At 70.1% G+C, this 47,092-nt stretch carries 34 protein-coding genes and 2 tRNA genes; 5 read left to right on the top strand and 31 right to left on the bottom strand.

Features of this window, described 5'->3' with window-relative positions; translation table 11 throughout:
- Positions 1-63: 63 nt before the first annotated feature.
- The 5 genes from P1P70_RS04450 to proB form a co-directional block, all read right to left on the bottom strand.
- Positions 64-1,134 (bottom strand): hypothetical protein, encoded by a 1,071-nt coding sequence (locus P1P70_RS04450; protein ID WP_319234755.1) that lies wholly within the window; start codon positions 1,132-1,134, stop codon positions 64-66.
- Between the two features lie 126 nt (positions 1,135-1,260).
- Positions 1,261-1,869: a hypothetical protein gene (locus tag P1P70_RS04455; protein ID WP_319234757.1), complete on the bottom strand. Its 609-nt coding sequence runs from the start codon at positions 1,867-1,869 to the stop codon at positions 1,261-1,263.
- Positions 1,870-2,043: 174 nt separating this feature from the next.
- Complete coding sequence (locus P1P70_RS04460) at positions 2,044-3,345, bottom strand: glutamate-5-semialdehyde dehydrogenase (protein ID WP_319234759.1); 1,302 nt, start codon at positions 3,343-3,345, stop codon at positions 2,044-2,046.
- A 138-nt stretch (positions 3,346-3,483) separates the two neighbouring features.
- A complete protein-coding gene (locus P1P70_RS04465) occupies positions 3,484-3,951 on the bottom strand; it encodes a hypothetical protein (RefSeq protein ID WP_319234804.1) in 468 nt (155 codons plus the stop codon).
- Positions 3,952-4,125: 174 nt separating this feature from the next.
- Positions 4,126-5,232 carry a glutamate 5-kinase gene (gene proB, locus P1P70_RS04470; protein WP_239760334.1) on the bottom strand — a complete coding sequence of 369 codons (1,107 nt, stop codon included), beginning with the start codon at positions 5,230-5,232 and terminating at the stop codon, positions 4,126-4,128.
- Between the two features lie 346 nt (positions 5,233-5,578).
- Here proB and P1P70_RS04475 point away from each other — a divergent pair, with 346 nt between their 5' ends.
- Positions 5,579-7,648 carry a hypothetical protein gene (locus P1P70_RS04475; protein WP_319234760.1) on the top strand — a complete coding sequence of 690 codons (2,070 nt, stop codon included), beginning with the start codon at positions 5,579-5,581 and terminating at the stop codon, positions 7,646-7,648.
- A gap of 356 nt (positions 7,649-8,004) precedes the next feature.
- Here the strand turns inward: P1P70_RS04475 and obgE are convergent, their stop codons facing one another.
- The 8 genes from obgE to P1P70_RS04515 all read right to left on the bottom strand — a co-directional run bounded on the left by obgE (position 8,005) and on the right by P1P70_RS04515 (position 19,804).
- Positions 8,005-9,441 (bottom strand): GTPase ObgE, encoded by a 1,437-nt coding sequence (gene obgE, locus P1P70_RS04480; protein WP_319234762.1) that lies wholly within the window; start codon positions 9,439-9,441, stop codon positions 8,005-8,007.
- Positions 9,442-9,586: 145 nt separating this feature from the next.
- Complete coding sequence (gene rpmA, locus P1P70_RS04485) at positions 9,587-9,841, bottom strand: 50S ribosomal protein L27 (protein ID WP_319234764.1); 255 nt, start codon at positions 9,839-9,841, stop codon at positions 9,587-9,589.
- A 14-nt stretch (positions 9,842-9,855) separates the two neighbouring features.
- The gene (gene rplU, locus P1P70_RS04490; protein WP_033525816.1) at positions 9,856-10,176 is read right to left on the bottom strand and encodes a 50S ribosomal protein L21; all 321 of its coding nucleotides are present in this window, start codon (positions 10,174-10,176) and stop codon (positions 9,856-9,858) included.
- A gap of 195 nt (positions 10,177-10,371) precedes the next feature.
- Complete coding sequence (locus P1P70_RS04495; RefSeq protein ID WP_319234766.1) at positions 10,372-11,670, bottom strand: phospholipase D-like domain-containing protein; 1,299 nt, start codon at positions 11,668-11,670, stop codon at positions 10,372-10,374.
- 274 nt (positions 11,671-11,944) lie between these two features.
- On the bottom strand, positions 11,945-16,123 hold the full coding sequence (locus tag P1P70_RS04500; protein WP_319234767.1) for an Rne/Rng family ribonuclease: 4,179 nt from the start codon (positions 16,121-16,123) through the stop codon (positions 11,945-11,947).
- Between the two features lie 245 nt (positions 16,124-16,368).
- Complete coding sequence (locus P1P70_RS04505; protein ID WP_319234769.1) at positions 16,369-17,274, bottom strand: TIGR03936 family radical SAM-associated protein; 906 nt, start codon at positions 17,272-17,274, stop codon at positions 16,369-16,371.
- Between the two features lie 48 nt (positions 17,275-17,322).
- Positions 17,323-18,528 (bottom strand): hypothetical protein, encoded by a 1,206-nt coding sequence (locus P1P70_RS04510; RefSeq protein WP_319234771.1) that lies wholly within the window; start codon positions 18,526-18,528, stop codon positions 17,323-17,325.
- Between the two features lie 94 nt (positions 18,529-18,622).
- Positions 18,623-19,804 (bottom strand): glycosyltransferase, encoded by a 1,182-nt coding sequence (locus tag P1P70_RS04515; protein ID WP_319234773.1) that lies wholly within the window; start codon positions 19,802-19,804, stop codon positions 18,623-18,625.
- 239 nt (positions 19,805-20,043) lie between these two features.
- Here P1P70_RS04515 and P1P70_RS04520 point away from each other — a divergent pair, with 239 nt between their 5' ends.
- Positions 20,044-21,570 carry a collagen-like protein gene (locus P1P70_RS04520; protein ID WP_319234775.1) on the top strand — a complete coding sequence of 509 codons (1,527 nt, stop codon included), beginning with the start codon at positions 20,044-20,046 and terminating at the stop codon, positions 21,568-21,570.
- Between the two features lie 88 nt (positions 21,571-21,658).
- Here the strand turns inward: P1P70_RS04520 and P1P70_RS04525 are convergent, their stop codons facing one another.
- From P1P70_RS04525 to P1P70_RS04575, 11 genes are all read right to left on the bottom strand, one after another.
- On the bottom strand, positions 21,659-23,623 hold the full coding sequence (locus P1P70_RS04525) for a TIGR03960 family B12-binding radical SAM protein (RefSeq protein WP_319234777.1): 1,965 nt from the start codon (positions 23,621-23,623) through the stop codon (positions 21,659-21,661).
- A gap of 118 nt (positions 23,624-23,741) precedes the next feature.
- Entirely contained in the window at positions 23,742-25,313 is a 1,572-nt protein-coding gene (locus P1P70_RS04530; protein ID WP_319234779.1) for a CYTH and CHAD domain-containing protein, read from the bottom strand.
- A gap of 92 nt (positions 25,314-25,405) precedes the next feature.
- Entirely contained in the window at positions 25,406-26,602 is a 1,197-nt protein-coding gene (gene rodA / locus P1P70_RS04535) for a rod shape-determining protein RodA (RefSeq protein ID WP_319234780.1), read from the bottom strand.
- On the bottom strand, positions 26,599-28,962 hold the full coding sequence (gene mrdA, locus P1P70_RS04540; protein ID WP_319234781.1) for a penicillin-binding protein 2: 2,364 nt from the start codon (positions 28,960-28,962) through the stop codon (positions 26,599-26,601). The genes rodA and mrdA overlap by 4 nt, the downstream gene beginning before the upstream one ends.
- Before the next feature lie 195 nt (positions 28,963-29,157).
- A complete protein-coding gene (gene mreD, locus P1P70_RS04545) occupies positions 29,158-29,829 on the bottom strand; it encodes a rod shape-determining protein MreD (protein WP_319234783.1) in 672 nt (223 codons plus the stop codon).
- A gap of 28 nt (positions 29,830-29,857) precedes the next feature.
- Positions 29,858-30,811: a rod shape-determining protein MreC gene (gene mreC / locus P1P70_RS04550; RefSeq protein WP_319234785.1), complete on the bottom strand. Its 954-nt coding sequence runs from the start codon at positions 30,809-30,811 to the stop codon at positions 29,858-29,860.
- Between the two features lie 174 nt (positions 30,812-30,985).
- Positions 30,986-32,005: a rod shape-determining protein gene (locus tag P1P70_RS04555; protein ID WP_005479350.1), complete on the bottom strand. Its 1,020-nt coding sequence runs from the start codon at positions 32,003-32,005 to the stop codon at positions 30,986-30,988.
- 414 nt (positions 32,006-32,419) lie between these two features.
- Positions 32,420-32,833 (bottom strand): nucleoside-diphosphate kinase, encoded by a 414-nt coding sequence (ndk, locus tag P1P70_RS04560; RefSeq protein WP_045557536.1) that lies wholly within the window; start codon positions 32,831-32,833, stop codon positions 32,420-32,422.
- A 76-nt stretch (positions 32,834-32,909) separates the two neighbouring features.
- Complete coding sequence (locus P1P70_RS04565; RefSeq protein WP_319234787.1) at positions 32,910-33,263, bottom strand: DUF4233 domain-containing protein; 354 nt, start codon at positions 33,261-33,263, stop codon at positions 32,910-32,912.
- A 10-nt stretch (positions 33,264-33,273) separates the two neighbouring features.
- A complete protein-coding gene (gene folC / locus P1P70_RS04570; protein WP_319234789.1) occupies positions 33,274-34,800 on the bottom strand; it encodes a bifunctional tetrahydrofolate synthase/dihydrofolate synthase in 1,527 nt (508 codons plus the stop codon).
- Between the two features lie 209 nt (positions 34,801-35,009).
- Positions 35,010-37,634 carry a valine--tRNA ligase gene (locus P1P70_RS04575; protein ID WP_319234791.1) on the bottom strand — a complete coding sequence of 875 codons (2,625 nt, stop codon included), beginning with the start codon at positions 37,632-37,634 and terminating at the stop codon, positions 35,010-35,012.
- Positions 37,635-37,771: 137 nt separating this feature from the next.
- Between P1P70_RS04575 and P1P70_RS04580 the strand changes: the two genes are divergently transcribed.
- Positions 37,772-38,728: a hypothetical protein gene (locus P1P70_RS04580; RefSeq protein ID WP_319234793.1), complete on the top strand. Its 957-nt coding sequence runs from the start codon at positions 37,772-37,774 to the stop codon at positions 38,726-38,728.
- 70 nt (positions 38,729-38,798) lie between these two features.
- Here the strand turns inward: P1P70_RS04580 and clpX are convergent, their stop codons facing one another.
- From clpX to P1P70_RS04605, 5 genes are all read right to left on the bottom strand, one after another.
- Positions 38,799-40,085 carry an ATP-dependent Clp protease ATP-binding subunit ClpX gene (clpX, locus tag P1P70_RS04585; protein ID WP_060884715.1) on the bottom strand — a complete coding sequence of 429 codons (1,287 nt, stop codon included), beginning with the start codon at positions 40,083-40,085 and terminating at the stop codon, positions 38,799-38,801.
- Between the two features lie 203 nt (positions 40,086-40,288).
- Positions 40,289-40,969: an ATP-dependent Clp protease proteolytic subunit gene (locus P1P70_RS04590; protein WP_319234796.1), complete on the bottom strand. Its 681-nt coding sequence runs from the start codon at positions 40,967-40,969 to the stop codon at positions 40,289-40,291.
- A gap of 79 nt (positions 40,970-41,048) precedes the next feature.
- Positions 41,049-41,663 (bottom strand): ATP-dependent Clp protease proteolytic subunit, encoded by a 615-nt coding sequence (locus P1P70_RS04595; protein ID WP_060884713.1) that lies wholly within the window; start codon positions 41,661-41,663, stop codon positions 41,049-41,051.
- A gap of 409 nt (positions 41,664-42,072) precedes the next feature.
- Positions 42,073-43,473, bottom strand: coding sequence for a trigger factor (gene tig / locus P1P70_RS04600; protein WP_319234798.1), 1,401 nt, complete (start codon positions 43,471-43,473; stop codon positions 42,073-42,075).
- A gap of 195 nt (positions 43,474-43,668) precedes the next feature.
- Positions 43,669-43,745: transfer RNA gene (locus P1P70_RS04605), tRNA-Pro, on the bottom strand.
- A 188-nt stretch (positions 43,746-43,933) separates the two neighbouring features.
- Here P1P70_RS04605 and P1P70_RS04610 point away from each other — a divergent pair.
- Positions 43,934-44,007 (top strand) — tRNA-Gly (locus P1P70_RS04610).
- A 626-nt stretch (positions 44,008-44,633) separates the two neighbouring features.
- On the opposite strand, the gene P1P70_RS04615 is transcribed toward P1P70_RS04610, so the two are convergent.
- Entirely contained in the window at positions 44,634-44,828 is a 195-nt protein-coding gene (locus P1P70_RS04615) for a hypothetical protein (RefSeq protein ID WP_033526477.1), read from the bottom strand.
- 579 nt (positions 44,829-45,407) lie between these two features.
- On the opposite strand from P1P70_RS04615, the gene P1P70_RS04620 reads away from it, so the two are divergent.
- Positions 45,408-46,610: an acyltransferase family protein gene (locus P1P70_RS04620; RefSeq protein WP_319234800.1), complete on the top strand. Its 1,203-nt coding sequence runs from the start codon at positions 45,408-45,410 to the stop codon at positions 46,608-46,610.
- Positions 46,611-46,628: 18 nt separating this feature from the next.
- Here P1P70_RS04620 and P1P70_RS04625 read toward each other — a convergent pair.
- On the bottom strand, positions 46,629-47,092 hold a 464-nt coding region (locus P1P70_RS04625; RefSeq protein WP_319234802.1), incomplete at its 5' end, for an HD domain-containing protein.

The raw sequence follows: 47,092 nt of genomic DNA on the forward strand, positions 1-47,092 counted from the left end.
CAAGGGCGCGGGGAACTGCGCGAGAAGCCCCACCCGCCCGCACCCGACAACGCACCCCCGGGCTCACACCTTGGGCTGCGCACTCTCCGCCAGGGTCCCGCACAACGCCGTCGCCGCCCCCGTGCCGTACGGGTCCGTGCCGGCGGACGGCCCGCCCGCCTTGGCGGTCTGCCCCGCCAGCAGCGGGCGCAGATGGTTCGTGGCCTCGTCGGCGCAGGCCAGCGGTCCGGCCTGGACGTAGGAGACGACGACTTCCACCTGGTGGGTGCGCAGGTCGTCCTGGTCGAAGCGGAAGTGCAGCTCGCGCCGGACGGTGAACAGCGAGGCCTCGGCGTCGGCCTTGCCGCCGGCCGGCCGTAGCGCGTACACGAGGGTGTGGGCGGCGACGACCTCCAGCGTGCCGGAGTCGAACTCTGCGGCCTGGAGGGTGCCCTGGACGCGGATCCGGCGGTCGGCGAGTTCCGCCCGGGACGGGTCGAAGCGGACCAGCCAGCCGGTGGGTGCGTGCCGCCCGTCCGCCGTCGGCTGGTCGAAACTCTGCTCGAACTGGTCGAGCTGCTCGGAGTCGATCAGACGCCGCACGGGCTGGACGGTGCTGCCGCCGAGCACCTCCGGGTCGAGCGCGGAGGCGACCAGGTACTCCTTGGCGATGGTCAGCGCGGACACGACCTGGCTGTCGGTGAAGTGCGCGGTACGCCGCGTGGCCGGCATCGTGATCCCCTCGGCGCCGATCCGGAACTGGGCGGCGGGACTGCGCGTGTACAGCGTCTCCGCGTTCTCCGCGCCCGGCACGGCGGACTGCGGGGACAGCGGGATCACCGTCATCCTGAGCGCCTCGGTGGGCTTGGCGGCCGGGGTGCCGGACGGGTGGCGGACGCCCATGTAGATCGCGGTGCCGAAGGCGAGGGCGATCAGCAGGACGAGCACCAGGGCCTGCCGGGAGAGGCCGCGGCGCACGGGCGGGCGGCGGCGCACGGCCGGGGCGTGGTCGGAGAGGCGCTCGTGGGCGGAGAACTCCTGGAGGCGGGCAGCACGGACGAACGATTCGTCGAAGACGACGGATCGGTATTCGTCCTCTCCACCGCCGGGGGCGCCCTCGGGAGCCCCCTCAGGTGGGTTTCCTGGCCCGCCCATACTTGGAGAGTAGGTCTTCCAGGGCCTCGGTAAACGCCCTGGTACACGACAAGTTCTGACAGGTCCTCATCAGGTTCGCGCACCTCGCCGGGGCCAACGGCGGGTCCTGGACCGTGGGGGGCGTGGTCAGGGCGTGCGGGGGTCCGCGGAGACCGCCGGCTGGGAGTAGTCCGCGGAGGCGGAGGGCCCGGTCGGGGTGTTGTGCTCGACACCTCTGGTGGCGGGCGGCGGGGTCTCCGTCTCGCCACGGCCGGAGGAGGCGCCCCGGTAGACCGCGGTGAAGGCCAGCGCGACCATGCCGATGCCCATCACGAGGGCGAGGATCCAGGCGACGGGCCGGTGCCAGCGGGTCTGCTTGCCGTACGGCCTGCCGTAGGGGCTGTCGGGGCCGTAGCGGCCCTCCAGGACCTCGGTGTCGTCGTAGTCGTCCAGGTCGTCGTCGCGGCCGCGGCCGAACCCCGGGCCGTCCGGGCCGAAGCCGTCGTCGTAGCGGTCGTCGTCGCCGCGGACGCCTCTGGAGTGTGCTCGGCGGGCTTCGGCCTCCTGGGCGGCGGCACGCGCCTCGGCCGCCGCGAGCAGACGTTCGACGGCAGTCGGCTCGTGGGCCACGGCCGCCCGGACGAAGTCCTCGTCGAAGACCACGGAGGCGAACTCTTCGTCCGCTCTCCCGTGGTTTCGACGTTCGGGCTCGTCACCCTCGTGGATCGGCGATTGGTTACCCGGTTCATCCGGCACGGATCCAGATTGGCACTCTCCCTGAACTCACGTCCAGGGAATCCCCAACATCAACGCATCCGCCGATAAAGGGGACTTAGCGCTTCGCGATTCACCGGAGCATCTCGCTGCCACGCCCTGTCACCACATGCCCTGCGGCCAACTCTCCCTGGCTGGGCGAGTACGAAAACGCTATCAGCCGATGCTGCCCGTGCCACGCACATGGCCGTCACCCGTAAGGATGTATTTCGTCGAGGTCAGCTCGGGCAGACCCATCGGGCCGCGGGCGTGCAGCTTCTGGGTGGAGATGCCGATCTCGGCGCCGAATCCGAACTGACCGCCGTCGGTGAAGCGGGTCGAGGCGTTGACGGCCACCGTCGTGGAGTCGACCAGCTGGGTGAACCGGCGGGCGGCCTGCTGGGAGGTCGTCACGATCGCCTCGGTGTGGCCGGAGCTCCACAGCCGGATGTGCTCCACGGCCCGGTCGAGCGAGTCGACCACGGCGGCGGCGATGTCGTACGACAGGTACTCGGTCTCCCAGTCCTCCGTGGTGGCCTCGACGACCGCGGCCTTGGAGTCCTTGGCGTAGGCCATGACGCGTTCGTCGGCGTGGACGGTGACCCCGGCGTCGGCGAGCGCGTCGAGGGCGCGGGGCAGGAACTCGGGGGCGATGTCCTGGTGGACGAGGAGGGTCTCGGCGGCGTTGCAGACGCTGACGCGGTGGGCCTTGGAGTTGATCAGGATCTCGACGGCCGTGTCGAGGTCGGCGTTCGCGTCGACGTAGACGTGACAGTTGCCGGTGCCGGTCTCGATCACCGGGACGGTGGACTCCTCGACGACCGTACGGATCAGTGAGGCGCCGCCGCGCGGGATGAGCACGTCGACCAGCCCGCGGGCGCGCATCAGCTCCCGTACCGACTCGCGGCTCTCGCCGGGGACGAGCTGGACGGCGTCGGCGGGCAGGCCCGCGCCGCCGACGGCGTCCCGCAGGACCCGTACGAGGGCGGTGTTGGACTCGAAGGCGGAGGACGAGCCGCGCAGCAGGACCGCGTTGCCGGACTTCAGGCAGAGCGCGGCGGCGTCCACGGTCACGTTCGGGCGGGCCTCGTAGATGATGCCGACCACGCCGAGCGGGACGCGGACCTGCCGCAGGTCGATGCCGTTCGGGAGGGTGGAGCCGCGGACGACCTCGCCGACCGGGTCCGGCAGCGCGGCCACGTCACGGACGTCGGCGGCGATGGCGCGGATCCGCTCCGGCGTCAGCGTCAGCCGGTCGACGATCGCCTCGCTGGTGCCGGCCTCGCGAGCCTTCGCGATGTCCTTGGCGTTGGCCTCGACGACGTCACTCGTACGGACTTCCAGCGCGTCGGCGACGGCGAGCAGCGCGTCGTCCTTGTCGGCGCGCGGGAGCGGCGCGAGGTCGGCGGCGGCGGCCTTGGCACGGTAGGCGGCCCGGGTGACCGGCGTCATGGAGTCGTACGGCGAGAGCGAGGTCATACAGGAAGGGTAGTCCGCCCGGCGGAGGCGCCCCGCGCGTGTTCCACAGCGCGAGACACCCGCGCGTGGGGCGCCGCCCGGGTGATCGACGGACCGCTCCCGCACTCCGATCTCGAAGGCGGGCTGCCGGCGGGACGGTCAGTACGGGTGGACCCCCACGGGGGTGGCCGGGGCGGGCCCGTAGCCCTCGGCGATGCGCTGGTGGTACGTCTGGCGGTCGATGACCTCCAGGCCGACGATCTCCCAGGGCGGCAGCCCGGCGGTCCGGCGGTGTTCACCCCACAGGCGCAGGGCGACGGCGGCCGCGTCGTGGAGGTCGCGGGCCTCCTCCCAGTAGCGGATCTCGGCGTGGTCGTGGGCGTAGCGGCTGGTCAACAGAAAGGGGTGGTCGTGGGCGAGTTGTTCGAGGCCGCGCCGTACCTCCTGGAGGGGGGCCTCGGGCCCGGAGAGGCTCAGCGTGACGTGCCACAGCCGGGGCAGGTCCTGCGGCTTCTCGACGCTGTCGCCCTCGTACGTGTCCGAGGCGGCGACGCTGGTGAGCGTCCGCTCCTCGCCGACCGCACGGGAGGAACCACCACCACGGGACGCCGCGGCCCCGGGGCGCACTCGTCTCACGACGGCCTCCTTCGCAACGATGTCGTGCCTCGTCAATAGGTCGAGCAAGGGGAACTGCGGAATCTCCCTGAGACAAAGTTGAGCAGGCTCAGGGGCTTCGCGTGGCGGTTTTACGGAACGCGCACCGCCGGGGCCCGTGCTCCGGCCCCTCCGGAGGGCCGCTGGTCAGGGACGCAGGAGGACGAGGTCGTCCCTGTGTACGACCTCTCGTTCGTACGCGGGACCCAGCTCGCGCGCCAGTTCCCGGGTCGAGCGGCCGATCAGCTGGGGGATCTCCTTGGCGTCGAAGTTCACCAGTCCGCGGGCGACCGCCCGGCCCGTGCCGTCGCGCAGCTCCACCGGATCGCCGGCCGTGAAGTCGCCCTCGACGGCCGCGATGCCGGCCGGCAGCAGTGACGTACGTCGCTCGACGACCGCGCGGACGGCGCCCTCGTCGAGGACGAGCGCGCCCTGCGGGGTGGAGGCGTGCTGGAGCCACAGCAGCCGGTCGGCCGACCGCTTGCCGGTGGGGTGGAAGTAGGTTCCGGTGTCGCCGCCGGACAGGGCGTCCGCCGCGTGGACGGCGCTGGTCAGGACCACGGGGATGCCCGCGCCGGTGGCGATGCCTGCCGCCTCGACCTTGGTGACCATGCCGCCGGTGCCGACGCCCGCCTTGCCGGCGCTGCCGATCTCCACGTGCGCGAGGTCCTCGGGGCCCCGTACCTCCGCTATCCGCGACGTACCGGGCCTGCTGGGGTCGCCGTCGTACACGCCGTCCACGTCGGACAGCAGCACCAGCAGGTCCGCCCGGACGAGGTGGGCGACGAGGGCGGCGAGGCGGTCGTTGTCACCGAAGCGGATCTCGTCCGTGGCGACCGTGTCGTTCTCGTTGACGACGGGCAGCGCGCCCATCGCGAGGAGCTTGTCGAGGGTGCGGGAGGCGTTGCGGTGGTGGGCCCGGCGGCTCATGTCGTCGGAGGTCAGGAGCACCTGGCCGACCCGGATGCCGTAGCGGGCGCAGGAGGCGGTGTAGCGGGCCACCAGCAGGCCCTGGCCGACGCTGGCGGCGGCCTGCTGCCGGGCGAGGTCCTTGGGGCGGCGGCGCAGGCCGAGGGGCGCCAGTCCGGCGGCGATGGCGCCGGACGAGACCAGCACGACCTCCCGCTCGCCGCCGCTGCGGGCCTTGGCGAGGACGTCCACGAGGGCGTCCACCCGGTCCGCGTCGAGGCCCCCGGAGGCCGTCGTCAGTGACGAGGAGCCCACCTTGACCACGATCCGGTGCGCGTCCCGCACGCCCTGCCTTGCCGCTGACACCCGTATCCCCAATGTTCCGAACCAGCCCGGTGTGTGCACTGCGCAATCTACGGGAGCGGGCGGACCGGACGCGTTCTCATTTCGAGGGACGGACGGCACGGTTCCCCGGGCGGAGGGGGACGGTCCGGCTCGGAGCCCTTTATGAGGAGATGCTGTGACGTCGCTCAAGGTTCCAAGCGTTTTGTCCGACTAGCGGCTATTGCCCACGCGGCAGATTGCTCCTCGGCCTCCCTAGGTCATACGGTCAGGGATCGGCCTCCTCAGGCCACCCCCAGACTCACCTTTCCCCCTTCGTCCGTCGCACCCTCCGCAGGAGCCCATTCCCGTGCCCTCCGCAGGCCTCGCACCCCGCCGCATCGTGCAGCTGTCAGCACTGCTCGCGATGTTCGCGCTCTTCACGGCCCAGATCGTCTCCGCGCTGCTGCCGAACATCCCGTTGTTCGTCGCCGCCGGCGCGGCGGGCCTCCTCCTGGACACGTTCCTCCAGTACCGGGATCCCGGACTGCTCGCCCTGCTGAGCAAGGTCCGCTTCGACGCGCTGGTGCGCCAGCTGCTGCGCGACATGCTGATCCTGGTGGGGCTGCTGCGCATCGACGGCATCGATCCGCTGCGCGAGCAGGCCCCCCTCCTGGTCGGCCTCATCGCCTTCTACGCGGTGCACTTCGCCTGCCAGGCCGTCTCGGTGCTGGTCCGCCGCACCCGGACCCTGCCGATCGTCACCCGCAACATCGACGCCTCCGAGCTGCGCCTGACGGCCTCCCCGCCGCGCATCCTGGCCCGTCGCCAGGCCCACCGGCTGCTGACCTTCTCGCTGCCGGTCACGGCCGGCCTGATGCTCACGGCGGCCACGCAGGACGCCGTCTGGGGCTTCGCCGGTGTCGGCACCGGGCTCGCCCTGCTCGTCCTGGGCACCGCCCACCTCGCGACCTGGCTGCTGCCGAAGAAGCGCGCGAAGAACGAGCAGCAGGTCATGGACTGGCTGGACAGGTGGCTCGCCGACTACCGGCCGACGACCGCGATGTACTTCTCCGGCGGTACGACGTCGGCCTACCAGGCGAACATGTGGCTCTCCACGCTCTCCCAGCTGGAGAAGCCGCTGATCGTGCTGCGTGAACGCTTCATGGTGCAGAAGATCGACGCGACGGACGTGCCGGTCATCTGCTTCCCGAAGGTCTCGACGATGTTCTCCCTGGAGAACTCGACGCTGAAGATGATGCTGCACCCGGCCAACGCCGCGAAGACCTCCCAGGTGCTGCGCATCCCCACGATCAAGCACGCCTTCATCAACCACGGCGAGAGCGACAAGCTGTCCTCCTGCAACCCGTACGCCAAGGCCTACGACGAGGTGTGGGTCGCCGGTCCCGCGGCGCGCGAGCGGTACGCGCTCGCCGAGGTCGGCGTGGAGGACAAGGACATCGTCGAGGTCGGCCGCCCGCAGCTGGCGCCGATCCGCCCCTACGCGGGCCCGCCGAGCGGCACGTACACCACCGTCCTCTACGCCCCCACCTGGGAGGGCTGGGACGGCAACCCCGGCAACACGTCCGTGGTCCTGGCCGGCGAGAACATCGTCCGGCAGCTCCTCGCCGACGACAAGGTCCGGCTGCTGTACAAGCCGCACCCGATGACCGGCTCGGTCGACCCGCGCGCGGGTGCCGCGAACGAGCGCATCAAGGCGATGATCCGGGAGGCCAACACCAAGCGGTCCGGGGCTCGCCCCGGACCCGAGGCCGCCGCCGAACTCGCCCGCCGTACGGCCGAGTTGGACAAGCTGACCTCGACGTCGTTCCGGACCAGCGCGGACGAGATGGAGCGGATGCTGCTGCAGGGCACGCCGAGCGGGGACCGTGAGGCGGCCATCGCCGAGGCGACGCTGGCCTGGGAGAAGGCGTACTGGGCGTCGTTCCCGGAGTGGGAGCACCGGATCATCACCGAGGCGCGGCCCTCGATCTTCGCCTGCTTCAACGCGTCGGACCTGCTGATCAGCGATGTCTCGTCGGTGGTCTCGGACTGGCTGTCGAGCGAGAAGCCGTACTCGGTCGCCAACACGTCCGGGCTGCCGGAGGTGGCGTTCCGGGCGGCGTTCCCGACGGTCTCGGCGGGTGTCGTGCTGACGCCCAAGGCTGGCGGGGTACCGGCGCTGCTGGAGTCGGTACGCAACCCCGGGAAGGACCGTTTCGCGCAGGCCCGCGCCGAGCTCAAGGAGCAGCTGCTCGGCCCCTCGGACCCGCCCTCGCTGGTCCGTTTCGACCTCGCGGTGAAGGCGCTCTGCGCCAAGGCCGACGACCGCCGCACCCGTATGGAGTCGCGCCTCGCGGACGAGGTGCCGTCGCCCCGCAAGTCGGGTGAGGTGAGCGATGAGCTCGCCGAGGGTGAAACGACGGAGGCACTGGCCTGACGGCCCCTGCTACAGCCGAAGGGCCCCGGTTCGTCACCGGGGCCCTTCGTGGTGTGCGGGTCGTCGCGGACCGGGTGGAAGGCCGCCCGACAGCTCGGGGGCTGAGCCAGTAGGGCGACTGCGGCCCGTACGTGGTTGCTCGCGCGGTTCCCCGCGCCCCTTACGGGGCCCGACTCGCCGTCGTAGCCGCAGTCGTGCAGCTGGGGCGATGGGGGCACCTCCCGCTCGAGCGAAGCCGAGAGTGGGGAAGGGTGGGCGCAGGCGGCACCCGGCAAGCGCCGGTGAGCAAACCCCGCCCCCGCCCAGCCCCAGCGGCAGGAGCCGTGGAACTCCCGGAGGCCCAGGCCCCCGGGGTCCTAGAACGGCTCGAAGTCGTCGTACTCCTTCTGGAGCTCGTCCCGCTCGGCCTGCCGGTCGCGGCGGCGCTGGACGGCCGGCCGGGGCGCCTCGAAGCGGTGGTCCTCGCCCCGGCGGCCGAGCATCTCCGCACCGGCCATGACGGTCGGCTCCCAGTCGAAGACGACCGCGTTGTCCTCGGGCCCGATGGCGACGCCGTCGCCGGAGCGGGCGCCCGCCTTCATCAGCTCCTCCTCGACACCGAGGCGGTTGAGCCGGTCGGCGAGGTAGCCGACGGCCTCGTCGTTGCTGAAGTCGGTCTGGCGCACCCAGCGCTCCGGCTTCTCGCCGCGCACCCGGAAGAGACCGTCCTCCTCCTGTACGACCGTGAAGCCCGCGTCGTCGACGGCCTTGGGCCGGATGACGATCCGCGTCGCCTCCTCCTTGGGCCTCGCGGCACGCGCCCGGCCCACGAGGTCGGCGAGGGCGAAGGACAGCTCCTTCAGCCCGATGTGGGCGACGGCGGACACCTCGAAGACCCGGTAACCGCGGGCCTCCAGGTCCGGCCGGACCATCTCGGCGAGGTCCTTGCCGTCGGGCACGTCGATCTTGTTGAGAACGACGATGCGGGGCCGGTCGCCGAGTCCGCCGTACTGCGTCAGCTCCTCCTCGATGATGTCGAGGTCGGAGACGGGGTCGCGGTCCGACTCCAGCGTCGCGGTGTCGAGGACGTGGACGAGGACACTGCACCGCTCGACGTGGCGCAGGAACTCGAGGCCGAGGCCCTTGCCCTGGCTGGCGCCCGGGATCAGACCCGGCACGTCGGCGATCGTGTAGACCGTCTCGCCGGCGGTGACCACGCCCAGGTTCGGGACGAGGGTCGTGAAGGGGTAGTCCGCGATCTTCGGCTTGGCTGCGGACAGGACCGAGATCAGCGAGGACTTGCCGGCGCTGGGGTAGCCGACCAGCGCCACGTCGGCGACGGTCTTGAGCTCCAGCACGATGTCGCCCGTGCCCCCGGGCACGCCGAGCAGCGCGAAGCCGGGCGCCTTGCGGCGGGCGGAGGCGAGGGCCGCGTTGCCGAGGCCGCCGCGGCCGCCCTGGGCGGCGACGAAGGAGGTGCCGTGGCCGACGAGGTCGGCGAGGACGTTCCCCTGCCGGTCGAGCACGACGGTGCCGTCCGGGACCGGCAGGACCAGGTCCTGTCCGTCCTTGCCGGAGCGGTTGCCGCCCTCGCCGGGCTTGCCGTTGGTGGCCTTGCGGTGCGGGGAGTGGTGGTACTCCAGGAGGGTCGTCACCGACTGGTCGACGGTCAGGATGACGTCGCCGCCCCGGCCGCCGTTGCCGCCGTCGGGGCCGCCGAGCGGCTTGAACTTCTCCCGGTGGACGGAGGCACAGCCGTGACCTCCGTTACCCGCGGCGACATGCAGTTCGACGCGGTCCACGAAGGTGGTCATGGTGGGGTGCCTCCTGGGGGTCCCCCCGACCGACGGCCGGGGGTGGTACGGGTTCAGTTATTGGGTAACACGCGAAAGGCGGACCCGCCTTCCCGCACGGGAAGTGAGGTCCGCCTCGCGAAAGACTGTCCGAAGACTTGTCCGATCAGCCGACCGGAACGATGTTCACGACCTTGCGCCCACGGGCGGTGCCGAACTCGACCGCACCGGCGTTCAGGGCGAACAGCGTGTCGTCCTTGCCGCGGCCGACACCCGCGCCCGGGTGGAAGTGCGTGCCGCGCTGACGGACCAGGATCTCACCGGCGTTGACGACCTGACCGCCGAAGCGCTTCACGCCGAGCCGCTGAGCGTTGGAGTCGCGACCGTTCCGAGTGGACGATGCGCCCTTCTTGTGTGCCATCTCTCCTCAGTCCCTTACTTCGCAGCCGCGGGGATCTCAGTGACCTTGATCGCCGTGTACTGCTGGCGGTGGCCCTGACGACGGCGGTAGCCGGTCTTGTTCTTGTAGCGCAGAATGTCGATCTTCTGGCCCTTGTGGTGGTCCACGACCTCGGCCTGGACCTTGATGCCGGCAAGGACCCACGGGTCACTGGTCACGGCGTCCCCGTCGACGACGAGCAGGGTCGAGAGCTCGACCGTGTCGCCGACATTGGCGGTGGAAATCTTGTCAACCTCAACGATGTCGCCGACAGCAACCTTGTGCTGGCGACCACCGCTGCGCACGATGGCGTACACGCGGATCTCACTCTCTCGCTCGGGAACGGCACCCCCGCAGTCCAGCCACCCGACACGCGGGCGGCCTCTCCCACGGCGCCGGGCGCGCGGAAGGAATGAGGTTTACGGGGATGTGACGCGTCACTACCTACGGACACGCCGACGGTCAAGGTTACGGGGCCGTGCCCGAACGGGTCAAACCGAGCCCCTCCCCCGCTACCCGGCGGGCTTCTCGCCGTCCGCCGGCAGCGGCTTCACGCCCTTGCACAGGTCGGTGGTGTCCGCCTTGCCCGGGTAGGCCACGCCGATCACCTTGTCGAAGTGCGTCCGGTACATGTCGTGCACCGCGTCGTCGTCGACCTTGACGATGGCCTCGTCGTTCTCGCGCAGCGCGGGCCCGGTGTAGTTGCCCGACCCGGTGAAGCTGATCTTGTTGCGCACGCCGTCGTACTGGCCGTCCACCAGGATGTACTTGGTGTGGATGATGTACGGCGTGGTCAGCTTCTTCCCGGGGTTCAGCGGGTCCCGGTCGTCGTTGTAGCACCGCACGGTCGGCCCGCCGGACGTGTGCATCTTCTCCCACGTCCCCTTGGTCCCGCCGCTGCTCTTGGCGCTGTCGGACTCGGCGTACACGATGCTCACGTTGCAGCCGGCCTTCTTCAGGGCCACCAGCTTCTCGGCGATCGCCAGCCGGGTGATCTTGAAGATCGCGACCCTCACCCAGGTCTTCCGCGCGACCCCGGCGCTGTCCTTGTACGAGCACTGCACGTTGTTCAGCACCGAGTACACGGTGTCGGTCGCCCGGGTGTTCCCGGCCCGGGGGAAGAAGTACGCCTTGTAGAGGCCGTTGCTGACGGTCCGGTACTCCCAGGCCGCCCAGTCCCGGGCCACCATCGTGTCGAAGTAGTCCGCGTACGCGTCGTACATCGTCGGGTTGTCCGGCAGCAGCAGCGCGTCGTTGAAGAACTTGGTGTGCGCGGAGGGCGTCGAGTTCGACGTCGTCTGCACCACCACGTTGGTGGCGCCCTCGACCGCCGAGAACAGCCAGAACTTGTTGTGCATGATCGACTGCCCGTACTTCGGATCGCCGAGGCAGGACCGGTCGACGGCGCAGGTCGCTATGTACGACCCCTTCGTCCGGTCGGTGCCGAGCGCCGCGACCAGGTTGCCGTACGCGGTGTTGGTGGGGCGGTCGCTGACGCTCGACTCGTCCAGCAGGACCTGGACGCGCACGCCCCGCTCCTTGGCGGCGACCAGCGCGTCCACGACGGACGCCTCCCACACGTGGTAGACGGCGACCTTGATGGTGGAGCCGGGCAGCGCGGAGTCCGTCAGCTCGATGAGCCGGGTGCGTATCGCGAGTTGCTCGCCACCGTCGCCCAACGGGTCGTTGAAGAGCGGGCCTTCGGTCCAGGTCGGCGCGGCCTGCGCGACGCCCGCGGCCGTCACCTGCACCCCGGCCGCCGCCAGCACGGTGGCCAGCGCCACCGCCCCCCGCATACGCACGCGCGCCATCCGATCCCCTCCCGTTCCCGCCCTGCCCGGATGTCCGCGACAGCGCTCACGACTGCGTATACGACTGCGAATTCGACTACGTGAGTGTTACAGGCGTCCGATGACGCTCCAAGTGAGAGGGGAGGCCGATGAGACGGCAGAGATGACCAAACCTCCCCAAATCTCCCCAGCCGGTGTGAAGTTACTCTCCCGAACACGCCGATGCCCCCATCGGGCGGTCAAACCACCCGGTGGGGGCACCAGTTGGAGCGGATTTACGTCCGCCCCGTCGGGCTCAGCTCTCGTCGGTCGAGGCCGTCACCGTGGCCGAGGACTGCTCGGCGGCCACCGTGGTCTTCTTCGCGGCCGACTTCTTGGTGGCCGCCTTCTTGGCCGTGGCCTTCTTCGCGACCGTCTTCTTGGCGGCCGCCGTCTTCTTCGTGGCGGCCTTCTTCGCCGTGGCCTTCTTGGCCGTCTTGCGCGCCGCCGCCTTCTTGGCGGGCGCCTCCGCCTCGGTCTCCTCCGCCGCCGGAGCGGACTCGTCGACCGGGGCCTCGGCCGCGTCCTCGGCCGGAGCCGACGGGACGACGACCACGGCCGCCTCCGCGGACGCGGTGGGCGCCGTCGCCTTGCGCACGGCACGCCGACGCGGGCGGGCCGGAGCCGCGCTCTCGGCGACAGCCGCCTCCTCGGGCCGCGCGGCCTCCTCGGCCACGGACGCGGCGACCGGCTCGGCCACCGGCTCCGGGGTCGGCTCCACCGTGACCACGGCGTCGTCCGCCGCCGCCCCGGCCGGCGCGCCCGCGGGGGCGGACACCTTCCGGGTCGCCCGACGACGCGTACGGCCCTTGGGCGCGGCCTCCTCGGTGCTCGGCGCGGCGGCCGGCATCTCGACGACCGGGTCCTCCACCGCGACCGGCTCCGCCTCGGCGGCCTCCCGCGACTTCGGGGCACGGTCCTCGGAGACAGTGGTGACGGCCGCGGCCTCACGGGCCTCACCGGTCTCGCGGGACTCACGGGTCTCACGGGACTTCGGGGCACCCGAGGGCGCGGACGCCCGACGGGTCGCCCGGCGACGCGAACGGCCGCGCCCGACGGCCGCCTCGGCCTCGGCGACGCTGCTGTACAGCTCCTCGTCCGGCTCGAACTCGGGGGCGGGCAGCGCCACGGGCTCGGCGACCTCGGCGGCCACCTCAGCGGCCACCTCGGCCTCGTCCGGCTCGGCCGACTCCACCGGCTCGACGGCCTCGGGAGCGGACACGTGCTCGTGGTCGTGCTCGGCACCGCCACGCCCGCGCTTACGGCGCTTGCCGCCACCGGGAGCGGTCGGCTGGTCCATGTGCACGATCACGCCGCGCCCGTTGCAGTGGACACAGGTCTCGGAGAAGGACTCCAGCAGACCCTGGCCGACCCGCTTCCGGGTCATCTGCACCAGGCCCAGCGAGGTGACCTCGGCGACCTGGTGCTTCGTACGGTCGCGTCCCAGGCACTCCAGCAGGCGCCGCAGCACCAGGTCCCGGTTGGACTCCAGGACCATGTCGATGAAGTCGATGACGACGATGCCGCCGAGGTCGCGCAGCCGCAGCTGACGCACGATCTCCTCGGCCGCCTCCAGGTTGTTCCTGGTGACCGTCTCCTCCAGGTTGCCGCCCTGGCCGGTGAACTTACCGGTGTTGACGTCGACCACGATCATGGCCTCCGTCTTGTCGATCACCAGCGAACCACCGCTGGGCAGCCACACCTTGCGGTCCAGCGCCTTCATCAGCTGCTCGTCGATGCGGTACGTCGCGAAGACGTCGACCTCGGAGGTCCACTTCTGCAGCCGCTCGGCCAGGTCGGGCGCGACGTGCGAGACGTACCCGTGGATGGTCTCCCAGGCGTCCGCGCCGCTCACGATGACCTTGGAGAAGTCCTCGTTGAAGATGTCGCGGACGACCCGGACGGTCATGTCCGGCTCGCCGTACAGCAGCGTCGGCGCGTTGCCGTTCTTGGCCTTCTTCTGGATGTCCTCCCACTGCGCCTGCAGTCGCTCGACGTCACGGCGCAGTTCGTCCTCGCTCGCGCCCTCGGCGGCGGTGCGCACGATGACGCCCGCGTCCTCGGGGACGATCTTCTTGAGGATGGTCTTCAGCCGGGCCCGCTCGGTGTCGGGCAGCTTGCGGCTGATACCGGTCATCGACCCCTCGGGGACGTAGACCAGGTAGCGACCCGGCAGGGAGACCTGGCTGGTCAGACGCGCGCCCTTGTGCCCGATCGGGTCCTTGGTGACCTGGACGAGGACCGACTGACCGGACTTGAGCGCGGACTCGATACGGCGCGGGCCGTTGGCCATGCCCAGCGCCTCGAAGTTGACCTCACCGGCGTACAGGACGGCGTTGCGCCCCTTGCCGATGTCGATGAAGGCGGCCTCCATCGACGGCAGCACGTTCTGCACCTTGCCGAGGTAGACGTTGCCGACGTACGAGGTCGCCTGCTCCTTGTTGACGTAGTGCTCGACGAGCACGTTGTCTTCCAGGACGCCGATCTGGGTGCGCTCGCCGCTCTGGCGGACGACCATGACGCGCTCGACGGCCTCGCGGCGGGCGAGGAACTCGGCCTCGGTGATGATCGGGACGCGACGGCGCCCCTGCTCACGGCCTTCGCGGCGGCGCTGCTTCTTGGCCTCCAGGCGGGTCGAGCCCTTGATGGACTGCACCTCGTCGGAGAACTCGGTCTCCTTGGCGCGCCGCTCGCGCGGCTCACGGACCTTGACGACCGTGCGCTCGGGGTCGTCGGAGGCAACCGCCTCGCCCTCGGTGCCGGAGTCACCGGCGCGGCGACGGCGCCGACGGCGCCGACGGCTGCTGCTGGACCCGGAACCGGACTCCTCGCGGTCGTCGCCCTCGTCCTCGGCGTCCTCGTCCAGCTGCTCGGCGGTGTCCTCGGCGTCCTGCGCGGCCTGCTCGGCGGCGAACTCGTCGCCCTCGGCGGCGTCCTCGGCCTCGGCCGACTCGCCCCGGCGGCGACGGCGGCCACCCCGGCGACGGCGACGCCGCGATCCGGTGGACTCCTCCTCGCCGTACTCGTCGCCCTCGCCGGTCTCCTCGGCGTCCTCGGGCTCCTCCGGCTCGTCGGCGACCACGGTGACGGCCACCGGCTGCTCGGCCTCGGCGGGCTCGCCACGACGGCGACGGCGACGGCGCGAGCCGCCGGTGGGCTCCTCCTCGGCGGACCCGCCGAGGTCGGTGGTCTCGGCGGTCTCAGCCGGCTCGACCTCGACCGTCACGCTCTCGGCCTCCGCCTCGGCGGCGGCCTGCGCGGCGGCCCGCTCCGGCGTCTGGAACATCGGCTCGGTGAACACCGGGGCCTGGAACACGGCCACGGCGGGCCGCGACGGACGCGACGGCGTGTCCTCCGTCTTCGGCGCGGCAGGCGCGGAGAATCCTCCGGCGGCCTTGCGCGTGGCCCGACGACGGGGGCGACGCGGGCCGTCGTCCTCGGCCTCGGCCTCGGCCTCGGTGGCCGCCCGCGGTGCCACGACCGGCTCGCCCTCGGCCACGGCGGTCGCCGGGGCGGCCTCGGCAGCGGGCGCCTGGTCAGCGGGGGCCTGCACGGTCTCGGCAGCAACGGCCTCGCCCTCGGGCGCGGCGGCCCGGCGCGTGGCACGGCGGCGGGTACGACGGGGCGCGGCCTCCTCGGCCGCGGCCTCCACCGGCCCGCTCTCCTGAACCGCGGTAGGTGCGGTCTCCACGGCCTCCGCCGGAGCCTCTGCGGTCTCGGCGGCCTTCGCCTCACCGGCGGGCGCGGACGCCCGGCGCGTGGCGCGACGGCGCGTACGCCCGGCGGGCGCGGCCTCCTCGACAGCGGCGGGCTCGGCGGCGACCTCGGGCTCGGCCACCGTGGCCGTCTCGGCGGGGGCCTCCTCGGCGGCCTGGGGGGCGCTCGTGGGGGCGGAGGCGCGGCGGGTCGCGCGACGACGCGTCCGCCCAGCGGGCGCGGCCTCCTCGACAGCGGCGGGCGCCTCGGCAACGGCGGCGGGCTCTGCGGTGACCTCGGCGGAGGCGGCCGGCGCCACGGTCTCGACGACCGCGACGACCTCGGCGTCCTTGGGCGCACCGGCGGGCGCGGAGGCGCGCCGGGTCGCGCGACGGCGCGTACGCCCGGCGGGCGCGGCCTCCTCGACGGCAGCGGGCGCCTCGGCGGCAGGGGCCTCCGCCTCCTCGGCCTCGGTGACCTGCGCGTCCTCACCGGTCATGTCGTCCTCGACGGCCTCGGTGGTCTCGTCCGCCTCGGTCGGCTCGATGGCCGCGAGGTCCTCGGACTCGGCGGGCGGTATGGCCGGCGCGGTGGTCTCCGCGGCCGCTTCGGAGCCGGCGGCCGGCGGACCCGCGGGGCGGGACGCGGCACGGCGCCGGCGGCGCGGCGGCAGGGTGTCGCTCGGCGTGTTGTTGTCGGAGCCCTGCGCGGGCTCGGCGGGTTCGATCGTTTCGGGCATGCGGGCGTTTCTCCCGTCAGGCTCCCGGGCGCCGCACCCGGTCCGGCGTGGCCGGTGACGTCCGCGGCTCGCGTGATACGCGAATGCCGCCGTCCGGGGCGCGGGCGCCGCACGGGAGCTCTCTGTGTCCTGTCTCGCCGGTTCCGCACGCCATGTTGCGTACGGCCTGGCGAAAGTCTTGTGGTCGGTGCGCTGCCCGACCCAGGTGGCTCCCGGATCAGAGGGCGGCGCTACGACGTCCGTCCCTACGCGGGACCTACCGGCGCCGACGCCTTCGCGGCGGCAGCGGGTTCGGCCGTTGAGGGGGCCGGCGCTGCCTCGCGGTCGGGCGCGAGCGGGTCGGTCACCGTGCCGGTCTCATCATCGAAAAGCCCCTGCGCCAGCCTGGTCACCGCTGCGGGGACCGGCGGCGCCAGGTCGGCCACGGCGCGGAGACCGGACAGGACGTCGTCGGGTCGTACGGCAGGCGTCACGTGCCGAACAACCAGCCGCAGTATCGCACAGGGCTGGTCCGTCGGCCCAGCAAGGGGCGCGGTGCCAGCCGCTCCGGTGGAGCCGACGCTTGCGGCGGGCTGTGGACGGGGCGTCTCAGAACCGTCCGCTCCGCCGCTTCCGTCACGTCCATCACGCGCGTCATGTCCATCATGCGCGTCCTGTCCGTCACGGCTGTCGAGGTCGACGACGGCGGCCCGGGCGTCGAAGGTCCGTACGCCGTTCTTGGTCCGGCGCTGGACCTCGACGAGATCCGACGCCTTGAAGGCCTCGACCGCGCGCGCGGCGTCCTCGGGAGCCACGCCGTCCAGGCGCAGTTCCCATTCGGAGGCCGTGAGCCGGTCGGCGAGCCCGGAGGTGCGGGCCTCGACCGCGTCGACGATGTCGAGGCCGGTGGGCAACGACTCGTCGAGCAGGATCCTGAGCTTCTCCGGATCACGCGCCTCGGTGAGCGCGATCTCCAGGTACTCCGCCTCACTGCCCGTGCCGGTGGGTGCGGCATTGGCGTACGACACCTTCGGATGCGGCGTGAACCCCGCCGAGTACGCCATCGGCACCTCGGCACGGCGCAGCGCACGCTCGAAGGCGCGCTGGAAGTCACGGTGGCTGGTGAACCGGAGGCGGCCGCGCTTGGTGTAGCGCAGTCGGATGCGCTGCACCGCGGGTGCGGGCGGCGGGCCTTCGGGCTGTCGCTTGCCCAGTGTCGTTCAGTCCTTCGTGAGAGCGGTCGTACTGCTACCAAGAGTACGTGCCTCGGCGGCCCTCGGTTCCCGCCGGTGGACGGGCTTCGGTTCCGTCGGCTGTCCGAAGAGGGCCGAGCGCAGGCCGGCGCGGGCCTGGCGGACGGTCTCGCGGGCGGTGGTCAGGGCCTGCCGGGTGGTGCGGCCCACGACGCGACCGGCCGCCGCGACCGGCTTCCACACCACGTCCCGCACGAAGTGACCCGCCGGTGTGAGGACGGTCCGGTACACCCACCGGCTCGGCTCGACCACGATCCACCGGAACACGTTCGCCAGGAACCGCCCGACGGCGAGCGAGATCCGCCCGGCCACCCGCCACGCGTGCCCGAGCGCCTCCCCGATCTCCCGGCCGACGACGGCGAGGAACCGTCCGACCGGCGCGAGCACCCAGCGCCACATGGCGAGCGCCGGCAGCACCAGCAGCACGCGTAGCGTCCAGTACACGCCGAGCCAGAGCCCGGTGAAGACCATCCGTACGAGCCACACCACCCCCATGACCACCCACGCAATCGCGTGCCCCACGGGCGTCAGCGCGTACCGGTACAGCCACCCGGCCGGTACGACGAGGAGGTGGACGACCAGCCAGGCGAGGCTCCGCCCGACCGGCACCACGGTCCACCGGTACAGCCACAGGAGCCCGGCCAGGACACCTCGGGCGACCCAGCCGCCCCCGGCCCGGACACCGGCGGCCGCCCAGGCGATCGCGTGCCCCACGGGCGTCAGCACATACCGGTACGCCCACACCGCCGGCACGACGAGCAGTCGGTACGCGAGCCAGCCGACCCCCTGGGCGAGCGGCACGACGGCGTACCGCCACAGCGCCACACAGGGCCACACGAGGACGGCCCGGCCGACCCACATAACCGCGCGGCCCGCCGGCCGCAGCACGGTGTCCGTCAGCAGCCGCCCGCCCACCACCAGCGCGTCCCACACCATGCGCACCGGCACGACCAGCACGAGCACGACGATCCGCACGGGAATCCGGATCGCGACGACGAGACACCCCTCGGGCGCCGGTTGCCTCTCAGGTGTCGGCGGCCTCTCAGGTGTCGGCGGCCTCTCAGGCGCCGACTGTGCCTCAGGTGCCCGCCGCGCCTCGGGCGGTTGCCGCGCCTCGGACGGCTCGCGCGCCTCGCGCTTCTGTTGCTGGGCGGGCCTTTTCTCCAGGTCCATGACGACGTAGACGCCTCAGCGTGTCGTCCGGATCCAACCCTCGACGGCGAGTTTCGACCTCCCGGGGCCGGTGGGCCCCCATGCCCGCCCCCGCCTACCGCTTGCGCCCGGAACCCCTCGCCGACTTCGCAGACTTCACCGGCTTGGCCGACTTGCCGACCCGGGCGGCCTTGGGGCGGCGCACCACCGCGGACAGGTCCGTCCGGTCGGCGTGCGGTACGGAGAACTCCCGGTTGATCTCGACCTGGCGGCGGACGCGTTCGGGCAGGTCCCGCATGGCCAGCAGACGGTCGCACGCCCCGAGCGCGGCGGCGTGGTCGCCCACCCAGTGGGCGGTGATGGAGAACTCGAAGAGCAGGCCCCACCGGTAGACCCAGGGCTTGGTGAAGAGCAGGTCGTCCGGTGCGGGCCGGTCGACGACGTCGACGAGAAGGGCGTGGGCGGTGTGGTGGCGCCGCCGGAGCCGCAGCCGGGAGGCCAGCTCGTAGCAGGCTTCGAGCCTGGTGGGGCGTGACTCCCAGGCGCGGGAGAACGTGTCCATGGCGCCCGGCCAGTCCTCCTCCTTGTCCGCCCGGAGGATTCCCGCCTCCAGCAGCGAGCAGTAGACCTCCTCGCCCCAGCCGCCCATCGCCGCACGCCGCTCGTACAGGTCGATCGCCTCCCGGGCGTGGCCGAGGTCACGTTCGGTGTTGGCCAGGTAGAAGACAGTGCGGGGGTTGGTGGGGTCGCGTTCCAGTTCGCGCCGGAGCAGTTGGGCGTCGCGCGCGAACTTGTCGCCGCGGCAACCGCCGTCCGCGTGGTCCTCGATGACGAGGGCGTCCAGGTTCTCCTGCACATCGGGTCCGTCGGTGTGGGGGTACTCGTGGGTGACCCCTTCGTAGCGCCAGAGCAGGTCTCCCCGCATCAGGTGCTTGAAGCGGTGCTGGGTGCCCGGGGTGTCGTAGCGCAGCATGTACGAGGTCGCCGTGAGCCGGGGCAGCGGCGCGTCCTGGCGCAGTACGTGGTCGGCGTCGACGGTGAGCAGGAAGTCGGCTCTTCCCCGGGCGTGTTGGATGTTCCGCGTCCGGTTGTGGCCGAAGTCGACCCAGGGCTCCTCGCGCAGTTCGCCCGGGATGCCGTCCAGCGCCGCGCGGATGAGGCCCTGCGTGCCGTCCGTCGAGCCGGTGTCGGTGATGACCCAGGTGTCGATCAACGGCCGGACGGACATGAGGCAGCGCTCGATCACCCGCGCCTCGTTCTTGACGATCATGCAGAGGCAGATGGTCTGCGGCTTCACGGCCTCACCGGTCCGGGATGTCGGAACGCTGCCCCAACGGCCGCGTGACGTACCACCTCATATCGCACAAATGACTGCCGCCGATGCCGAATTAGCCCACCCGTGAGACCGATTTAGGCCGATTTGATGATCTTCATCCTCGTCCGGTCCCGCTCGCTGGTCGCGTCGGTGGACAGGGGTCAGGCTCACGATCGAGTGCGGGGAAAAACCCCAAACCGGTTGAAACAAGGAGCACATAGATGAGTCCTGAGCGCAGGACGATCTCGTTGATAGGCCCGCTGGCACGCCACAGGATGACCAAGGTCAGCACGTATGCCTCGCTCGCACTGGCGATGACCACCGGACTGGCCGGCCCCGCCGCGGCAGCAACACTGAGCGTGTCCGAGCACTCCACCGTGACCAGGGCCGACAACGACGAATGCCCGCCCGCCGACGATCACGGTGGTCAGCACTACACCGATGACGGACAACACCAGGACGCGTACGACGGATCGGCGCCCGACTGGTACGACGATCAGGACCGGAACCGTACGGCCGCACTCGGTGGCAACGACGACCACTGCGAGGTAGGCCCCACCGGCCCGCCCGGGCCGCAGGGACCGACCGGCCCCAAGGGTGACACCGGTGCCCCGGGGCAGATCGGCCCCGAAGGCCCCGAGGGCCCCCAGGGCGACACCGGCGAGCAAGGCCCCACGGGAGCCACCGGAGCCACCGGCGCAACGGGATCTACGGGCGCCACCGGACCCACGGGCCCCACCGGAGCGGACGGCCTCGTCGGGCCCGAGGGCCCGGTCGGCCCCGCTGGAGCGGACGGACAGACGGGAGCCACCGGCTCCACTGGTGCCACAGGTGCCACGGGTTCCACGGGTGCCACTGGTGCCACAGGTGCCACTGGCCCCGGCGGTCCCTGCTCCGACATCGATGCGGTACAGGACTCCAAGAAGCGCGAGTTCCGGGTCGTACTGAGCGACGGACGGGTCTTCGCCGGCATCCGCGACCTCCAGGGCGAGGTCGCCCACCCGTTCCTGTGGACCGACCTCAGCACCCACCCCAACTTCCCCGCAGGCGGCCGTGATTCGCAGGACCGCTACGTCGGCTTCGCCTGCGGTGTCTCCGTCAACACGCACGCCCACGGCGAGAGCTACGGACACGGGGCGAAGGAAACCGGCAAGGAGACCGGCAAGGAGACGGGCAAGGAGCACGGCCAGGGCACAGGCCAGAGCCACAGCCAGCAGACCGGCCAGAGCCAGGGACACGCCGAGCAGACCGGCCAGAGCCAGGGCCACACCCAGAACACGGGGCAGGGCCACAGCCAGGGCACGGGGCAGGGCCACAGCCAGGGCACGGGGCAGGGCCACAGCCAGGGCACGAGCAGCGGTCAGGCCCAGCAGACCGGGCAGAGCCACAGCCAGGGATCGAGCAGCGCTCACGCCCAGGACACCGGCAAGGACTACACCCAGGGGTCGGGCCAGGACACCGGCAAGGACCATGGCGTGAGCAGCGGCACGGACCACGGCGAGGACAAGGGCCAGCCCAAGGGTGACCACGCGAGCGCCTCGAAGGGGCTCGTCAAGTTCAATGTCGTCACCACCGTGGGCCAGGTCTGGGAGACCACCTGCGTGCCGGTGGACACCCAGCCCCACGCCACCCTGAACTGCGACGACGAGCAAGGCAACCCGCGCCCCTGGTACCGGGTCGAACTCCAGCCGTCGGACAACATCGTCAACGGCGGCTCGACCGTCACGCCCCGCGTGAGCGGCCGGTAGTACGTGAGAAGGGGTGCCCGGAGGCCGACCGAACGGTCCTCCGAACGGCCCTCCGGACACCCCTCACGACCTGTCGGCCGCAGCCGGGTCAGTGGCTGTGGCTGTGACTCTGCGGCGCACTCCCCACCGGCTGCTTGACCGTCAACGGCAGCAGTTTCTTGCCCGTCGGGCCGACCTGGATATGGGTGTCCATCTGCGGGCACACGCCGCAGTCGAAGCACGGCGTCCAGCGGCAGTCCTCGACCTCGGTCTCGTCAAGGGCGTCCTGCCAGTCCTCCCAGAGCCAGTCCTTGTCGAGGCCGGAGTCCAGGTGGTCCCAGGGCAGGACTTCCTCGTAGGTGCGCTCGCGGGTGGTGTACCAGTCGACGTCGAGGCCGAAGTCGGCGAGGGCCTTGTCCGCGCAGCTCATCCAGCGGTCGTAGGAGAAGTGCTCGCGCCAGCCGTCGAAGCGGCCGCCGTCCTCGTAGACGGCGCGGATGACGGAGCCGATGCGGCGGTCGCCGCGCGAGAGCAGGCCCTCGACGATGCCCGGCTTGCCGTCGTGGTAGCGGAAGCCGATGGAACGGCCGTACTTCTTGTCGCCGCGGATCTTGTCGCGGAGCTTCTCGAGCCGGGCGTCCGTCTCCTCGGCGGAGAGCTGCGGCGCCCACTGGAACGGCGTGTGCGGCTTCGGGACGAAGCCGCCGATCGACACCGTGCACCGGATGTCGTTCTGGCCGGAGACTTTGCGGCCCTCGGCGATCACCTTCATCGCCATGTCGGCGATCTGGAGGACGTCCTCGTCGGTCTCCGTCGGCAGGCCGCACATGAAGTACAGCTTCACCTGGCGCCAGCCGTTGCCGTACGCCGTGGAGACCGTCCGGATCAGGTCCTCCTCCGAGACCATCTTGTTGATGACCTTGCGCATGCGCTCGGAGCCGCCCTCGGGCGCGAAGGTCAGACCCGAACGCCGGCCGTTGCGAGTCAGTTCGTTCGCGAGGTCGACGTTGAAGGCGTCGACGCGTGTCGAGGGGAGGGACAGGCCGATCTTGTCCTCCTCGTACCGGTCCGCCAGGCCCTTGGCGATGTCGCCGATCTCGCTGTGGTCGGCGGAGGAGAGGGAGAGGAGGCCGACCTCCTCGAAGCCCGTCGCCTTCAGACCCTTCTCGACCATCTCGCCGATGCCCGTGATGGAACGCTCACGGACCGGGCGGGTGATCATGCCCGCCTGGCAGAAGCGGCAGCCGCGCGTGCAGCCGCGGAAGATCTCCACCGACATCCGCTCGTGGACCGTCTCGGCGAGCGGCACCAAGGGCTGCTTGGGGTACGGCCACTCGTCCAGGTCCATGACGGTGTGCTTGGACACCCGCCACGGGACGCCCGACCTGTTCGGTACGACGCGGCCGATGCGGCCGTCGGCGAGGTACTCGACGTCGTAGAAGGCGGGGATGTACACCGAGCCCGTCTTCGCGAGGCGGAAGAGGACCTCCTCGCGGCCGCCGGGCCTGCCCTCCGCCTTCCAGGCGCGGATGATCTCGGTCATGTCCAGCACGGCCTGCTCGCCGTCGCCGATGATCGCCGCGTCGATGAAGTCGGCGATCGGCTCCGGGTTGAAGGCCGCGTGTCCGCCGGCCAGCACGATCGGGTCGTCGAGGGTGCGGTCCTTGGACTCCAGGGGGATCCCGGCCAGGTCCAGGGCGGTCAGCATGTTGGTGTAGCCCAGCTCCGTGGAGAAGGACAGACCGAACACGTCGAAGGCCTTCACCGGACGGTGGCTGTCGACGGTGAACTGCGGGACGCCGTGCTCCCGCATCAGCGCCTCCAGGTCCGGCCACACGCTGTACGTGCGCTCGGCGAGGACGCCCTCACGCTCGTTCAGCACCTCGTAGAGGATCATGACGCCCTGGTTGGGCAGACCGACCTCGTACGCGTCCGGGTACATGAGCGCCCAGCGGACGTCCGAGGACTCCCAGGGCTTGACGGTGGAGTTGAGCTCACCGCCGACGTACTGGATCGGCTTCTGCACATGCGGGAGCAGGGCCTCTAGCTGTGGGAAGACCGACTCGACAGACATCGCGGGGGTTACCTTCGTGAGCTGACTGGGGCCCCCGGCCGGAGGCTGGGGGGAGGGTGACCATCTAGCGTAACGCCCCGGGAGGCACCCCTCGCACGCCCGTTTACCGGTGGACCGGTCAGAAGGGCATGTCCCTGCTGATCCTCGCCCACTCTCCCGGCAGGGCCTCCTCCGCCAGCTCCGCCCGCCGTTCCTCCCTGCCGTACAGCAGTCCGTACGTGAAGGCGCTCTCCCCCGGTGCCGCGTGGGCCTGGTGGGCGAGGTCACGCAGGGCCTCGCGGGCCATCACGCTGTCCTGGTGGTCGCCGAGGAGGCTCTGCAGGGACTTCATGTCCTTGACGAGCGCCTTGGCCGGCTTGCCCAGCAGGGCATGGGCCGCCTCGGCGGCGTACCGGGTCCGCTTGGTCTTCTTGCGGGCCTCGTGCATGGCGAGGTCGCGGTCCGCGCCGGACGGCTGTGCCAGGGCCTCCTCGACCAGGGCCGCCACCTTGGCGAAGTCCTTCGTGACCGCCTTGGTGATCACCTTCTCGGGGTCGCCATGGGCGGCCTTGAGCAGCGGCGGGTCCGCGATCACGGCGTCGAGGGACTCCAGCAGGTCCAGATACCGCGGTCCGTCCAGCGCCTCGATCAGTTCGCTCCGGGGGCCCGTACCGCCGTCCTTCCCCGACCAGGCGCGCAGCCGTGCGTGGACCGGGCCCGTCACCAGGCTCTCGGGAAGGCCGTCCAGTGCCTCGGTGAGCCGTTCCGTCAGGACCTCCTGGTCACGGTCGACACCCAGCTCCCCCGCGAGCCACTTCAGCTCCTCGCCGATCGGGTCCGTGACGGCCCGGTCCAGCACCTTCCCGAACGACTTGAAGGTGCTGCGCAGCCGGCGCGTGGCGACCCGCATGCTGTGGACGGAGTCGAAGACGTCCCGGCGGACGGCGGGATCGAGCTCGACGATCGCGTCCCGCTGGGCGCGGACATAGACGAGAACATGATCACCGGGGGTCACGGGCTCGCCCGGAGCCGCCGCCCCGGCCTCCAGGCCCTTCTTGCGGTCTGTCTTGCGGTCTGTCTTGCGGTCTGTCTTGTCCTTCTTCCTGCCCTTCTTCGGGGCCGTCTCCTGGAGGGCCCTGGCGAGCTTCGACGGCGAGTCCGAGGGCCGTACACCCGCCTTGCGCAACTTCTTCTCGACCTTGTCGAGGAACGCGGGGTCGCCCTCGTCCGCGAGTTCGACCTCGATCTCGGACCACTGTGCGGTCCGGCCCGCCTCGGTGAGCCGCTCGGCGACCACGGCGTCCACGCTGGCCTCGGCGAGGAGCCTGCCGTCGGCGTCGAGCAGCTCGCTGACGGCGCGGGTGGAGAGGAGACGGACCAGCGGGACCAGCTCGGCCGCCCGGACCCGGGAGCGGACCAGCCCGGCGAGTTCGTCGGGCAGCGTGTCGGACAGCGGGGCCCGGATCTCGTCCCGTACTCCGGAGGAGACGGGGAACTTCAGATGCCAGCCCGCGTCACTGCCGCCCGTACGGCGACGCAGGGTGATGGAGGCGGCGGCGAGGCGTTCGTCGAGGGTGTCGTAGTAGACGGCGTCCAGCTCCGCCACGCCTTTGTCTATGACGGTCGCGACCCCGGCCACACCGGTGAGGTCCGGCAGGCCGCTCTCGTCGGACTCGTACTTCCGCTCGATCTCGCGCTTGGTCTCCGCCATGAAATGAATCTAGTCGCATATACGGCGAAGGGGCAGACCATCGCTCCCTCGGAGGGGAGCGCAGGCCTGCCCCCGAAGGAGACTCCGAGCCCCTACGCCGACATCGGGCGCTGCACCCTGATGGACTGGAGCAACCCCACCGCCACCCACACCGCGAACATCGACGAACCGCCGTACGACACGAACGGCAGCGGCAGCCCCGCCACCGGCATGATGCCGAGGGTCATGCCGATGTTCTCGAAGGACTGGAACGCGAACCAGGCGATGATGCCCCCGGCGACGATCGTGCCGTACAGCTCGGTGGTCTCGCGGGCGATCCGGCAGGCCCGCCACAGGACGACACCGAGCAGCAGGATGATCAGCCCGGCTCCCACGAAGCCGAGCTCCTCCCCGGCCACCGTGAAGACGAAGTCGGTCTGCTGCTCGGGCACGAACTGTCCCGTGGTCTGCGAGCCCTTGAACAGCCCGGTGCCGAGCAGCCCGCCGGAGCCGATGGCGATCCGGGCCTGGTTGGTGTTGTAGCCCACGCCGGCCGGGTCGAGCTCGGGGTTGGCGAAGGCCGCGAAGCGGTTGATCTGGTACTCGTCGAGCACCCCGAGCTGCCAGACGGCGATCGCGCCCACGGCGCCGGTGCCGATGAGGCCGAGGACCCACCGGTTGGACGCGCCGGAGGTGAGCAGGACCCCGAGCACGATGACCACCATGACCATGACCGAGCCGAGGTCGGGCATGAGCAGCACGATCAGTATCGGGACGGTGGCGAGACCGAGGGCCTGGACGACCGTGCGGTGGTCGGGGTGGGGTTTGTCGCCCGCGTCCACCCGGGCGGCCAGCAGCATCGCCATTCCCAGGATGATCGTGACCTTCACGAACTCGGAGGGCTGGAGCGAGAAGCCGCCGCCGACGACGATCCACGCGTGGGCGCCGTTGATGGTCGCACCCATCGGGGTGAGCACCAGCAGGATCAGCAGCACCGAGATGCCGTACAGGATGGGCACGGCCGTGCGCAGGGTGCGGTGGCCGAGCCAGACCGTGCCGATCATCAGGGCGAAGCCGATGCCGGTGTTGAGCAGGTGCCGGAGCAGGAAGTAGTACGGGTCGCCCTGGTTGAGCTCGGTGCGGTTGCGGGTCGCCGAGTAGACGAGGGCCGCGCCGATCAGGGAGAGCGCGATGGCCGAGAACAGTATCGGCCAGTCGAGTCGGCGGGCGAGCGAGTCACGGGCGAACAGCCGGGTCCAGCCGGTGCGTTCGGGTCCGTACCCGGAGACGGAGAAGCTGTTGCCGGTCATCCGGACCTCCTCCGTCCACTGCCGCTGGCGCTGGCGGTGGCGGTGGCGGTGGCGGTGCTACTGCCACAACGGCCTCCTCCGCCGCCGCCCGTTCGCCGTCGACCGCGATCGTCGCGTCGGCGGGTGGCGCGGTTGGTGGCGCCGCCACGCGTGTCGAGGATCGCCGCCGGGACGTCGAAGGAGACCGGCCGGGCGCCCGGCCCCGCTGCGAGCGCCTGGGTGCCGTCCTCGGCGGCCTCCTTCTTCGACTTCTTCGGCGGGTATGACTCCAGCTTCGGGGAGTCGATCGAGCCGTCGGACTCGATCTTCGGCAGGCCCTTCTGCGGGGTGGGCAGCAGCGCCTTCCTCTTGTCGATCTTCCCTTCCTCGGAGACGCCGTAGAGCGCGTTGTAGAGCTTGCGCACGGCGGGCGCCGAGGCGCCGGAGCCCGTACCACCCTGGGAGATCGTCATCACGATCGAGTAGTCCTTGGTGTACGTGGCGAACCAGGAGGTCGTCTGCTTGCCGTAGACCTCCGCCGTACCCGTCTTGGCGTGCATCGGGATCTGCTCCTGCGGCCAGCCCTGGAAGCGCCAGGCGGCCGTACCACGGGTCGCGACTCCTTCGAGGGCTTCGTCTATCTCGTCGTGGGTCTTCTTCGTCATCGGCAGCTTGCCGTGCGACTTGGGTGCGATCTCCTGCACGCTCTTGCCGTCGGCACTGATGACGGCCTTGCCGACCGTGGGGTCGTAGAGGGTGCCGCCGTTGGCGATGGCCGCGTAGATCGTGGCCATCTGGATGGGGGTGACGAGGGTGTCGCCCTGGCCGATGGAGTAGTTGACGGAGTCACCGGCGCGCATGCGGTTGCCTTCGAGGCAGTTCTCGTACGCGATCTGCTCGGCGTAGGAGCCGCCCTTCTTGCCGTACTTGCACCAGGCGTCCTTGTTGGCCTTCCAGTAGTCCAGCTTCCACTTGCGGTCCGGGATACGGCCGGTCACCTCGTTGGGCAGGTCGATACCGGTCTCGGCGCCGAGGCCGAACTGGTGGGCCGTCTTGTAGAACCAGTCGTTGGCGCCCTTCTTGGGCTTGATGCCGCCGTCCCGCTTCCACTCCTCGTGGGCGAGGCGGTAGAAGACGGTGTCGCAGGACACCTCCAGGGCCTTGCCGAGGCTGATGCCGCCGTGGCTCTGGGACTCGAAGTTCTTGAAGACCTGGCCGCCGATCGAGTACGAACTGGAGCAGTCGTACGGGCCGTTGAAGGAGTAGCCGGCGTTCACCGCGGCGGCGGTCGGGATCGGCTTGAAGATGGAGCCGGGGGCCGACTGGCCCTGGATGGCGCGGTTCAGCAGCGGGTAGTTGGACTTCTTGCCGGTGAGCTTGGCGTAGTCCTTGGCGGAGATGCCACCGACCCAGGCGTTCGGGTCGTAGTCCGGGTTGGAGGCCATGGCGACAACACGGCCGGTCTTGGCCTCCATCACGACGACCGCGCCGGAGTCCGCCTTGTAGTTGGTCCCGGTGTTGCGGTCGTTCTGCTTGCGGGCTTCCTTCATCGCCTCGTTGAGTTCGTACTCGGCGATGCGCTGCACCCGGGCGTCGATGCTGGTGACGAGGTTGGCGCCGGGCTGGGCGGGGTCGGCCTCGGCCTCGCCGATGACCCGTCCGAGGTTGTCGACCTCGTAGCGGGTGACGCCGGCCTTGCCGCGCAGTTCCTTGTCGTACTGGCGCTCCAGGCCGGAGCGGCCGACCTGGTCGGAGCGGAGGTACGGCGAGTCCGTGTCCTGCGCCTTGGTGATCTCCTCGTCGGTGACCGGGGAGAGGTAGCCGAGGACCTGGGAGGTCTTGGAGCCTCCGGGGCTCGCGTAGCGGCGGACGGCCTGGGGTTCGGCGGTGATGCCGGGGAAGTCCTCGGAGCGCTCACGGATCTGCAGGGCTTGCTTGGCGGTGGCCTCGTCGGTGATGGGGATCGGCTGGTAGGGCGAGCCGTTCCAACAGGGCTGGGGGGTCTCCGAGTCGCAGAGCCGGGTCTTGTCCATGACGTCCTCGGGCTTCATGTCCAGGACGCCGGCGAGTTTGGTGAGGACGGCCTTGCCGTCGTCGTCCATCTTCAGCAGGTCGGTGCGGGAGGCGGAGACGACGAGGCGGGTCTCGTTGTCCGCGATGGGCACGCCGCGGGCGTCCAGGATCGAGCCGCGCACGGCGGGTTGGACCACCTGCTGGACGTGGTTGCCGGAGGCCTCCTTGGCGTAGGCATCGCCCTCACGGATCTGGAGGTACCAGAGGCGGCCGCCGAGGGTGCCGAGGAGGGAGAAGACGAGGATCTGGATGATGACGAGCCGGATCTGGACCCGTGGGGTCCGCCCGGTCTCCGGGATGTTGGTCACTGCCTGTCTCCCCCTCTCAGAGCGTGTGCGGGTGGTGCCTGTGCCGGTGTTGCTCGTGCGGGCCGTGCGCGGAGTGCTGGTACATGGGGTACACCGCCCGGCGGTGATCGGTTCCCACATCTGTTCCCGCATCCGTTCCCGCATCCGTTGCCGCGCCCGCCCCGGGTGTCATGCGCGGTGTCATGTGCCGTGCCGTCACAGCCGCTTGACCCCCTTGATGCGTCCCGCCCTGGCCATCCGTGAGCGCGCGGCCTTGATGCGGAACCCGCCGCGCTGGTTGCCGATGCGCAGGCCGGTGCCGGAGGAGAGCCAGCCGGAGGCGACGTCGGCGGCCTTGGCGGCGCTGCCCGTCTCGGCGAGCGGGTCGTTGTCGGCCCGGCGGGCGAGCGCCATGACACCGGGGACGACGAAGGGCGCGAGCAGCAGGTCGTAGAGCGCGGCGGTGAACAGCAGGCTGGGCAGGCCGACGTGGCGGGCCGCGTCGTCTCCGACGAGGGCGCCGACACCGGCGTACAGCAGGGTCGAGCCGAGGGCGGCGACGACGACCACGGCCATCGGTCCGGTCGCCGACTTCAGGCGGCCCGTCTCGGGCTTGGCCAGTCCCGCGAGGTAGCCGATGACGCAGAGGACGAGGGCGTACCGGCCGGCCGCGTGGTCGGCGGGGGGCGCGAGGTCGGACAGCAGCCCGGCGCCGAAGCCGATCAGGGCGCCGCCGACATGGCCGTAGACCAGGGCGAGGCCGAGCACGGTGAGGAGCACCAGGTCGGGGACGGCGCCCGGGAGATGGAGTCTGGCGAGGACGCTCACCTGGATCACCAGGGCGACGATCACCAGGGTGGTGGAGAGCAGCATCCGGTTGAAACGCATCAGGGGGTCAGCTCCTACTGTCCTACGTCTACTGCTCTTGCGGCTGTCCGTCGGCGCCTTCGCCGGGTTCGTCCGCGCCGGGGGTGACCGTGACCGTCACGGTGGGCGTGGGGGTGGCCTTCGGCCTGGCCGGCAGGACGGTGTCGCGCGGGTCCTTGCGGGGCGGCTGGACCACGACGCCGACGATGTCCAGCTGGGTGAAGGCCACGAACGGCTTGACGTAGACCGTGCGGGTGAGGTCGCCGCCGGAGGGGTCGACGCGGGAGACGACACCGACCGGGACGCCCGGGACGAACGGCTTGTCGGCCTGGGAGCCGAAGGTCACGAGGCGGTCGCCCTCCTTCACCTTGGCCTTGCCGTTGAGCAGTTCGACGCGCAGCGGCCGGTCGCCCTGGCCGGAGGCGAAGCCGAGTTCGTCGGTGGCCTCCATCCGGGTGCCGACGGTGAAGTCGGGGTCGTTGGCGAGGAGGACGGTCGCGGTGTTCGGTCCGACGGTGGTGACGCGGCCGACCAGTCCGTTGCCGTTGAGGACGGTCATGTCGCGGGTGATGCCGTCGTTGGTGCCGATGTCGATGGTGACGGTCCACGAGAAGCCCTGGGCCGCTCCTATGGCGATGACCTCGGCGCCCTTGATGCCGTACCGGCCGTTCGCGGCGGTCTTCAGCATCTTGTCGAGCTGTTCGACCCGGCTGCCGTTGCGGTCGTCGCTGCCGAGGGCCGCCTTCAGTTCGGCGTTCTCCTTCTCCAGCGCGGCGAGGCGGTCGTGGCGGGTGCCGGAGTCACGGACGGCGCTTATGGCGTTGCCGATGGGGTCGACGGCGGTCGACACGCCGTCCTCGATCGGGCCGAAGACGGTGGCGGCGGCACGTCGGGCACCGTCGACCGGTGAGTCCTCTCCGCCGCGGATGTCCACCGTGATCAGCGCGAACGCGACGGCGACCAGCAGCACCAGGAGCAGCCGGCTCTCTCGTGTGTCCCTCACGTGCGGCGGCCGTGCCTTCCTCATAGGAATTCGACAGGATCGGGGGAATTCGGGTAGCCCCTGGGAATCCCGGAACGGGAACAACAGGGGCGCTTTGTGGGAGCTTATGCCTCGATATCAACGATCCGCCGCACGAGAAGAGAACGTCCCGTACGGCGGAATCGAAGGGTGAAGTCATCTGCGGGGCTGGGCGTCGAGCACCTGCTGCAACGCCTCGAACTCCTCGACACACTTGCCCGAGCCGAGCGCCACGCTGTCGAGCGGGTCCTCGGCGATATGGATCGGCATTCCGGTCTCCCGGCGCAGCCGTTCGTCGAGACCGCGCAGCAGGGCGCCGCCGCCGGTGAGGACGATGCCCCGGTCCATGATGTCGCCGGAGAGTTCCGGGGGGCACTTGTCGAGGGTCGTCTTGACGGCATCGACGATGGCGTTGACGGGTTCCTCGATCGCCTTCCGCACTTCCCCGGCGGAGATGACGACGGTCTTGGGCAGCCCGGACACCAGGTCCCGGCCGCGGATTTCGGTGTGCTCGTCAGCGTCGAGGTCGTACGCCGAACCGATCGTGATCTTGATCTGCTCGGCCGTCCGCTCACCGAGGAGGAGCGAGTACTCCTTCTTGATGTGCTGGATGATCGCGTTGTCCAACTCGTCGCCCGCGACGCGGATGGACTGGGCGGTGACGATGCCGCCGAGGGAGATGACCGCGACCTCCGTGGTGCCGCCGCCGATGTCCACCACCATGTTGCCCGTGGCCTCGTGGACCGGCAGGCCGGAGCCGATGGCCGCGGCCATGGGCTCCTCGATGATGTGCACCTGACGGGCGCCCGCCTGGGAGGACGCCTCGATGACGGCGCGGCGCTCGACACCGGTGATGCCGGACGGCACGCAGACGACGACCCGGGGACGGGCGAGATACCGCCGCTTGTGGATCTTCAGGATGAAGTAGCGGAGCATCCGCTCGGTGATCTCGAAGTCGGCGATGACACCGTCCTTCAGCGGACGTACGGCAACGATGTTGCCGGGGGTCCGCCCGATCATCTTCTTCGCTTCCGCGCCGACCGCGAGAATGCCACCGGTGTTGGTGTTGATCGCGACGACGGACGGCTCGTTCAGTACGATCCCGCGACCCCTGACGTACACCAGCGTGTTGGCGGTCCCGAGGTCGACAGCCATGTCACGGCCGATGAACGACATTGAGTTCCCCATCAGGATTCGTGTGGCCTTCCCAAGCGGAGCACTGACGGCTTTTGAGGGCTTTTCAGGGCTTTTTCGGGTCGGCGAAGTGGGTGCTGTGACGTGAAGGCTTACATCGTAGTCTCGCCCGCACGAACACTGCGCGAGGGTCTTCGCCATTGTGGGCATGCGATGCGCCGCCTCGCCTCTGGAGACGGTCCATCGAGGGTGCGCGTTCCCCCGATCGCCGCGCATATGCCGTTGTACGGCCCAATTTCGGCGGGGTTGGCTGGTCAGCCGGGGTGTGGGCCGTGTGGGTGATGGCCGGGTGTTCCGGAACTGCCCCGCATGTCGGGGCGGTTGTTCCGGGTGTTCCACAAGTGTTCGGGCGGCGGGGGCGAGCGGACTCGCCGGCCCCCGCCGTCGCGAACGCTACTACGCGCGCCCGGGGAAGAAGATCTTGACCTCGCGCTCGGCCGACTCCTCGGAGTCCGACGCGTGGATGAGGTTCTCGCGCACGATCACGCCGTAGTCACCACGGATGGAACCGGGCGCGGCGGCGATCGGGTCGGTCGGACCGGCGAGCGCCCGCACACCCTCGATGACACGCTCGCCCTCGACGATCAGCGCGACGACCGGGCCCGAGGCCATGAACGCGACGAGGGGCTCGTAGAACGGCTTGCCCTTGTGCTCGCCGTAGTGCTGCTCCAGCGTGTCCTGGTCGAGGGTCCGCAGCTCCAGCGCGGTGATCTGCCAGCCGGCCTTGCGCTCGATGCGGCTGATGATCTCGCCGGTCAGGCCCCGCCGGACGGCGTCGGGCTTGAGCAGGACGAGGGTGCGCTGGCTCACTGTGGTGACTCCTTCGTTTCACGCGGGTGCGGAGCTCAGAGGCTACAGGGCGGGTCCCGCCGGGTGTTACGCAGCGTCAGGAAGCGCCTGCCTCGCCGGCGGCCTGCGCGGCGAACCGGGCCTTGGCCTCGTCGACCTTCCGCCCGAAGTGGACCGAGGCCCACCACAGGGCGGCGAAGACCGCGCCCATGAAGAACATGGTCGGGACGAAGAACCCGGAGAGGATCAGCGCGATCTGGAGCGCCCAGCCGAGCTGGATCCCACCGGGCCTGGTGACCAGACCGCACAGCAGGACGCAGAAGAACATGGCGATGCCGCTGACCGTCCAGACCGTGGACATGGCCAGGTCGGGGTCCTTCATGGCGACCAGCCCCGCGAAGCCGATCACGAAGAACTCGCCGATCAGCGTCGAAGCACAGAGAGTACGCATGTCGTGGAACTCAGCCCTTCCCCAGCAGCAGCCGGGCCTCGCCGACGGTGATGACGGAACCGGTGACGAGGACGCCACCGCCCGCGAACTCGCCCTCCTCCTCGGCGAGCGTGATCGCCGCCTCCAGGGCGTCGGGCAGCCGGGGCTCGACCTGCACCCGCTCCTCGCCGAACACCTCCACCGCGATGCCGGCCAACTCGTCGGCGTCCATCGCCCGGTGACTGGAGTTCTGCGTGATCACGACCTCGGCGAAGATCGGCTCGAAGGCCTCCAGGACACCCCGCACGTTCTTGTCGCCGCTCGCCCCGACCACACCGATCAGCCGACTGAAGTCGAACGCCTCACCGACGGCCTCGGCCGTGGCCCGGGCGCCCGCCGGATTGTGCGCGGCGTCCAGCACGACGGTCGGGGACCGCCGTACGACCTCCAGCCGGCCCGGCGAGGACACGGCAGCGAAGGCCTTGCGGACCGTGTCGATGTCGAGCGGCTCGGGCCGCTGCGAACCGACGCCGAAGAACGCCTCCACGGCGGCGAGCGCCACGGCCGCGTTGTGCGCCTGGTACGGGCCGTGCAGCGGGAGGTAGACCTCCGGGTACTCACCGCCCAGCCCGCGCAGGGTGAGCATCTGTCCGCCGACGGCGACCTGCCGCGAGACGACACCGAACTCCAGACCCTCGCGGGCCACGGTCGCGTCGACCTCCACGGCCTTCTTCAGCAGCACCTGCGCCGCGTCCACCGGCTGCTGCGCCAGGATCACGGTCGCGTCCTGCTTGACGATCCCGCCCTTCTCGACCGCGATCTCGGCGGGCGTCGTGCCCAGCCGGTCGGTGTGGTCGAGGTCGATGGGGGTGACGACGGCGACGTCCCCGTCGATGACGTTGGTGGCGTCCCAGGTGCCGCCCATCCCGACCTCGACGACCGCGACGTCCACGGGCGCGTCGGCGAAGGCGGCGTACGCCATGCCGGTCAGCACCTCGAAGAAGGAGAGCCGGTACTCCTGACCCGCGTCCACCATCTCGACGTACGGCTTGATGTCCTCGTACGTCTCGATGAACCGCTCGGCGGAGATGGGGGCGCCGTCGAGGCTGATGCGCTCGGTGATCGACTGGACGTGCGGGGAGGTGTACCGACCGGTGCGCAGTTCGAAGGCGCCGAGGACGGCCTCGATCATGCGGGCCGTGGAGGTCTTGCCGTTGGTGCCGGTGATGTGGATCGAGGGGTACGAGCGCTGGGGCTCGCCCAGGACGTCCATCAGCGCGGCGATCCTCGTGACCGAGGGGTCCAGCTTGGTCTCGCCCCAGCGGGTCGCGAGGCCGGCCTCGACGTCGCGCAGGGCCTTGTCGACGGCCGGGTCGGTGGGCCTGGTCGGCACGTCGGCCTGCGGTGCGCCGCCCTGGGCACGCAGGGTACGGCTGCCGGCCTCGATCACCGCGAGGTCCGGATCCCGGTCGGTCTCCGCAGCGATGATCTCCTCGAACGGATCGGTCGGATCGGTCGGGTCGATCGGGTCGGGCTGCGGGTCACTGCGTTCGCTCACGGGGCCAGTCTACGAGTCGGGCTCCGCGGGACCGGGGGCGCCTCACAGCTCGGGGATACGGGTCGGGTGGCGGCTGCGGGTGCGTGGTGGTTTCTCGCGCAGTTCCCCGCGCCCCTGAAGGGCTGCGCCCTTTCCCGCCCTGCTCACCTGCGGGCAGCAGAAGGCCCCGGCGCCTGGAAGCACCGGGGCCTTCGCCTGCCTGCGCACGGCTACGCCTGCGGCAGTCGCTCCAGCTGGGCGGCGATGCGGGCGATGTCCTCGTCCGCCTTGGCGAGGCGGCCCCTGATCTTGTCGACGACCTGGTCCGGCGCCTTCGCGAGGAACGCCTCGTTGCCGAGCTTCGCCGTGGCCTGGGCCTTCTCCTTCTCCGCCATCGCGAGGTCCTTCGCGAGGCGCTTGCGCTCGGCGGCGACGTCGATGACACCGGAGAGGTCGAGGGCGACCTCGGCACCCGCCACCGGCAGGGTCGCGGTGGCCGCGAAGCCCTCGCCCTCCGGCTGGAGGCGCAGGAGCTGGCGGATCGCGGCCCCGTGCGGCGCCAGGGCCGTACCGTCGAGGGTCAGCCGGGCCGGGACGCGCTGGCCGGGCTGGAGGCCCTGGTCGGCGCGGAACCGACGGACCTCGGTGACGACCTGCTGGACCAGCTCGATCTCACGCTCGGCGGCGTCGTCACGGAAGCCACTGTCCTTCGGCCAGTCGGCGATGACGAGGGACTCGCCGCCGGTCAGCGTCGTCCACAGGGTGTCCGTGACGAACGGGATGACCGGGTGGAGCAGGCGCAGGGTGACGTCCAGGACCTCGCCCAGGACGCGCTTGCTGACCTCGGCCGGCTCGCCGCCCGCCATGAACGTCGTCTTGGACAGCTCGACGTACCAGTCGAAGACCTCGTCCCACGCGAAGTGGTACAGCGCCTCGCTGAGCTTCGCGAACTGGAAGTCCTCGTAGTGGGCGTCGACCTGCTCGACGGTCTCGTTGAGACGGGCGAGGATCCAGCGATCGGTCGCCGAGAGCTTCGAGGCCTCCGGCAGGGGGCCCTCCACGGTCGCGCCGTTCATCAGCGCGAAGCGGGTGGCGTTCCAGATCTTGTTGGCGAAGTTGCGGGAGGCCTGGACCCAGTCCTCGCCGATCGGGACGTCGGTGCCCGGGTTGGCGCCTCGCGCGAGGGTGAAGCGGAGCGCGTCGGAGCCGTACTTGTCCATCCAGTCGAGCGGGTCGACGACGTTGCCGAAGGACTTCGACATCTTCTTGCCGCGCTCGTCGCGGACCAGACCGGTCAGCGCGATGGTCTTGAAGGGGACCTCGCCGTCCATGGCGTACAGGCCGAACATCATCATCCGGGCGACCCAGAAGAAGATGATGTCGTGACCGGTGAGCAGGACGTCCGTGGAGTAGAACTTCCGCAGGTCCTCGGTCTGTTCGGGCCAGCCGAGCGTGGAGAACGGCCACAGGCCGGAGGAGAACCAGGTGTCCAGGACGTCGGTGTCCTGGGTCCAGCCCTCGCCGGTGGGCGGCTGCTCGTCGGGGCCGACGCAGACCGTCTCGCCGTTCGGGCCGTACCAGACGGGGATGCGGTGGCCCCACCACAGCTGGCGCGAGATGCACCAGTCGTACATGTTGTCGACCCAGTCGAAGTAGCGCTTCGACATGTCCTCGGGGTGGATCTTGACCCGGCCGTCGCGGACGGCGTCACCGGCGGCCTTGGCCAAGGGTGCGACCTTGACCCACCACTGCATGGACAGGCGGGGCTCGACGGTGGTCTTGCAGCGCGAGCAGTGGCCGACGGAGTGGACGTACGGACGCTTCTCGGCGACGATCCGGCCCTGCGAGCGCAGCGCGCCGACGACGGCCGAGCGGGCCTCGAAGCGGTCCTGGCCGAGGAAGGGGCCGTGGACGGTGATGACGCCGTGCTCGTCCATGATCGTCATGGACGGCAGGTCGTGGCGCTGGCCGATCGCGAAGTCGTTCGGGTCGTGCGCCGGCGTGACCTTGACCGCGCCGGTGCCGAACTCCGGGTCGACGTGGGTGTCGGCGACGACCGGGATGGAGCGGTCGGTCAGCGGCAGCTTGATCAGCTTGCCGATGAGGTGCTGGTAGCGCTCGTCGTCCGGGTGGACGGCGACGGCGGTGTCGCCGAGCATCGTCTCCGCACGCGTGGTGGCGACGACGAGGCTGTCGTCGCCCTCGCCGTACCGGATGGAGACCAGTTCGCCGGCGTCCTCCTGGTGCTCGACCTCGATGTCGGAGATGGCCGTCAGACAGCGGGGACACCAGTTGATGATGCGCTCGGCGCGGTAGATCAGCTCGTCGTCGTAGAGCCGCTTGAAGATGGTCTGGACAGCCTTGGACAGGCCCTCGTCCATCGTGAACCGCTCGCGGTCCCAGTCGACTCCGTCGCCGAGGCGGCGCATCTGGCCGAGGATCTTGCCGCCGTACTCCTCCTTCCACTGCCAGACGCGCTCGACGAACTCCTCGCGCCCCAAGTCGTGGCGGGACTTGCCCTCTTCGGCGAGCTGCTGCTCGACCTTGTTCTGGGTGGCGATGCCGGCGTGGTCCATGCCGGGCAGCCACAGCGACTCGTACCCCTGCATGCGCTTGCGCCTGGTCAGGGCGTCCATGAGGGTGTGCTGGAAGGCGTGCCCGAGGTGCAGGCTGCCGGTGACGTTCGGCGGGGGGATGACGATGGTGTACGCGGGCTTGTCGCTCTTGGCGTCGGCCGCGAAGTAACCACGCTCTACCCAGCGCTCGTACAGCGTCCCCTCTACATCGGCCGGCGCGTACTGGGTCGGCAGATCGGTGGCGGGCGCTGGAGGCTGCTGCTGAGCGTTCTCGGTCACCCGCTCAGTTTAGGGGTGTCACGGGGTGGTCCCGAAACCGGATTCTTCCGTAACGGTGTGCCCCCCAGTGCGTGGCACCCATCGACTTTGCGCCAGGATGTCAGGAACACATAAGCATCTGGAGGGGAACCCAGAACATGAGTCACAACCAGCCGGGCCCGTACGGCGGGCAGCCCCAGCAGCCCGGACCGTACGGTCAGCCGGGCGGCCAGCCGGGCCCCTACGGCCAGCAGCCGCCGCAGGCCGCCCCCCAGCCCGGCTACGGCTACCCGCAGCAGGCGCCGCCGCAGCAGCCGGGTTACGGGTACCCCCAGCAGGCTCCCCAGGGCGTTCCGCCCCAGACCCCGCCGTACGGCCAGCAGCAGGCGTACGGTCAGCAGCCCCCGTACGGCCAGCAGCAGCCCTACCCGACGGTGCCGCAGCCGCCGGTTCCCTCCGGGGGTGGCGGCAAGAAGGTCGGCATCATCCTGGGCGCGGTCGCGGTGGTGGCGGCGGTCGCGGTGGGCGCGTACTTCGTCCTCGGCGGCGGTGGCGGCGGGGACATCGCGGACGACGGGCCGCACAAGCTGACTACGCCGGCGACCGTCATCGACGGCGAGTACAAGAAGGGCGACGGCGGCAGCAGCAGTGGGATGACCGACAAGGAGATCAAGCAGACGGAGGACTGGGGTGTTCAGGACCCCAAGGACGTCCGCTCGACCTACACCTCGGGTGAGGGCATCACCGCCAAGAACCTGACCTTCTCCGGGGTGTACGGCACGGTCGAAGACCCGGAGAAGGTCATCGACGCGATGTTCGCCAGCATGAAGGCGGAGTCCGAGAAGGGGTCCGGCTCCGACGGCAAGCTCGTGGGCAGCCCGCAGGAAGTCACACCCGAGGGCTTTGAGAACGGCATCATGAAGTGCCAGGAGAGCGAGGGCTCCGAAGGCGGCAAGACCATGACGCTGCCGGTGTGCATCTGGGGTGACCACAGCACGGTCGCGTATGTGATCTCCATCGATATGGCCGCCATGGCCGCCGGCAAGAGCTCGACGATCGACGAGGCGGCCCAGTTGGCGGCCAAGCTGCGCAACGACGTGCGCGTCGAGGCCTGACACTCTGCCAACCACGAGGGGCCCTGGTCAGTTGACCAGGGCCCCTCGATGTGTGTGTAACGCCGACGAGTTACGCCGTCTTCTGCTCCCCCGGACCCCGCCCCCGCGCATCGCGCGGAATCAGCGTCGGGTTGACGTTGGAGCGGACCACGTCGGCGTTGATGACCACTCGGGCCACGTCCTTGCGGGACGGGACCTCGTACATGACCGACATCAGGACCTCTTCCATGATGGCGCGCAGGCCGCGGGCGCCGGTCTGGCGGAGGATGGCCTGGTCGGCGATGGCTTCGAGGGCCTCGCGCTCGAAGTCCAGCTCCACGCCGTCGAGTTCGAAGAGGCGCTGGTACTGCTTCACCAGCGCGTTGCGGGGCTCGACGAGGATCTGCAGGAGCGCTTCGCGGTCCAGGTTGTGGACCGAGGTGATGACCGGGAGACGGCCGATGAACTCCGGGATCATGCCGAACTTGACCAGGTCCTCGGGCATGACGTCCTCGAACTGGTCCTTCGATTCGAGTTCGCGCTTCGAGCGGATCGTGGCGCCGAAGCCGATGCCCTTGGCGCCGGCCCGGGACTCGATGATCTTCTCCAGGCCGGAGAAGGCGCCGCCCACGATGAACAGGACGTTCGTCGTGTCGATCTGGATGAACTCCTGGTGCGGGTGCTTGCGTCCGCCCTGGGGCGGGACCGAGGCCGTCGTGCCTTCGAGGATCTTGAGGAGGGCCTGCTGCACGCCCTCACCCGATACGTCGCGGGTGATGGACGGGTTTTCGCTCTTTCGGGCCACCTTGTCGATCTCGTCGATGTAGATGATCCCGGTCTCGGCCTTCTTGACGTCGTAGTCGGCCGCCTGGATGAGCTTCAGCAGGATGTTCTCGACGTCCTCTCCGACGTACCCCGCCTCCGTCAGCGCGGTCGCGTCCGCGATCGCGAACGGGACGTTCAGCATGCGTGCGAGGGTCTGGGCGAGGAGGGTCTTGCCGGAGCCCGTGGGGCCCAGCAGAAGGATGTTGGACTTCGCCAACTCGATGGCGTCCTCGCGGCTTTGACCGCCGCCGTTCTCACCGGCCTGGACCCGCTTGTAGTGGTTGTAGACGGCTACGGAGAGCGCCTTCTTGGCCGCCTCCTGGCCCACCACGTACCCCTCGAGGAACTCGTAGATCTCGCGGGGCTTCGGGAGTTCCTCCCAGCGGACCTCGCTGGTCTCCGCGAGCTCTTCCTCGATGATCTCGTTGCAGAGGTCGATGCACTCGTCGCAGATGTACACACCGGGCCCTGCGATGAGCTTCTTGACCTGCTTCTGGCTCTTGCCGCAGAACGAGCACTTGAGCAGATCGCCGCCGTCACCGATGCGTGCCACGGTGTGCTTCCCCTTCGCCTGGGAGACGACTGGACGATTTCAATCCAGCGGCTCCTGGTGCTGCCTTATGTCGACGGTACCTTGCCGGGCCCCCCGTTCGGGCCCCCCTTGGCACGGTTCGCTTTGTCGTGCACCTTGTCGTGCACTGGGTCAAACGGTGCCAACCATGCCAAGGGGCGGCAGACATTACAGCTTTTTCGCGGTCAGCGGACGTTGTCGTTGTTCATCTTCCGCGTGGAGATGATCTGGTCGATCAGGCCGTACGACAGCGCGTCCTCGGCCGTGAGGATCTTGTCGCGCTCGATGTCCTCGCGGATCTTCTCGATCGGCGTGGTCGAGTGCTTGGCCAGCATCTCCTCCAGCTGCGCACGCATCCGGAGGATCTCGTTGGCGGCGATCTCCAGGTCGGAGACCTGCCCGCGGCCCGTCTCGCTGTACGGCTGGTGGATCAGGACGCGGGCGTTCGGCAGCGCCATGCGCTTGCCCGGCGTACCGGCGGCCAGCAGGATCGCGGCGGCGGAGGCCGCCTGGCCCATGCAGACCGTCTGGATGTCGGGCTTCACGAACTGCATCGTGTCGTAGATCGCGGTGAGCGCCGTGAAGGAGCCGCCGGGGCTGTTGATGTAGACCGAGATGTCCCGGTCGGGGTCCATCGACTCCAGGCACAACAGCTGCGCCATGACGTCGTTGGCGGAGGCGTCGTCGATCTGCACGCCGAGGAAGATCACCCGCTCCTCGAAGAGCTTCGCGTACGGGTCGTACTCGCGGATGCCCTGCGAGGTGCGCTCGACGAAGCGCGGGATGACGTAACGGGACTCGGCCGTCGGGCCCGAGTACTGGGAGCGTGCGCCGTCATGGAGGCCGCTGCCGGGGAAGTCGTTCACTTGTGTCTCCTGGGAGCCTGAGAGGGGCTGAGGCGGTCGGCTGGGGGCGTTACGGGGGTCTGCGTGCCGGCGGGTGCCGTCACGCCTGCCCGGCCCCGGTGCCGCCGCCGCCCGGCATGCCCGCGGCGGTGGCGATGACGTCGTCGATGAGGCCGTAGTCCTTGGCCTCGAAGGCGTCGAACCAGCGGTCACGGTCCGAGTCGCGCGTCACCTGTTCGACGGTCTGCCCCGTGTGCTGGGAGGTGAGCTCCGCCATGCGCTTCTTGGTGTGCAGCAGCCGCTCGGCGTGGATCTTGATGTCCGAGGCGGAGCCCGCCAGGCCCGCGGAGGGCTGGTGGATCAGGATCTCGGCGTTCGGCAGCGCGAAGCGCTTGCCCGGGGTGCCCGCGCTGAGCAGGAACTGCCCCATGGAGGCCGCGAGACCCATGGCGATGGTCACCACGTCGTTCTTGATGTACTGCATGGTGTCGTAGATCGCCATGCCGGCCGTGATGGAACCGCCAGGGCTGTTGATGTACAGGTAAATGTCCTTGTCCGGGTCGGCGGCAAGGAGCAGCAGCTGTGCGGTGATCTTGTTCGCGATGTCGTCGTCGACCGGCTGGCCGAGGAAGATGATCCGCTCGTTGAGCAGCCGGTTGTAGACATGGTCGCCGAGGCCACCGCCGATGGAAGGCTCGCCGGCGGCGGAGGGCATCAGATTCGTCACGTATCCACCTGCTCGTCTTACGACGGCGCCGGGCCGTCTTCACGTTTCCCTTCCGGGGGCCGAGCCGTTTTCCCGACGGCTCCGCCCTCGTATTCATGGACCCTAACGCGGTGGCTCCGCCGGTGAATCCCGCAGAGGGAACTGTTCGCTGTCAGCGCATGCGTGTGCGCTCCGCTGGGTCGAGCGGGTGCCTTGTGGCTCCCGGCCCGGACAGGGGCGCGGGGAACTGCGCGACCGGCCAGGAACAAGCCGCAGACGCGTCTGCCACGCCAGGTGGATCGGCGGGTGCGGCCTGTACGTGGCTGGTCGCGCAGTTCCCCGCGCCCCTTGGGTAGGCCGACGGGCCCCTGGGTCACAAGTGATCCAGGGGCCCGTCGTCAGGCGATCAGCGGAGCGATCAGGCCTCGGGGTCCTTCTCCTCGGCCTCGGCGGCGGCCGCCGGGGTCTCCTCGGTGGCCTCGGCGGAGCCCTCCGTGGTCTCCTCCTCGTCGTCGTCCAGGTCGACGACCTCGCCGTTGGTGTCCTTCACGGTGGAGGACTCGACGACCAGGGCCAGAGCCTTGCCGCGGGCGACCTCACCGACGAGGAGCTGGACCTGGTTGTTCTGGACGACGGCCTGGGCGAACTGGTCCGGGGACATGCCGGAGGAGGCCGCGCGGCGCATGAGGTGCTCGGTGAGCTCCTCCTGGTTGACGTTGAGCTTCTCCTTGGCGACCAGCTCGTCGAGGACGAACTGGGTCTTGATGCCCTTGACGGCCGCTTCCTTGGTCTCGGCGTCGAACTCCTCGACCGTCTTGCCCTGGATCTCGAGGTACTTCTCGAGGTCGAGGCCCATCTGGCCGAGCTGGTGGTGCTCCAGGTTGTGCTTGCGGGTGTTGATCTCGTCCTCGAGCAGCTTCTCGGGGACGGGCACCTCGACGAGCTCCAGCAGCTTCTCGAGGACGCGCTCCTGGGCCTGCGTGGCCTGGTCGTACTGCTTCATGTTCTCCAGGCGCTTGCGGCTGTCGGCGCGCAGCTCCTCGAGGGTGTCGAACTCGGAGGCGAGCTGGGCGAACTCGTCGTCCAGGGCCGGGAGTTCACGGGCGGCGACCTGGGAGACCTTGACGGTCACCTCGGCCTCCTTGCCGGCCGCCGAGCCGCCCTTGAGCTCGGAGGTGAAGGTGGTCTCGCCACCGGCCTCCAGGCCCTTCACGGCGTCGTCGATGCCGTCCAGCAGCTCGCCGGAGCCGATGGTGTACGAGACGCCCTCGGCGACGCCGTCCTCCAGGACCTCGCCGTCGACCTTGGCCTCGAGGTCGAGCGTCACGACGTCGCCGTCCTCGGCGGCACGCTCGACCGGGGAGGTGGAGGCGAAGCGCTCGCGGAGCTGCTCGACCGCCTTCTCGATGTCCTCCTCGGTGACCTCGACGGCGTCGACCTCGACCTCGATGCCGGAGTAGTCCGGGATCTCGATGGTCGGGCGGACGTCGACCTCGGCGGTGAAGTTCAGCGTCTCGCCGTCCTTCAGCTCCGTGATGTCGACCTCGGGCTGGCCCAGGACGTTGAGCTCGGCCTCGTTGACCGCGTCGGTGTAGAACTTCGGGAGCGCGTCGTTGACCGCCTCCTCCAGGACCGCACCGCGGCCGAACCGCTGGTCGATGACGCGGGCCGGGATCTTGCCCTTGCGGAAGCCCTTCACCGTGACCTGCTGGTTGATCTTCTTGTACGCCGCGTCGAGGCTGTCCTTGAGCTCCTCGAAGGGCACCTCGATGCTGAGCCGAACCCGGGTCGGGTTCAGGGTCTCCACGGCGCTCTTCACGGTTCGGTCTCCTTGGGGGCTGACTTCTTGGGGTTCTGCCGATGTCCCCCGCCGGGGTGGCGGGGCTTCAGCGGATTCGCGGCCCTTGAGAGACGTGAGAGTGCAGACACACGGGCGCGCAGCTTGCATAGTAACCGCAGGCGGTACACGCCCCAAAAGGTGATCTTGCCGGTGGCGGGCGCCGTACCGGCGCGGTGGTCGGGGTGGCGGGATTTGAACCCACGGCCTTCCGCTCCCAAAGCGGACGCGCTACCAAGCTGCGCCACACCCCGTCTGGTGCGACACGTAGGGTACATGCCCGCAGCCCGTGCGGTTGCCGGATTTACCGAGTGTGCGGGCGCGCGCGACGGCGGGCGCGGGAGCGGTCGGGGGGCGCGACCGGAAGGGGTGTGCGGCCGGGGCGTCCGACCCGCTACGATGCCTTCTGTGCCGCGGTCCTCCGACCTGCGGCGCGCGGTGTGCGGGCGTAGCTCAATGGTAGAGCCCTAGTCTTCCAAACTAGCTACGCGGGTTCGATTCCCGTCGCCCGCTCCAGATGGCTCAGGGCCAGGCAGAGGATTTCTCCTCGGCCTGGCCCTGAGTCGCTTCCGGGGGTCGTTTCAGTCCGATGTGTCCCCCGCGTGCCCCGCGTGCCCCGCGTGCCCCTCGGGCGGGAGACACATCGCAGTTCCGAGCTTTTCACGGCTGCCCTGAACGGAAGGACCCGGCTGCGACGAGCGTTGCTGCCGAAGGGAGCGCTGATGCATCGAGTGAGGCCTTGGCTGGACCGGCAGGTGACGGCTGCCCTGGTTGTCGCCGTCGCCGCGGGCGCCGTGGCCCTGGGCATCTGGTCCCTGCCAGGGGTGACGGTCGTGAAGGTCTCGGGCCTCATCAGCCCGCTGAGCGTCGCCGCCGTCGTGGGAAGGGATCCAGCTGGTTCCGCTCGTACGCTACGACCGAACCGTCGTCCTGATCCGCAACATCGACCGGACGTACGAGGTTCCGTGACGGGCCGTGCGGAGCCTGGACTGGGACGCCAGGAGCGGAAGCCTCAGTCCCACGGTGGACGCGGGCCGGACCATCCCGACCATCCCGATCCCGGCACTTCTGTCCTGACTGTCCCCCGCGCGACGGCCGCGCGGACGGTCACTGGAGCGGACGGTCACTAGAGCGGACGGTCACTAGAACTGGATCGAGTTGATCGTGTCCGCTATCGAGTTCAGGAAGCGTTGGATGTCGTCGGCCATGCCCGTCGAGGCGAGGAAGAAGCCGAAGAGGATGGCGACGACGGCCGGACCGGCCTTGATCGTCCCTCCCCGCATCAGAACCACCAGGATGATCCCCAGCAAGAGCACCACTGACAGCGAAATGGCCACACAGATCACACCCTCGGTCGGTCCGCACTCCCGGCCCGGGGCGCCGACCCCACGCGCACCCCGCCAGAACCATCGTGCCACCAACCAGGCCGTCATATGCAGGGGCTGAGGCAACGTCGACCACGGCACCGCACCCGCGCCACCCCCGTCCCCGGTCAACGAGTCGGCTTCGGACGTGAATTCGGGGTGATCGTTTCCATGCACACACAACCTGGGCGCAGGGAATTCGAATTGTTGCCACAGACACACCAAGAAGCGCACCCAGGGCGGTAATTAACCGGACATTTCACCGGAATCGCCTGCGCACGGTATGCACCATTTAGTCGGGATGAATGCGGACAGATCGTCGCATGCCATGTGCCTTGAGGTGTACGGACGGTGATGTTCTGCCCGAGGCACACTTCACCGAATCCTGGGTACCCGTGAGTGACACGTACCCCTCAATACAGGATTCACGTCGGTGGTTTTACGAAATCGCACAGACAACGCTAGGGTGCCTCAGATGTTCACCGCTGCCTCGTCCCCCGCTTGCGCAGCGAGTGCTCGGACCGCCCTCCGGATTCATCGGAGGGAAGGTCTGTGACGAACTCGCTGCGACCGCACGACCGGTCCAGGGCGCCGCTCCCACCGGCACAGTCACCACAGTCGCCGGCCGACGGAGTGCCGAGTCCGCGCTCGCTGAAGTCCTCGTCCCCTCACCCGACGCCAGGTGGCGCCTCCCCGGACGCCAGACCGGCCAAACAACGTGACGCGTTCTTCGACAACGCCAAGTACCTCGCCATCGTGCTCGTCGCGATGGGGCACGCGTGGGAGCCGCTGACCGACCACAGCCGTGCCGCCGAGGCGCTGTACATGTTCGTGTACACCTTCCACATGCCGGCGTTCATCATCATCTCCGGCTACTTCTCGCGCAGTTTCGACATGCGCGCCGACCGGCTCCGCCGGCTGATCACCGGCATCGCCGTGCCGTACGTCCTCTTCGAGATCGCGTACTCCTTCTTCAAGCGGTACGGCAACGACGATCCCTCGCACCCGATCAGCCTGCTCGACCCGTGGTACCTGACCTGGTTCCTGATCGCGCTGTTCGTGTGGCGTCTGACGACCCCGCTGTGGAAGGTGGTGCGCTGGCCGATCCCGGTGGCGCTCGGCATCGCGGCGCTCGCGTCCGTCTCGCCCGACATCGGCGACGACCTGGACCTGCAACGCGTCCTGCAGTTTCTGCCGTTCTTCGTCGTCGGCCTCTTCATGAAGCCCGCGCACTTCCAGTTCATGCGGCGCCGTGAGGTGCGGATGCTGTCCGTGCCGGTGGCGGCCGCCGCGCTGGCGATGGCGTACTGGGTGGGGCCGCACATGAACTCGGCGTGGTTCTACCACCGTGACAGCGCACAGGAGTTGGGCGCGCCGTGGTGGGCCGGGGTCGTCATGACCTTCGCGCTCTTCGGCTGCTCCATGGTGCTCACCACCTGCTTCTTCGCCTGGGTGCCCCGGCGGAAGATGTGGTTCACCGTGCTGGGCGCGGGCACGCTGTACGGCTACCTGCTGCACGGGTTCCTCGCGAAGGGGTCGCGGTTCTGGGACTGGTACGACGCCAACGCGTGGGTGTACCAGCCGCTCGGCGAGCTCGTCGTCACGGTGTTCGCGGCGGCCGTCATCACCGTGTTGTGCACGCCGCCGGTGCAGCGGATGTTCCGGTTCGCCATGGAGCCGAAGATGGAGTGGGCGTTCAAGAGGGACGCCGCCGAACTGGCTCGGGAGCGCGGGAAGGTCGGCGCCAAGGGCTAGCCCCCCCCCGGGGCAGCGTCACCTCACCTCCTCGGTTGCCGGTTCGTCCGGCAGGCCGAGGAGGTTTCGCATGTGGGCGTACTTGGCGGTCAGGCGGGTGCGGGTGGGGGTGTCCAGGACGGCCAGGCGGGTGGGGTTCGCGTTGTGGGCCAGGTCGGACTGTTTGACCAGGAGGGCGCCGGGGGTGGCGAGGATGCGGGCGGCGTAGGCCTCCGGGGGTTCGCCGGGGTGTTTGGTGAGGGCTCGGACGATGGCCTTCGTGCGGGGGGTCAGGAGGGCGTGGGTCAGCCATTCCTCGGTGAGGGCGTTGTCCTCTATGGCGTCGTGCAGCCAGGCTGCGGCGATCTGGTCGGGGTCGCCGCCGCGGGTGGCTACGCCGTGGGCTACCGCTTGGAGGTGTTCGGTGTAGGGGTGGCCGGCCTTGTCGGTCTGGGTGGCGTGGGCGGTGCGGGCGAGGGTCTCCACTTCGGGGAGGGTGAGGG

Origin of the sequence: Streptomyces sp. MB09-02B, assembly GCF_033794485.1 — a bacterium.
Lineage (GTDB): Bacteria > Actinomycetota > Actinomycetes > Streptomycetales > Streptomycetaceae > Streptomyces.

Bases quoted from the DNA above. Each gene is read 5' to 3' on its own strand.
- P1P70_RS04450 (WP_319234755.1), bottom strand. From the start codon at position 1,134: ATGGGCGGGCCAGGAAACCCACCTGAGGGGGCTCCCGAGGGCGCCCCC.
- P1P70_RS04460 (WP_319234759.1), bottom strand. From the start codon at position 3,345: ATGACCTCGCTCTCGCCGTACGACTCCATGACGCCGGTCACCCGGGCC.
- obgE (WP_319234762.1), bottom strand. From the start codon at position 9,441: ATGACCACCTTCGTGGACCGCGTCGAACTGCATGTCGCCGCGGGTAAC.
- rpmA (WP_319234764.1), bottom strand. From the start codon at position 9,841: ATGGCACACAAGAAGGGCGCATCGTCCACTCGGAACGGTCGCGACTCC.
- P1P70_RS04495 (WP_319234766.1), bottom strand. From the start codon at position 11,670: ATGGCGCGCGTGCGTATGCGGGGGGCGGTGGCGCTGGCCACCGTGCTG.
- P1P70_RS04500 (WP_319234767.1), bottom strand. From the start codon at position 16,123: ATGCCCGAAACGATCGAACCCGCCGAGCCCGCGCAGGGCTCCGACAAC.
- P1P70_RS04510 (WP_319234771.1), bottom strand. From the start codon at position 18,528: ATGGACCTGGAGAAAAGGCCCGCCCAGCAACAGAAGCGCGAGGCGCGC.
- P1P70_RS04520 (WP_319234775.1), top strand. From the start codon at position 20,044: ATGAGTCCTGAGCGCAGGACGATCTCGTTGATAGGCCCGCTGGCACGC.
- P1P70_RS04525 (WP_319234777.1), bottom strand. From the start codon at position 23,623: ATGTCTGTCGAGTCGGTCTTCCCACAGCTAGAGGCCCTGCTCCCGCAT.
- P1P70_RS04530 (WP_319234779.1), bottom strand. From the start codon at position 25,313: ATGGCGGAGACCAAGCGCGAGATCGAGCGGAAGTACGAGTCCGACGAG.
- rodA (WP_319234780.1), bottom strand. From the start codon at position 26,602: ATGACCGGCAACAGCTTCTCCGTCTCCGGGTACGGACCCGAACGCACC.
- mreD (WP_319234783.1), bottom strand. From the start codon at position 29,829: ATGCGTTTCAACCGGATGCTGCTCTCCACCACCCTGGTGATCGTCGCC.
- P1P70_RS04555 (WP_005479350.1), bottom strand. From the start codon at position 32,005: ATGTCGTTCATCGGCCGTGACATGGCTGTCGACCTCGGGACCGCCAAC.
- P1P70_RS04565 (WP_319234787.1), bottom strand. From the start codon at position 33,263: ATGCGTACTCTCTGTGCTTCGACGCTGATCGGCGAGTTCTTCGTGATC.
- P1P70_RS04580 (WP_319234793.1), top strand. From the start codon at position 37,772: ATGAGTCACAACCAGCCGGGCCCGTACGGCGGGCAGCCCCAGCAGCCC.
- P1P70_RS04595 (WP_060884713.1), bottom strand. From the start codon at position 41,663: ATGCCCTCCGCCGCCGGCGAGCCTTCCATCGGCGGTGGCCTCGGCGAC.